This is a genomic window from Flavobacterium sp. GSB-24, from assembly GCF_027924665.1.
Taxonomy (GTDB): Bacteria; Bacteroidota; Bacteroidia; order Flavobacteriales; family Flavobacteriaceae; genus Flavobacterium.
This window is the reverse complement of the sequence record NZ_AP027043.1, coordinates 2,306,239-2,363,909: the sequence shown is the minus strand read 5'-3', so window position 1 is coordinate 2,363,909 and position 57,671 is coordinate 2,306,239. Positions and strand designations below refer to the sequence as shown.

Genomic DNA, 57,671 nt, shown 5'->3' with positions numbered 1-57,671 from the left:
AATTACTTACGGAAATGGGAAAAGAACAGATTATTTCGGTCTGGGAAATACAATTTTAGACCAAGGTTTTGACGAAATTGATTGGGCTGGAATATTTGAAAAAGCACCGAAAGGTGAAATTTATTGGAATAACGTAAATGACGACGGCGAAATTATAACCGACGAAGAAGTAAAAGAAGAAGATAAAATAAAACTGCCAAATGACGGAATCTTTATTCACGCCGAAGAAAGCTGCGGAGGCGGGATTATTTATCTAGATAACGGAAAATACAACTGGATTCAGCAGGAATAAAATTGTAACAAATTAACTTCTAAACTATTTTGATTATGAAAAACAATACAGAAATAGCGAATCGTTTTAGAGAAGTCATTTTAAACGGAACTTGGATTGCTAACACAAATTACAAAGACCAACTGCAGAACTTGAATTGGGAAATGGCAGTTACTCCAATTCAAAGCCTAAATACGATCGCACTTTTAGCGCAGCACATTCATTATTACATTAACGGAATAAACAATGTTTTTAAAGGCGGAACGCTGGATATAAAAGATAAATTCAGCTTCGACTTTCCTCCTATTCATTCACAGCAAGAATGGGAAAACTTTTTAATTAAATTTTGGAATGAAGCTGAAGAATTCGCTTCGCTGGTTGAGCAAATCCCTGACGAAAAATTAGATCATGCTTTTGTTGATGAAAAATACGGAACTTACAAAAGAAACATCGAAGCTATGCTGGAACATAGTTATTATCATTTAGGACAAATTGTATTGATCAAAAAACTATTAACAAATTAAAATATTTAAAAGCCAAAAACTATCCATGAAAAAAATTGTCATTTTGTTAGTGGGTTTTATTTTCTTTTCAAGTTGTAAAGATGAGAAGAAAGCAGAAACAAAAGAATCGACAAACCAAGAATTAAATAAAACTGAAAACGAAAACTTTATTTTAAACGTACAAAAAATCGATTCAACACAATTTCCATCTTCTATTAAATATGAAGGTTTTGTGAAAAATGCCGTTCGATGGAAAGACAAATTGGGCGATAATATTGTTATTACTACCGAAACAGGATATCATATAAACAAAAAATTCGAGCATGAATTTGAAGACAGCTCTGATGCTGAATTGTTTGCTTATCATTTTATAATTTCTGGAAATGAAGTAAAACAAACTTGGAAAGTTTACGATTTTATTGCAGACTGCCCAGTTGATATTGTGGCTTCGTTTGTAAAAAATACTTTTCAAGTAACTGATTTAAACAATAACGGAATCGCTGAAACTTGGCTGATGTACAAAACAACCTGCCACGGTGATGTGAGTCCGTGTGACATGAAAATTATTATGTACGAAGAGAATCAGAAATATGCGGTGCGCGGCGAAAGCAGAGTTCAAGTTGGAGTTCTCGACAATGGCGAAAAACAATTTATTGGTGGTGAATATAAATTGGATGAGAATTTCAAAAAAGGTCCAAAAGTTTTTAAAGAATTTGCCCAAAAATTATGGAAAGATAATTTGATTGAAAATTGGGATAATTAAAGGATTTTATATAATTCAGAAATTCACTAAATTTATTCTTAAATTCTAATCTATTTAAAATGAGAAAATTAATTTTAGCTTTTGTTCTTTTAATTGGTTTATCAGCAAATGCACAGACTTCTAAAGAGCTTATTGGAAAATGGCAATTGGTAAAATGGACCAAAAACGGTAAGGACAAAAATATTCAGGAATATTATAAAACCGATCAGGTTTTTCAGGTTTTTAAAGAAAATGGTGATTTTGAAAGTTTGGTTGGCGACGAATCGCACAAAGCGAAATGGAAGTTGTCTAAAGACAATAAAGAGCTTAATATTATTGCAATCTTAATGCCTGTAAAATTTAGTATTGACTACTTTGATACTCAGAAAAGAATTATTACAACTCCACAAATTGGTACTTTTGAGTATAAAAAAGTAATCGAATAATCGAATTTAAAAAGGATTTTATGAAAACAAAATGTTCTATCCTAGCCCCGATAGAGCCGATATCCTCGTAATGAAATGGAGAGATAAAGGTGAAAGCGGGACTAAAAGTTCTTGTGAAAACCTGTATTTCTGCTTCTAAAAATAAATCAAAAAAAGGCATAGTTGTTGAAAGTTAAAAAAGATATATTTACACCTTCAAAAGAAATACTATGCAAAAAACTACTTTACTATTTTTTATATTCTTTTTGGCTCTTTCTTCCTGCGGCGTAAAAACGACTCAGGCATTGATAAGCGACGGAAATTATGATGGTGCTATTGACCGCGCTGTTGAAGCATTGAGAACTAATAAGGATTCGAAAGGAAAACAAGATTATGTGTATTTACTCGAAGAGGCTTTTGCAAAAGCGAAAGACCGAGATCTGCGTGATCTGGAAATGCTGTCGAAAGATGCAAATCCTGCCAATGCAGAGCGTATTTATAATACTTATTTACAGCTGAATAACCGTCAGGAAAAAATTAGTCCGATTTTGCCTTTGAAATTAATAAAGCAAGGCAGAAATGCGAATTTTGGATTTGACAATTATTCAAATGAGATTGTGAACAGTAAAAATGCACTTTCGAAATATTTGTATGAGAATGCTTCTGCACTTCTGAAATCGAACAACAAAATGGATTTCAGAAAAGCGTATGATGATTTTTCGTATTTGGAAAGTATTAATCCTGGGTATAAAAATACCAAAAAATTAATGGATGATGCACTTTTTAAAGGAACCGATTTTGTGGATGTTTATGCAAAAAACGAAACCAATATGGTAATTCCTAAGATGCTTCAGGATGATTTGCTGGATTTTAAAACTTACGGATTAAATGATAAATGGACAGTTTATCATAGTGCAAGACAAAAAAATGTAAACTATGATTATAGTTTGATTATTAATTTTAGGGATATATATATTTCTCCAGAACAAATTAAAGAAAAAGAATTCAGCAAAGAGAGACAGATAAAAGATGGTGTAAAAACGCTTTTGGACAACCGCGGAAGACCTGTAAAAGATAGTTTGGGTAGAGAAATAAAAGTAGATAATTATAAAATTCTTCGTGCTACAGTTTATGAATTTAGACAATTTAAATCGTGTCAGGTAACGGCAAAAATCGATTATGTGGATTTAAAATCGAATCAGCTGGTGCAAACGTTTCCAATAAGCAGCGAATTTGTTTTTGAGAATATTTATTCGAAATATAAAGGGGATCGAAATGCTTGTGAAGACAATTATCAAACTTATTTTGCAAAACGACCAGTTCCGTTTCCCAATAACGAACAAATGGTTTTTGATACAGGTGAAGACCTGAAAGCTAAGCTAAAAGATATTATTGTTCGCAATAAATTTAGAAGATAATTATCTCATATTAAAATACATAAAAGGCGCTTTTTTAATGCGCCTTTTTTTTGTTTTCAAAATTAATCAATAAAAAAACAATATTTTTTATTGCGCAACCAAAAAGTTGCGTATATTTGCAACTAATTAGTTGCGTAAATATAAAAAAAATGAAACGAGATATTTTTCAGGCTATTGCCGATCCGACACGTAGAGCAATTTTAGTTTTGATTTCTTCGACTGCATTAACCCCAAATGCTATCGCAGAACAGTTTCAAACTACAAGACAAGCCGTTTCTAAACACATCAAAATATTGAATGAATGTGATTTATTGGAAGAAAAAAAATTAGGAAGAGAAATTTACTATCAACTTAAAATAGATAAAATGAAAGAAATAGATCACTGGCTGGAGCAATTCAAAAAGATTTGGGAACAGCGTTTTGATCAATTGGATCAGGTATTAATGAATTTAAAATCTAAAGAAAATGAAATCTAATCTCTTAATGAATTTTTCTGTAGACAAGGAAAATAAAACTGTCAATGTAAAACGCGAATTTAATGCGTCATTATCAAACGTTTGGTCTGCTTGGACAGATGCCGCAATTTTAGATTTGTGGTGGGCGCCGGCTCCATTTAAATCTAAAACAAAGTTTATGGAGTTTAGAGAAGGCGGCAAAAGATTATACGCCATGGTAAGTCCAGAAGGAGAAGAACGCTGGGCTGTTTTTGAATATACTTCCATTTCTCCTAAAACAAATTTTAAACATTCATCTACTTTCTGCGATGCAGAAGGGGTTCCTAATTCTGATTTAGGCAGTTCTTACTGGGACATTAATTTCTCTGAAAATGGTGATTCTACAATTGTGGATATTGCTATTAAGCGCGGCAGTTTAGAAGAATTAGAAAAAATAATTGAAATGGGATTCAAAGAAGGCTTTACAAGCGCACTGCAAGGATTAGAAAAAATTCTGGAAGCAAAAAAATAAAATCTTTCTACAAAATAACTATTAATGAATTTAAAATCTAAAGAAAATGAAATCGAATCTATTAATGAATTTTACTGTAAATAAGGAAAATAATACCGTAAATGTAAAACGTGAGTTTAATGCCCCGTTGTCAAATGTATGGTCTGCTTGGACAGAAGCTGCTATTTTAGATCAATGGTGGGCACCTGCTCCTTGGAAATCACGCACAAAAAGAATGGATTTTAAAGAAGGCGGAAGAAGATTATATGCAATGGTTGGTCCCGAAGGTGAAGAACATTGGGCAATTGCAGATTTTACTTCTATTAGTCCAAAAACTAATTTTAAATATAAGGATGCTTTTAGCGATAGTGAAGGAAATTTGAACACAGATTTTCCACGCTCAAATTGGGATGTGACTTTTTCGGAAGAAGGAGATCATACTTTTGTTGATATAGTAATCAAACACGACAAACTTTCTGATTTGGAAGCAATCATTCAAATGGGCTTTAAAGAAGGCTTTACTATTGCAATGGAAGGTTTGGATGAGATTTTTGCTAAACAAGCATGAGCAATTTTGGTTGTGCAATTATATTTAATCCTGCGTATGCAGGATTTTTTTGTATTTTCGATTTGAAAACATAAACTATCTTGTGACCACTTAAACAGACAAATAATGAAATTCTTGAGTTTACTTTTTTTATTCGTTTCAGTTACCGCTTTTTCTCAAAACAGATATGAGCTTTCGGATGAAGGCAAAGATAAATTCTATCTTTCAGATTCTATTTCGGATCTTGCTAATGCCGGCAAAATTACGCCTCATCCAATAGTAGTTGTTGATGGAATTCCTCATCGTTATCAGGATTTAGAAAAAGAAAAACTAGTACTTTCTAAAATTGAAATCAAAAAATTATTGCCCTCGAAAAGCAAGCTGGCTTAAAAATTTATGGAAATTACGGCGAAGCAGGAGTTATAGTTATAGTTATAACTACAAATAGAAACAGTTACCATAAGCAGGAACAAGAAATAAGACCAGATCAAATACAGCAACATATTGAAAAATAATGAACAAATTCAAAGAAGTAAGCAAACTTAAACTAGCATAAATAAAAAACCTCGAAAAGTAATTTCGAGGTTTGAAATTTTAAACAGACAATCTAATCATAAATTTCAACAATTGGATTCACTTTAATAAACTCTGTTTTATCATTTTTTCTTTTAACTAGATAAACCGTAGAGTTACTAAAAAAGTTTACCAATTCAGAGTTATTCAATTTGTTCTTTTTGTTTTTATTGTAGTATTTTGAAGTTCTTACAAAATCTTTAAGACACAGCACTTCTTTAGGTTTTAAGTCATTTACAATTTCGACTCCTTTAAAATAAAATACTTCATCTTCATTTTTGTCTTTTAATAAAAACTTATTTGGGCTAGTTTTGGATTCGACAATGTATGAATCATCTAATTTAAAAAAAAATGTGCCATTCGATTTTTCTTGAGCATATAAACTGAATCCAAATAAGAATGCCGCATATAAATATATATATTTTTTCATAACTCGATTTTAAAAATAGGTAATTGAATTTTGGTACATAATATAAAAGTACAATTATTTTGCACTTTTTATGGACAAGAAACTGTTTTACCTAAAATAGGCACTCTACTTGCTAACGAATTAATCGAAGTTTTTTTGTCTTCAGGCAAATCCGTCCAAGCTTTTACATTACTATCCTTTAAACCTCCCCAAGCCATAGCCTCATAGAAAGCGTCGCTTGGCTCTTCTCCATAATAATTAGTATAATTGTTATAATCAGCACTTAAAACTGTTTTATGAAATGCTTTTAAAGCATCTTTCATACTACTAAGATAGACCTGAGCCATTGCATTATGCTGATTTTCGTAAGTTTCAAAAACTTGTTTAAAATTACTCGCATCAATATCATTAGAATTTGTCGTATTTAACTTTCGATAAATATCTGCGTGTATGTATTCGTGCAAGATAATCCTAGCAGATTCTAAAGCTGCCAATCCATCCAATCTATTTGTACTTATTTCTATCGTTATAAGTCTATTCACCTTATCAAAACTTGTAGTCCCATTTACTTCTTGAGTGGTTGATGAATAAACATTCGGAAGTGAAACAATTTGAATATTAAATTCTGAATTCCCTGCAAATTGATTAAATATATTTTGGACAAAATTGTTTCCATTACTACTCAATAAACTATTTAGACATTTTGCCTTACCAGTAAGATTATCAATAATTTGTGGTTTAACTGGAGTACTTGCTCCAGGATTTGAACCAGCGCCGCCCCCGCCGCCATAGCTTGGAGGAATGTCTTCTTCTCCTGTTGGTCCTCCACCTTCACAATACAACAATTGAATCGGATGAAAACCATCTTCCTTCCACCATCCAATCCAAACACAAGTTATTGCTTCTTCACGCATTTTTGCAGTTTGCGAAGGTAAAACTTTATTTCCATCTTTAAATTGCAATTGAGTATTCACACCATTAGACAAGTCTTGTAAAAAAACTTTTCCATCAAAATTTTCGTTAATATTATAATAATTGAAGTTATTATTATCAACATTTGATTGCTTAGAATCTGTAAAAATCTGAACATAAAAAACACGAAACTTATTTTGGTCATTTTTTAAGAACATCAATCGGTGATGGTCGTTAAATAAACTAGCTTTTTCATTTGAAGATTGCAATTGGCTTTGTAAAGTAAATGGAACTTCAATTACAACACCATCTGCACCATCTGAAATTATAGCATTTTCCCATTCTAGTGCGTCTATATATTCAAAGATTGGTGAATTAAGTTCATTTTTGTGTAAACCATACCAATTTTTCACTTCATTTACTGCGCTAGCAGTCGAATTATCTTCAATTTCATTTATACCACAATTTGAAAGGAGTAAAAGAAAGCACAAAAGCGTAAAGCTTTTGAGAAGGAGTGTAATTTTTCTCATTTTAATATCGTTTAATTAGTTTGCTAATTTAAAAATTTTAATAAATAAAAAATTACAGAAAACCGTAAATACATAAAATAAAACTTTCAACTTTATTTTTTTAGTCACCTTTAAACAAATTTACAATCATTTTTTTTCACTAAAAACTAGGTGATAATGCATATATTTTTAAGTAAAGACCAGTAAAATGAACAACATATTTACTAACATCTTAAGCTATTCGATTATTTCAACATTGATTACTTTAATCATTACACGAATTATTCAGGGAAGGATTCAAAGCTTATTTGATAAGAAGCTTGAAAGCGTCAAAAAAGAACATACTTTAGAAATCGCACAATTTCAAGTTCTTTAAAAATTGCTAAATAATTGGTTTGTCTTCAAATGATTATTCATGAAAAAATTCAACTAAAAATCGACAATGAAATCATCAAACTGACGGATGATTATAAGCACGAATTATTGGATTTGGTCAATTTAGTGCAGCCTGGGTATTTTAAACCAAAAACAACTTCACTGGGAAATTATTACGGAATCTTTGTTGATCAAAAATTAGTTGCTGTCGCAGGTGAACGAATGAAAATGAATGATTTTACAGAAGTCAGCGCTATTATCACACATCCCGATTATACTGGAAAAGGATATGCCAAACAATTGACTGCATATGTTGTAAACCAAATTTTTACAGAAAACAAAACTCCTTTTTTACATGTTGTTGAGAGTAATATTGGTGCAATCAACTTATATGAAAAACTTGGTTTTGTTACCAGAAGAAAAATGAGTTTCTGGAATATTACAAAATACGAAGATTGATACTTTAAAAAATATAGTCCTGATATTATTTATCAGGACTATACTAACTTATCCCAGCCACCCTTCTCGATCTAAACTTCTATATTGAATTGCTTCTGCAATATGCGATGAAACTATATTGGGTGCATTATCTAAATCGGCAATTGTTCTGGAGACTTTTAGAATCCTGTCGTAAGCTCGCGCCGAAAGATTTAGTCTTTCCATTGCCGTTTTCAGTAATTCTTTTGAGGGTTCGTCTAAAACACAATATTCTCTAATCAATTTACTGCTCATTTGTGCGTTGTAGTGAACATTTTCAACAGATTCAAATCGCTTGGTTTGTATTTCCCTTGCTGCGGTTACCCGTTTACGAATCTCTACACTGCTTTCTGCTTTTCGTTCATCGGCCAATTTCTCAAAGGGAACTGGTGTAACTTCAATATGAATGTCTATTCGGTCTAATAATGGACCTGAAATTTTACTCATATAACGCTGCATTTCGTGTGGCGAAGAAGTATTAGGTACACTCGGATCATTAAAAAATCCGCTCGGACTTGGGTTCATACTGGCCACAAGCATAAACGATGAAGGATACGTAATAGTAAACTTGGCACGCGAAATCGTAACTTCTCGGTCTTCCAAAGGCTGACGCATTACCTCTAAAACATCTCGTTTAAATTCTGGCAATTCATCTAAAAACAAGACCCCATTATGTGCCATCGAAATTTCTCCCGGCTGTGGGTAACTGCCGCCGCCAACAAGCGCAACATTAGAAATCGTATGGTGCGGACTTCGAAACGGACGCTGATTCATCAACCCAACCTCTTTTAATTTACCTGCAACACTATGAATTTTAGTGGTTTCAAGCGCTTCTCGCAAAGTCATTGGTGGCAAAATACTTGGAACACGTTTTGCCAGCATTGTTTTTCCGGCTCCAGGAGGGCCAATCAAAATAATATTATGTCCGCCGGCTGCCGCAATTTCCATACAGCGTTTTATACTTTCCTGTCCGCGAACATCTGAAAAATCAAATTCGGGAAAATCTAAAGTTTTGTAGAATTCAGCACGGGTATCAATAACTGTCGGCTTTAAAGTTCCTTTACCTGCAAAAAAGTCAATGATTTCTTTTAAGTTCTCTACTCCATAAACATCTAAATCAGATACGATGGCAGCTTCTTTTACATTTTGAATAGGAAGAAAAAAGCCTTTGTAACCTTCTTCTTTTGCTTTAATGGCAATTGGTAAAGCACCGCGAATAGGCTGCAGACTTCCGTCTAAAGAAAGTTCACCCATTATAATATAACGTTCAATTTCGGGAGCTTTTATCTGATCTGAACCCACCAAAATTCCCATAGCGAGTGTTAAATCATACGAAGAACCTTCTTTTCGAAGATCTGCCGGCGCCATATTGATGGTAATTTTTTTTCCTGGCAAACTGAAGCCATTATTTTTAAGCGCGGCTGCGATTCTATAACTGCTTTCTTTTATTGCATTGTCGGGAAGTCCAACTAAATGATAACCAATTCCTTTATCCATATGAACTTCAACAGTAATAGTTGTAGCTTCAACTCCAAAAACAGCACTTCCGTAAACTTTTACTAACATAAATTTCTCTTCATTAATTGGTTTTAAAACTAATGAAAAAAATAATTATTTGTAAATATTTTAGTACAATATTTTATTCTAAAAAGGCAATTTTATTTCCTTTTTAATTTCCTCTACAATCTTACTCAAATCCAAACTATTTTGATGCGACCAAAGTTTACTTTCAATTTGATTGTTTCGAATGCAATTGTGACATTCCATTATTTCGTGTGAATATCCTTTTCCTAAAGTTGGCAAAGTAAAAGAAGCTTCTTTTTCGTCATTTATAAATAAAGAATATCCGTCGGCAACAAACCAAGGCGAGTTCAATTCAATTCTTCCTTTTGATCCTCTTATAGATGCTTTCATATCAGATTCTGAAACTATCGAAGCATGTAAAACCGATTGAGCCGATTCATATTGCAATAGCATAGAAGTCTGTAGATCAATATCATTTTTGTGTTTGATGGCTTTTGCAATTATCTCTTTTGGATTTCCTAATAGTATATAAGAGAGGAATAATGGATAAACTCCAATATCAAATAAAGCTCCGCCACCTAATTCTTTGTCAAAAAGTCTTTTGTTTTCAGTTTCACTTCCGTGAAAAGCAAAATCGGCTTTTATGTAATTTACATCACCAATTATTCCATTATTTAGTTTTTGTAATATATCTTGAATAGACGGAATAAAACGTGTCCAAAACGCTTCCATAAAAAATCTGTTATTTTTTTTAGAAGCTTCAATCATTCTCTCTGCATCATTATAAGATAGCGACATTGGTTTTTCGCATATCACATGTTTGCCTTTTTCAAGTGCTTTTATGGATAATTCTGCATGCGAGTTATGTGGTGTTGCGATGTAGATAATTTCAACTTCACTGTCTTCAAAAAGTAGATCATAAGAATTATACATTCTTAAAGCACCAAATTTTTCTGCAAATAACTCTGCTTTAGAAATATCTCTTGAAGCAACTGCCGTTAGCTCAGCATCATCTATGAATAATAAATCTGACGCAAACTGGCTTGCAATATTACCCAGCCCAACTATTCCCCATTTAATTTTTCTATCAGCCATTGTATTTTAATCATCAAAATTGTTAAAAAACATTAAAAAACTATTTCGTTTGAAAAACATCAGACGTTTTTAAACAACAAATATCCAATATATCGTAAAAAGTAACAATCAATTAACCCAAAAATTATTAAAAGTCTTAATAAGACGAAAATAAATGTTGATGAATTACAAATTTTAAGTCTGTTTTAACAAATTCATGCAAAATTTACGGGGTCAAATTTTAAATTTAACAAAAATTAAACATTGAACCCTATTTTTTTAGGGGGTATGAAATCATTTTATACTTTTATAAAAAATTTTAAAACTAAATAACTATGCGAAAAATTATTTTAACTGTGATTCTTATCACTATTTTGGTACTAACCTTTATATCAAACTTTATCATTGCAGATAACCCAATTCCTGCTGAAGCGGTTAAGTTTGACACAGGAGATACAGCTTGGATGATCGTGGCAACTGCATTTGTATTGTTAATGACTCCTGGTTTAGGATTTTTCTACGGAGGAATGGTAGGTAAGAAAAACGTAATTAGTACTATGCTTCAGAGTTTTATGGCAATGGTAATTGTTACTATTTTATGGACTGTCGTTGCTTTCGGATTAGCTTTTGGACCAACTATTGGAGGAATTATTGGAGATCCGTCTCATAATTTATTCTTTGAAGGTGTTGGAACCAATACTGCATGGAGCCTTGCACCAACAATTCCTTTTATGTTATTCGCATTATTTCAAGCAAAATTTGCCATCATTACTCCTGCTTTAATTACAGGTGCTTTTGCAGAACGTGTACGTTTCTGGGCTTATTTGTTATTCATGGTTTTATTTATATTATTGATATATGCTCCTTTGGCTCACATGACTTGGCATCCTGATGGAGTTTTCTTCAAAATGGGAGTTCTTGATTTCGCTGGTGGAACTGTAGTACACATGAGCGCTGGATGGGCTGCATTGGCTGGAGCAATCTTCTTAGGAAAAAGAAAAGTACAAAAAGTTAATCCTGCTAGAATTACTTACGTATTATTAGGTACGGGTTTACTTTGGTTTGGATGGTTTGGTTTCAATGCTGGATCTGCATTAGGAGCAAATGGTTTAGCCGTACAAGCTTTAGGAACAACTACTGTTGCTGCAGCAGCAGCTGCTATGGCATGGGTTTTCCTTGATAAAATCTTAGGACACAAATTATCTGCTCTTGGAGCTTGTATTGGAGCTGTTGTGGGTCTTGTGGCTATTACGCCTGCTGCTGGTTTCGTTAGTATTCCTCACGCAATTTTCATTGGTTTATTCTCTGCAATTGTAAGTAACCTTGTAGTTAGTAAATTCCCTAAAGGAAAAATTGATGATGCTCTAGATGTATTTGCTTGTCACGGTGTTGGTGGTATGGTAGGTATGTTATTAACGGGAGTTTTTGCTTCAAAAGCAATTAACCCAGCTGTTGGAGATAATCAAGGTTTAATCTTTGGAACTCCAACTTTATTCATCAACCAATTAACTGCTCTTGTTGTGGTATCAATCTTTGCTTTTGTTGGTTCTTACATTTTATTCTTTATTGTAAATAAAATTACACCTCTAAGAGTTACTGAAGAAAAAGAAGAATTAGGTTTAGATATTTCTCAACACGGAGAATTCCTATAAGAAATTAATTTTCAACTTTCAATCTTGATAAAAAAAACGCTCTAAGTAATTAGAGCGTTTTTTGTTTGAATTAATTTCTAAGCAATCTAAGAAGTCCTTTAAAGATTTAATTTTATGTACATCTTGAGTAAACACACACATATGTATGGAACTTTATTTATCTGAATTAATTTCACTACAGGCTAGCAAATTAACAACCTTAATTATTCAACAAAAAACTCCTTTAAGAAACTTTAATCCGCTTAAATCTTGATCATAAAAAAACGCTCTAATCACTTAGAGCGCTTTTTGTTTTGAATTAATTTCAACCCCAATATATTTTAAATTTTAGTCCCGAAGCCTCGGGATAGATTTGAAATTTTAAAAGTCTAAAATCTATTTAAAATTAGAAATACCTTCTTTTAACCATTTTAAATATTCTTCTGTACTAACGTAGCTGATAGTTGGTTTAGTATTATTTAAATTATTTCCTTCTAAATCTGTAATCACATATAGAGGTTGTGTATTGGTTTTATATTTAGAAATCATAAAATCTGTCCATTTATCTCCCGCTGTAATAATTTTATCTCCAGAGGCAGTTGTAAATTGTTCTTCTTTTGGAAGTTCACGTTTGTCATCAACATAAAGTGAAATCAAAACAACATCATTTTTTAGAATTGGTAAAACCGTAGGATCAGACCACACATTGTTTTCCATTTTTCGGCAGTTTACACAAGCGTAACCCGTAAAATCCAGCATTATAGGTTTATTGATTTCTTTCGCGTAAGCTACACCATCCTCATAATCGTGAAAAACCATAATTCCGTGAGGGCCTAATTCTGCTCCTTCTGGCAGCCCTTTTATTGGTTCTCCTGAAACGGCTCCATTTCCTGATCCTCCTACTCCAAACGGACTTTCGCTGTATTGCGGCGGCGGTGGGAATGCACTAATTAATTTTAATGGAGCTCCCCAAAGTCCAGGAATTAAATACATTGTAAATACTAAAGTAAGTAGTCCTAAATATAATCTCCCAACAGAAATATGATTCATTGGGCTATCGTGAGGCAATGTAATTTTTCCGAATAAATATAAAGTCAAAGCTCCAAAAATTGCAATCCAGATTGCGATGAAAACTTCTCTTTCTAAGAAATGTAATTGTAAAACTAAATCTGCATTTGATAAAAATTTGAATGCCAAAGCCAATTCTAAAAATCCAAGAACCACTTTTACAGTATTTAACCATCCACCAGATTTTGGTAATGAGTTTAACCATCCTGGGAACATTGCAAATAACATAAACGGTAAAGCTAATGCAGATGAAAATCCTAACATTCCAACAACTGGAGCGATTCCTCCATTTGAAGCTGCTTCAACTAATAAAGTTCCAACAATTGGTCCTGTACAAGAAAAAGATACAATTGCCAAAGCCAAAGCCATGAATAATATTCCGATTATTCCGCCTTTATCCGCTTGCTGATCAGCCTTGTTTGCCCATGAATTTGGAAGCATAATTTCAAAAGCTCCCAAAAATGAAGTTGCAAAAATAACTAAGATCACAAAGAAAATTAGGTTAAACCAGACATCGGTAGACAAAGCATTTAAAGCATCTGCACCAAATATTTTAGTAACGATAAGACCTAAAATTACATAAATAGCAATAATTGAGAGTCCGTAAATCACAGCGTTTCTAATTCCTTTAGCTCTGCTTTTACTTTGCTTAGTAAAGAAACTTACTGTCATTGGGATCATTGGGAAAACGCAAGGCGTTAACAAGGCTGCAAACCCAGATAAAAAAGCAATAAAAAAGATTGACCACAAACTTCTTGCAGGTGCAGGAGCAGGAATTTCTGCTGCTTTAACTTCTTTTTCTGCTTTTACAGTTTGATCTTTAGCAGCATTAGTTTCTTTTTGAATAGTATCAACTGCTAAACCAACTACTTTAGTTTCGTCTTTTTGAGCTTCTGCTACAACTGGAACTTGATCCATTTTAAAAGTTGATGGAACTGCAATTGAGAACTTTTTGCTCGAATTGATACAAACTTCTTTACAAACCTGAAAATCGAAATCCACATCAACCGTTTTTAAGTTCGGGTTAATGATTTTTATTTCTTGTTCAATATGTGCTTTTCCTTCAAAATAGGTTTCATCTACACCAAATACATCATTAAAAGAAGTTTTCGTTTTTCCTTCTTTTGCTTTTCCTACTAATTCGTAATTACCTTTTTGATTTTTAAAAGCAATTTCCAAAGCAAGAGGTCCGCCTTCTGGTGTAAACTGCGAATACATATGCCAGTCTTTTTCGATAACAGCATCAAAAATTAAGACGGCGTTATTCCCTTTTTTTTCAATTTTTGAAGTCCATTTTACAGGCTCTAGAATTTGAGCGTTACCTTTTGCAAAAGCAAAGAAAAACAACAGCAGTAAAATAGTTTTAGTCCAAATATTTTTTGACAAGCTTGTCTGAAGATTTTGAGTAAAGTTCATTATTGTAGTTCTATTTTTAGTATTTTGTTTGTGGCTTTTTCAATTTTAAAACGTTCATCTTGCCTTATTCCGATAACCCAGACTATTTGTTCATTAGAACATAAAATCCATGTTTTTTCTTTTTCGATCAATGATAACTTTTCATCTTTAAAAAGTTTACTGACTTTTTTTGACTTACCATGCATGCCAAAAGGCTGAAAAACATCGCCTTCTTTCCATTTACGTAATATCAAAGGAAACTGGATTTTATCGACGTCCACAAATATAACTCTATTTGAATCGAATGTTGTGTGACCTACGTTACAAAGACTTAATTTTATGGGAAAATTAACTTCTGTATCGTTTGAATTGATTTCATATTCTTCTTTTTCTGACAACTCAGAAAGCGGACTCAAAATCAACGTTTCTCTGTTTTTTAATAATCTGAATTCTTCTGCAAAAACTTGTTTTCCCGATTGCCCTTCGACCAAATCGTAAATATCATTCCACGCAGAAAAACCAAATTCATTCAGCCATTGATACAAATATGATTTATAATTGGGAAGTTTTTTTAACTGATTTAAATCGAAGTGAATATCATCTCCCGCCTCTTTTGCAATTTGCTGATAAATCATAATCGATGCATCTTCAACCATTTCTTTTGATTCCTGAAGATAGGATTGTGTCTTTTGAAATGCATCCAAAAAATTAGGATTGATTTCTTTTAAAACAGGAATTAAATCGTGACGAATTTTATTTCGCAAATATTTAGTTGAAGCATTACTGCTGTCTTCTCGCCATTCTATATTATTTTCTTCCGCATATTTCAGAATTTCTTGTCTGGAAAATGGCAAAAGCGGGCGAATGATTTTGTCGTTCTGTTCTGGAATTCCCGTTAAACCTTCTAAACCTGTTCCGCGCGTTAAATTGATTATAAAAGTTTCTAAATTGTCATCTGCGTGATGCGCCGTTAAAATAAAATCAAAGTTTTCTTCTTCCAAAAGTTCATAAAACCAACTGTAGCGCAATTCTCTTGCAGCGACTTGTGTGGACAATTTATAATCTTTAGCGAAAGCTTCAGTATCAAAGTGAGTGGTAAAAAACGGAATATTATTTTGATCGCAATAGTTTTGAATAAATTCCTGATCTCCAAAACTTTCTAATCCGCGAAGTTGAAAATTACAATGTAAAACTGCGATTTCATAAGGTAATTGATTGAACAAATGCAGTAAAACCATACTGTCTAAGCCACCGCTTACTGCCAGAAAAAGCTTTTTTTCTGCTAAAAAAGGAAACCTGGAAGTTATATGATTTTGAAATTTTGAAAACATTTGATAAATGTAAAAAATTAAATTCGTTCTATTTTTAAATGAAATGTTAAGCGGGCATTTTTTCTGCAACGAATTACACAAATTTCCACTAATTAATTTGCAAAACTTTAAAAAATACAGCCACAGATTAAAGGATTAAAATGATTCTAAAATCTGTGTAAATCTTAATAATCTGTAGCAAAAAAATAATTCGTGCAAATTCGGCTAATTCGCGACAAGTCCACTTTATTGTAAAACTTCGTGCATTGCCTTAGCTTTTAATAAACATTCTTCATATTCTTTTTCAGGATCGGATAATGATGTAATGGCACTTCCAACCGAAAATGAAATGTATTTATTTTCCTGATTATACAATATACTTCTAATGACCACATTAAAATCAAAATCTCCTGCAGGCGTAAAATATCCAATTGCACCACTGTACAATCCTCTTTTTGTTTCTTCCAGATTTTCAATAATTTCCATGACAGAAATTTTTGGCGCTCCGGTCATGCTTCCCATTGGAAAAGTTGTTTTTAAAACGTCTACGGCAGAATATTGAGCATCTAATTTTGAAGTAATCGTAGAAATCATTTGATGTACCTGCAAAAACGAATAAATACCGCAAAGCTCTTCAACCTCAACCGAACCTTTCTGTGCAGTATGTGACAAGTCGTTTCGAACCAAATCAGTTATCATGATGTTTTCTGCACGTTCTTTTGCATCTGATTCCAAAATAGCTTTTGATTTTTCATCTTCGATCGAATCCAAAAAACGTTTAGAAGTTCCTTTAATAGGCTGAGAAATAATTTTATCTCCCTCTTTTTTAATATAACGCTCTGGCGAAGCAGAAAGCAGATAGTGTTTGTAATTTTTAAAGAAAACTGAAAAAGGCGCTTTAGAAATTTCATTCAACTTTTGAAATTTTTCTAACGGATTTATAACGGCATTTTCAGCGTAAAATTCCATACAGAAATTTGCCTCATACATATCTCCAATATGAATATGTTCGAGCATTTTATTTATTTTCTGAATATATAATTCTTTAGAAATACGTTGTTGAATATTCAATTTTTCGTCACTTTCGACTTTCGACTTTCGACTTTGTACTATTCCATCAAAATCTTCTTCAACTTCGTGATCACAAAGCATTAAATATTGAATTTCAAGCTGATTACCTTTTAGGATAAAAAGTTTTTTAGGCTGAAAGAAAAACAAATCAGGAAAATTCAATCCGTCAAAATTCTTGGAATGAAGATTTTCTATATCATTTTTTAGATCATAAGAAAGATAACCAAAAAGCCAGTCTTTAGTATTCTGCTGATATTGTTTTAAATCTTCAAAAGCGTTGTAATAGTCAGTTTTTAAAGAGGTAAAAGCATCTACCGCCAATAAACAATCAAAATTAGAATATTGCTGCGGATAGGAATTGCTGTCTAAAAAAATAACTTCGCGAAACTGCTGCGCCCAACTTAATAGTTGTTGTTTAAACAGTTCTGGATTTGCAATATTTTTATGAATGGAAACTCTCAAAAATGGGTAAATTTTAAACTTCAAAATTACGACAAAATTCCTTTACTACTAGAACGCAAAAGAAATAATGAAACGATAATAACAGCAAAGCAAAAGTGTTAAAAAGACTTACTTTTTATAAGAAAAAATTCGTTATATTTGATATACTCTTAGATTAATCCCAAAATTGAATTAGTTTGACTGTAAAATTCTTAAAAAAGAACCACAAAAAATGATTTGTGCTTTTAATTTTTGAGACCTTAGATTGTATCTTTTCCAATAACTTAATTATATTTTTTAACCTTAAAAAATCCTAAGTATTATGAAAATTGCCACAATTATTGTCCGCGTTTTAATTGGTCTTTTGTTACTTTTTGCCTCTATCAGTTACTTTTTTCATTTAATGCCTGAACCAGAAACTACAGGAAATTTTAAAGCTTTTAATGTAGGTTTAATGGCTTCAACTTATTTAATGCCACTTGCTAAATCAATTGAATTGCTGTGTGGAATTGCATTTATAACTGGGCGATATGTAACACTTGCTAATATTTTGATCCTGCCTATTACGGTAAATATTTTGTTTATCAATTATTTTCTTGCTCCAGAAGGTCTGCCAATTGCAGTGTTATTATTCTTAGCCAATTTATTTTTGATTTACAGATATTGGGGTAATTATAAAAGTATTTTCACACCATAAATTATTTTTCAAACTAAAAATAAAACCCGACAGCTATTTAAACTGTCGGGTTCTTTTTTAATTCGTTCTATCATGCTTAACCCAAACGAGATCGGTTACTTTGTATCCAATTTCTTGAGCTTTAATTAAATAGTCTGCCTTTATACTTTCTGGAATAGTTTTCTCACGCGAAAGGATCCACATGTATTTTAAACTTTCACCAGCAACAAGCGCATACTTATAGTCGGGGTCAATAGCTACAACATTGTACCCTGAATAAAAAGGACCAAAAAATGAGACTTTCAGCATACCAATATTATCTTTTTTGACAAATTTAGCTTTCCCGACACTTTGTTCCCATTTGTCTTTTTTGACATTATAGCCCTTATTATCGACTTTTATAGTTTTATCTTCGTTTAAAGAATACTCAGCAGTTACATTGTCCAGATCTCTTTCCCATTTGTAATCTAATCTAGCGATTTCATACCATTTTCCGAGATATTTTTTGCTGTCAAAATTGGTTACAGCTTGTGCTTTTTTCGGAATACCTCCTCCACAAGATGTAAGGGCAATTCCTATTCCTGCTCCAATCAAAATCGGAACTATATATTTACTTTTCATAATGTTATCTTTTAATAATCATAAAGATAGCACTTGAAACACACATCTAATTTACAAAATTATTTTGAATTATTATATTATTAAGAAGCTAAAATAACGCATAAAAAAACCGCCAGATTGCTCTGACGGTTTAGTTAATATGATTTACGCAAATTATACGTGTAAAGCTCTATTTTCAGTAGCTGCCAATGCTGCTTCTTTTACCGCTTCCGCGAAAGTTGGGTGCGCATGACTCATTCTTGAAATATCTTCAGCAGAAGCTTTGAATTCCATTGCAGTAACCGCTTCAGCAATTAAATCTGCTGTACGGGCACCAATCATGTGAACTCCTAAAACCTCATCTGTTTTTTCATCAGCAAGGATTTTTACAAATCCGTCTAAGTCAGCACTTGCTCTTGCACGTCCTAACGCTTTGAAAGGGAAACTTCCAGATTTATATTTCACTCCCGCAGCTTTCAATTGCTCTTCAGTTTGTCCCACTGCTGCAACTTCCGGCCAAGTGTAAACCACACCAGGAATTAAATTGTAATCGATATGCGGTTTCTGACCTGCTAAAATTTCAGCAACTACTACTCCTTCTTCTTCCGCTTTATGCGCTAACATTGCTCCACGAACAACATCACCAATTGCATAGATATTTGGAACATTTGTTTGTAAATGATCGTTTACTTCAACTTGTCCTCTGTCTGAAATTTTAACTCCAGCTTTGTCAGCGTTTAATCCGTCTGTGTAAGGACGACGACCAACAGAAACTAATGAATAATCTCCTTCAAGAGTGATTGTTTCTCCTTTTGCATTTTCAGCTTGAACTACAACAGCATCGCCGTTTCTTTCAACTGATTTTACTTTGTGAGAAACGTAGAATTTCATTCCTTGTTTTTTCAATACCTTAGTCAATTCTTTAGAAAGAGCTCCGTCCATTCCAGGAATGATTCTGTCCATGAATTCTACTACAGAAACCTGAGCTCCTAAACGCAAGTAAACTTGTCCAAGCTCGATTCCAATAACTCCTCCACCAATAATTACTAAGTGTTTTGGAACTTCTTTTAAAGCTAAAGCCTCAGTAGAAGTGATGATTCTTTCTTTATCAATTTTGATAAATGGTAAAGAAGATGGTTTTGAACCTGTAGCGATTACAGTATATTTTGCTTCGATAGTTTCTGATGTCCCGTCAGCTTTTGCAATTGCGATATGCGTTGCGTCTACGAAAGAACCTAAACCAGTGAAAACAGTAATTTTATTTTTATCCATTAAGTAGTTGATTCCACCTACGGTTTGATCTACAACTGCTTGTTTGCGCGCGATCATTTTCTCTAAATTGATTTTTACATCTCCAGAAACTTCTATTCCGTGATCTGCAAAATGAGCAATTTCAGCATAATGATGAGAAGACGACAATAATGCTTTTGAAGGAATACAACCTACGTTAAGGCAAGTTCCGCCTAATGAATTATATTTTTCTATAATGGCAGTTTTGAAACCTAATTGTGCGCAACGAATTGCTGATACATATCCGCCAGGACCTGAACCTATAATGACTACGTCAAATGAACTCATAGTTTGTCTATTTTTAATTTTTTAGCGTCACAAATTTAAGGAATAAAGTTTTGTTTAAAGTTTAAATCTCAATGTTTTTTGTGTGAAATTTTGGAGGAAGGTTTTACCGCAAAGGACGCTAAGAATTACGCAAAGTTTTGTTTTTTAATCTCGCAAAGACGCAGAGTCGCAAAGTTTAAAGAATAAAGATTAGTTGCGTCAGCTAAAGTTGGACGCTATTAAAAAAACTTAGAACCTTAGTAACTTAGAATCTTAGTCTCTTTTTTAAAACCTTTGAACCTCTTAAAAAGAAATTACCGTCGAGTTCTTCACCTCACTAATCATAAACATACTTTGCGTACTGCCAATATGTTGAAGCGAAGTCAATTTGGTAACCAAAAATTCACGATACGCTTCCATATCTTTTACTAAAACTTTCAAGATATAATCGTAATCACCGCTTACATGATGGCATTCTAAAACTTCGTTTAGTTTGATGACTTCGCTTTCGAATTTGGTTAGGAATTCTTTAGTATGCTGAATAAGTTTTAGATGACAGAAAACCACAAATCCTTTTTCGATTTTGGATTTATCTACTAATGCTGCATAGTTTTTAATGATACCTTCTCGTTCTAGTTTTTTGATTCGTTCGTAAACTGCGGTTACAGAAAGATCAAGTTTTAAAGATAATTCTTTGGTTGTTTTTTTACTGTCGGTTTGAAGTAAAACGAGGAGTTTTTTATCTGTAGCGTCTAGAGTCATTTTTAGTTGATGGTTTTGGGTTGATAGTTGATAGTTTATTAAGTGAAATAAAATCTATTGAATTATATTTTCCAGATCAAATTTAGATTAAAAATCATTAAAAATAAGTTTTTATAGTTTTAAAATCTAATTATTCAATTTATGATTGATTAATATTCTAAATAGATATTATTTTGGATAGAATTTCTTAGAAACGAGCTTCCTCGCTCTCAACTTGAAACTTGAAACAAAACAAACAAAAAACCAACTATAATGAAAAACTTTAACCCAGCAGATAAAATTCAAGATTTGCAGTACTTTGGTGAATTTGGAGGTGTAAATCCTTCGATTTCTGATTCCTCTACTTATACTTTTCTTTCGGCCAAAACGATGTTTGATACTTTTGAAGGCAATATGGAAGGCTGTTATTTATACTCGCGTCATTCATCGCCAAGCAATTTGTATTTGGATCAGGCTTTGGCGGCAATGGAAGGAACGGAAACAGCAAATGTATCGGCTTCAGGAATGGGTGCGATTACGCCTACTCTATTACAGCTGTGCGGTGCGGGCGATCACATTGTTTCGAGCCGAACTATTTATGGCGGAACATACGCTTTTCTAAAAAACTTTACTCCAAGATTCGGAATTGAAACAAGCTTTGTTGACATTACTAAGTTGGACGTTGTACAAGCAGCAATTACATCAAAAACGAAAGTTTTATATTGCGAAACGGTTAGTAATCCACTTCTGGAAGTTGCCGATATTGCTGGTTTAGCTAAAATAGCCAAAAAGTACAATTTGAAATTGGTTGTCGATAATACTTTTTCACCCTTATCTGTTTCTCCTGCAAAATTAGGTGCCGATATTGTCATTCATAGTTTGACAAAATACATTAACGGAAGCAGTGATACTGTCGGAGGTGTGACTTGTGCATCAAAAGAATTTATTAATTCGCTAAAAAATGTAAATTCTGGTGCAAGTATGCTGTTAGGGCCAACGATGGATAGTTTGCGTTCGGCTTCTGTAATGAAAAATCTTCGCACGCTTCACATCCGAATCAAACAGCACAGTCATAATGCGCATTTTCTTGCCGATCAATTTGAGAAAGAAGGTTTAAAAACGGTTTATCCCGGATTAAAAAGTCATCCAAGTCACGAATTGTACAAAACGATGATTAATCCAGAATATGGTTTTGGAGGAATGCTGACGATTGACGTTGGCACTTTAGCGAAAGCCAATGAATTGATGGAATTGATGCAGGAAAGAAACTTAGGTTATTTAGCTGTTAGTTTAGGTTTTTATAAAACATTATTCAGCGCACCAGGAACTTCGACTTCTAGTGAAATTCCCTTAGAAGAGCAGAAAGAAATGGGATTAACAGACGGTTTGATTCGCTTTTCTATTGGATTGGATAATGATATTGAACGCACTTACCAAATGATGAAAGCTTGTATGGTTGAGCTTGGTATTTTGAATTCCCCAGAGATTAGTAAAGAAGTTTACACAGAGGTTCACTAAGATTTCTCTCTCGCAGATTTGGCTGATCATGCTTATTGTTGTAGAAATCTATAAAAAAATCTGCTAGACTTGCACAATCTGCGCGAGAAAATTTGAGTGAATTTTATATGAAAAAAGCCGTTCTGAAATTATTCTCAGAACGGCTTTTCACATATAACCTTTTAATTCTAACTCACAACTTGAGTATTTAGTTTACTATTTTTTCTACTATAAGTAAAGTAAATCAATAATCCGATTAGTAACCAGATAGTGAAGTAAATCCAGTTCCAAACGCTTAATTCGGCCATCATGTAAAGGCAGCAAATTAATCCTAAAAGCGGAATTAAAGATAGATTTTTTCTGAATGCCCAAACGGCTAATCCAACTAAAACAAATAAGAAAATCCACATTGGAATTTTGTGCTTGAACAAACTGAATCCTGATTCGTATTTTAAAGAATCGTTAATTGGTAATCCTTTTACAACCTCAGCATATTTTGCGTCATCGTCTTGGTATTGACTTAGCAAATGCTCTAAATCTGATGTTTCTGCAGTTTTATTATGAACGTCAATGCTTTCCAAATAATTAAAAACTTTTGCCGATTCTTCTTTATCTAAAGAAGTAATAATTGTTGTCGCATCATTCGTTTGCGCCTCATTATTTATAAAAGCCATTGTAGCTTTATTGTTGAAAGTAAAAGCATAGTACAATCCAGCAATCATTAAAACTGGTAAAATATATTTTGAATTTACATAAGGCGTTTTAAATTTTCCTCTTGGAATTTCAGGTTTGTTTTGCAACACTAAAACTCCAGCGCAAACCAAAACAAAAGCAAACAAAGTTCCGATACTGCATAAATCTGTAACCATTGTAAGGTTTAGAAATAAAGCTGGAACTGCTACCACAAAACCAGTTACGATTGTAGCAAATGATGGTGTTTTATATTTTGGGTGAACGGTAGAAAATTTCTTTGGCAATAAACCATCACGGCTCATGCTCATCCAGATACGAGGCTGTCCCATTTGGAAAACCAATAAAACGCTTGCCATAGCTACTACAGCACTTACCGCAATAATTCCCGACATCCATTTTAGGTCTAATTTATCGAAAACAAATGCAAGAGGATCTCCAACATTTAGTTCGTGGTATTTTACCATTCCGGTCAAAACTAAGGCAATAGCGATATATAAAATCGTACAAATGATAATTGCCCACATCATACCTCGTGGTAAATCACGCTGCGGATTTTTACATTCTTCGGCAGTTGTCGAAATCGCATCAAAACCAATATAAGCAAAGAAAACAGCAGAAACACCTTTTAAAACCCCGCCAACTCCATTTGGAGCAAACGGATCCCAGTTTGCTGTATCTACGTAAAATACACCCACAGCAATTACTAGAAGAACTACACAAAGTTTTACAACAACCATTAAATTACTGGCGTTACGAGATTCTTTCATTCCTCTGTAAACCAAAGCTGTAATCAAAATAATGATAAATAGAGCTGGTAAATCGGTAACAAAATGGAAAGATCCTATTGTTGGCGCTGTTGTCCAAGCTGTATGGGCCTGCTGTAAAGCTGTACTTAAATTTTCGAATGATTTTCCGCCTCGCATTAAAGCTTCGGCATCTTTAAATCCGTTTGATGCCGTTAAATAATCCATCTGAATCCATTGCGGAAGATGTATACCGCCGCTCTGGAGCAGTCCCGTAAAATAATCACTCCACGATATGGCGACGGTTATATTTCCGACTGCGTATTCCATAATCAAAGCCCAGCCGATTATCCAGGCAATTAATTCTCCAAAAGCAACATACGAATAGGTATAAGCACTTCCTGAAACCGGCACCATCGAAGCAAATTCCGCGTAAGCAAAAGCAGCAAAACTACAAGCTAAAGCTGTAAATAGAAACAAGAAAATAACAGCTGGTCCGCCGTCTGCACTGGCTTTTCCGATAGTACTAAAAATCCCTGCCCCAACAATAGCCGCAATTCCGAATGCAGTCAAATCTTTGGTCGTCAAATGTTTTCCTAATGCATTATGACCATCTGATTCGTTCTGAGCAACCTGCTTCAGAATATCCTGTACTGTTTTCTTTCGGAATAAACTTGAAAATGCCATATATGTTTTGCTATTATAAAATTAATTTACTTCGGACTTTATGGTTTTATTTTGCAAATAATGCAAAAATTATCCTGATTTCAAATATATAAAACGATTTTGTTTTTTGAGGGTGTTTTTTTGCCACGAATTTCTCGAATTTTCTCGAATTATTTTTTTGCCACAGATTAAATGATTTACGCAGATTTTATTTTTTATAAACTTAAAAGTAAATCTGCTAAAATCTGCCAAATCTGCCAAATCTGCCAAATCTGCGTGAAACAAAAAGAATCGTTTTATCTAAATTTATTCATTAAAATTAATCTGCTAGATCTGTGGAATCTGCGGGAAACAAAAACATCCTAAGTCAATAACATCAAACACAAATGTAACATTTATAAAAAAGAGCTTACTAATAAATTGCTATTTAACTTAAAAGATAAATTATATGGAAAAAATTTCAAGAAGATCGTTTGTGAATAAATTTGGAATTGGCGTTGGAGCGTCTGTTGTGATGACATCTCTTCCATCTTTTTTATCTGCGCCGGAAATTAATAAAAAGCCTTACACTGGAAAGAAATTAAATATCGCGCTTTGCGGCTTGGGAAATTACGCTTCACTTCTGGCGGAAGGTCTTCAAGTTTCTGAATACTGCCAGCTTGCGGGAATCGTGACAGGAACTCCTTCTAAAGCCGAAAAATGGAAAAAGAAATATAATATACCAGAGAAGAACATTTACAATTATGAGAATTTCGATTCCATCGTAAAAAACAAAGATATTGGTTTAGTTTATGTCGTAACTGCCAATTCACTGCACAAAGAACTTACCATTCGGGCAGCAAAAGCTGGAAAACATGTTATTGTTGAAAAACCGATGGCGATTACTATTGAAGACTGCGAAGAAATGATTAAAGCCTGTAAGGAAAACAATGTACAACTCGCAATGGGTTATCGTCTGCATTACGAACCTAATCATCTGGAAGTAAAGCGACTTGGGCAGGAAAAAGTTTTGGGTCAGGTTCGTTTTATTGAAGCCTCTCTTGGTTACAGCACGTATGATTTTCGTGATATTAATTCACCTGTAGATTTAAATGCCCGTAACCAATGGAGATTGAATAAAAAACTAGCTGGAGGCGGTACTTTAATCAATTTAGGCGTTTATTGTATTCAGGTTTCGCGTTATGTTTTAGGCGAAGAACCAATTGCTGTAACGGCACAATTTGGAACTGTAAACAATAAAAATATGTTTGCTCAGGTGGAAGAAAATATTACTTGGCAAATGGAATTTCCAAGTGGTGCTGTGGCTAATTGCAGCAGTTCCTATGGTTTTGGCATTGATAGATTTTTTGCTTCCGCAGATGAAGGCACATTTGAAATGAGTCCTGCTGTGAGCTATGGACCTTTTGTGGGTAAAAGATCTGATGGAAAAGCATTTAATTTTCCTGTGATAAACCAACAGCAAACCCAAATGGATGAAATTTGTAAAGTGATTTTAGCAAACAAAAAACTACCCAATCATATTACTGGAGAAGAAGGAATGAAAGACATGAAAATTATTAATGCGATTTATAAAGCAGCAGAAACCGGCAAGAAAATTTCATTAAAATAGTTTATTTCAATTCGTGAATTCGTGGCGGAAAAAATAGCCACGAATTCACGAATTATCTTTTATAAAAACTTTGCGAACTTTTCGGTCAAACTTATTTTAAGCAACTTCTCAAAATCGAAACAGGATGCTGCGCTTCACGTTTTGTTCCATCATAAATTTGATGACGACAGCTCGTTCCCGCAGCGGCGATTTTTACGTTTGAAGCAGTATTTCTAACTTTTGGGAAAAGAGTATCCTCTCCCATTTGCATACTTACTTTGTAATGTTCTTTTTCATATCCAAAAGAACCTGCCATTCCGCAGCAACCTGAATTATAAATCGTAACGGTATTATTTTTAGGGAGATTCAGCATGGCGAAAGTCGCTTCAACAGAACTCAACGATTTTTGATGGCAATGTCCGTGAATTTTGATTTCTTTAGTTTCTTCAGAAAATGAATCTGGAGTTATTTTTCCATCGATAATTTCTTTTTTGAAGAATTCTTCAATAGTGAATGCGTTTTGGGAAATTCTCTCTGCATTTTCTTTGTCCGATGCCAATCGCAGATATTCATCTCTAAAAGTTAAAATTGCTGATGGTTCTATTCCGATTAAAGGCGCATTACTTGAAATTAAATCTTTGAAAATATTGATATTGATATCGGTGATTTTTTTGGCTTCTTCCAAAAATCCTTTCGATAAATACGTTCTGCCGCTTTCTTCGTGATCTACGATTAAAACCTGATAGCCTAACTTCGTTAATAATTCAAAAGCGTCGATCCCGATATTTACATCATAATAATTGGTAAATTCATCCACAAACAAATACAATTGCCCGTTTGGAAAATCGCTGATTGCAGGCTTGTTATTTTCATACCATTTTCTGAAAGTCTTTTTCGCCAATAACGGAACTTGTCTTTCGGGCGCAATTCCCATTGATCTTTTAACAAGCGACTGATTCGAAATAAAATTAGTAATCGACGGAAACAAACTTCCCATTTTGTTCAATTTTGCATTGTTGGCAAAAATTTTACTTCGGGTCGAAAATCCGTTTGCTTTTTGATATTGGTATAAAAATTCAGCTTTCAAAGTTGCAACATCCACATTACTCGGACATTCGCTGGCACAGGCTTTACAGCTCACGCACAACTCAAAAACTTCGTATAATTCTTTCTGGTCAAATTTGTTTTCTTTTTCAGAATATGTCAAATATTCTCTTAAAGCATTTGCTCTGGCTCTAGTGGTTTCTTTTTCATTTCTGGTCGCACGATAACTCGGACACATCGCTCCTCCCGCCGATGGCATTTTCCTGCAATCGCCCGAACCGTTGCATTTTTCGGCTGCACGAAGAATTCCTAAACTGTCTGAGAAATCTTGAAACGTCTTAATATCTGGCTCTACTCTTCCTGAAATTACACGATGATTTTCGTCCATTTTCAAGGCGTTGACAATCTTTCCGATATTAAAAACCGAATTCGGGTCAAATGCCAATTTGATTCTTTTCAGCAATTCGTAGTTTTTCTCGCCAATCATAAACGGAATAAACTCCCCTCGCACAATTCCGTCGCCGTGTTCACCACTTAATGAACCTCTATATTTTTTCACCAAATGCGCCACATCGGTCGCAATGGTTCTGAATAATTTTAAATCTTCCGTTTTCTTCAAATTCAAAACCGGACGCAAATGCAGTTCTCCCGCACCCGCATGCGCGTAATAAATCGCTTCCTGTCCGTGGCTCAGCATCATTGCCGAAAACTCCGCAATATACGCTGGTAAATCGCTTAATTCAACTGCCGTATCTTCAATAGAATCGGCTGCTTTATTGTCACCAACAATACTTCCCAAAAGTCCAAGACCGGCTTTTCTCAGTTCGTTAGCTTTATCAATATCTGGACCGTAAACCTTTACGCGGGCGTAACCAAAATTATGTTTTTCTAAATCGGCTATTAAATCATTAGCTTGTCTTTCGGCATCTTCTAGAGAATGAGAAGCCACTTCAAACAACATGATAGCTTTTGGTTCACCTACCAAAAAGAAACGATTTTTTATATGTTCGCGATTGGTTTTTGTACAATCCAAAATGGTATCGTCGATCATTTCACAAGTGTACAAATAATGTTTCATTGCCACCACCACAGATTCTAAAGATTCCTGAATCGTATGGTAATGTCCAACCACCATAATATTATGTACAGGTGGTAAATCGTCAACTTTCAAAGTGATTTCTGTTGTAAAGGCCAGAGTCCCCTCGCTTCCGCAAAGTAATTTTCCAACATTAATTGTAGGTTCTGTTCCTCCAAATAAATCGGATCTTAATAGGATATCAACGGCATAACCTGTATTTCTTCTGTGAATTTCTGGTTTCGGAAACTCTTTTATAATCTCTTCCTGATTTTCCTTTTCCGAAAGTTCATCGTAAAGTCGTTTGTAGATTTTATTTTCTAAAGAATCTCCTTTGGTTTTCTCCATAAATTCCGCCGAAGTCAGTTCGCCAAAAGCTACTTCAGAACCGTCGCTCAAAATTGCTTTAACCTCAACAATCTTATCGCGCGTAACACCATACCGAATCGAAGTTGTTCCAGATGAATTATTTCCAACCATTCCGCCAATCATAGCGCGGTTTGAGGTTGATGTAATTGGGGCGAAAAATACCCCGTGAGGTTTCAAGAATAAATTCAGTTCATCTCGAATAACACCAGGCTGTACCGTAACGGTTTTCTTTTCGGCATTGTACGAAATAATTTTGGTGAAATTTTTCGAAACATCCACCACAAGTCCGTCCCCTACCGCCTGTCCAGCAAGTGAAGTTCCAGCAGTTCTTGGTGTAATCGAAATATTATGTTGTGCTGCGAAGCGAATTAATTTGCTGATATCTTCTACCGTCTTAGGCACAGCCACTGCATTTGGCCGAATCCGATACACCGATGCATCTGTAGAATAAAGTGTTTTATGAAGATCATCGTATAAAAGTTTGCCTTCGAGAGTATCGGCTAATTGCTTTAAATGAGATTGGGTCAACATGTAAGTGGTGCTTTTTGATAAAATAGTTCTGAAAAAACTCAGACAGCAAATATAAAAATATAGCAGATTAAATTGATATAATTTGTGATTTTATCTGATTCCTCCATTAGATTTTATAAAATTCTAAGAGAATCCTGTAAAGTGTTCCACTTTCTAAATCTCTACTTTTAGAATTTAACTTTTTTATGCCAATTACTTATTTATTATGGAAGACTTTCTGCAAGACGTTGTCAAACATTTAGAAGGATATTATTATAGCATTGTCGATCTTACACCAAAATTTATTCTAGCAGTTCTGGTCATTTTGGTTTCATGGTTTATTGCAAGCCGTGTCGGAATTTTTGCAGGCAACCGACTAAAAGTCAGAATGCACGATCGTCTTCTGGCGACTTTTATTGCTCGTTTAATTAAGTCTGTTCTTATTATTATCGGGATTCTTATTATGTTCCGAATTATAGGTCTTGACGGAATCGCTCAAAGCATGCTGGCCGGTGCCGGAATCTCTGCTTTTGTAATTGGTTTTGCGCTTAAAGATATTGGCGAAAATTTCCTTGCGGGAATTCTGCTGGCTTTTAAAAGACCTTTTAATATTGGAGATATTATTGAAAGTAATGGCGTTAAAGGCGAAGTAATTAACCTCAACCTGCGCGATACCGAAGTAAAAAGCGACTCGAAAATCATTTATATTCCAAACGCACTTTTAATAAAAAACACACTTATCAATTATAACAGCGAAGGTTTCTTACTTCAGACGTTCACCGTTGGACTCGAATATGGTTCTGATTACACCCGTGCTATCGAACTTGTAAAAGAGGTTCTCGGAAACAGTGAAGACGTTACCGAAAAAGACCACGAAAACGCAGCCGTAATTACTGATGTCGCTGCTGCAGGTGTTATTCAGCTTAATATACGGTATTGGGTGAAAACTGCATCAACAACAGAAAATTCAGAATGCCGTTCTAAAATTATTGCTGCTGTTTTGAAGAAGTTAAAAGAAAATGAGTTTATTTTGAAGTAATGGGACAAAGGTCCAAAGTGGCAAAGGTTCAGAGGTTTTTTCCAAACACAACTGTCACCCTGAGCGAAGTCGAAGGCTTATGAAAACTTAAACTTCTCTTTTGAAATTTGGAATTTAAAAATTGGAATTTATTCGAGATATATCACACCCTCAAAAAAAACGCATAAAAATGCATTTTTAAATAATTCTACAATACTTTAATTCCGGAATCTACAAAATTCTTTATTTTCGGACTTGCAACATTTAGGTCTGTTACAACGGCGTAAAGTTTATCAAGATCACAAACTTTATGTGGCATTTTGCTGTTCATTTTTTCAGAGGTAAAAAGCGCAATTACCTTGTCTGATGCCCTAATCATCTCTTTTTTAATAACCGAAACTTCATAACCAATTTCGGTAAGTCCTTGATTTACATCGATACTGCTGACACCCATAAAACAAATGTCGGCCTTAATTTTGGAGAGCACCTGAACCACATCAATACCAACGGTTACCATTGCCTGCTTTTGTAATTTTCCTCCAATAAAAATTAATTCGATATTTGGGTGCTGCGACAACTGCATTGCAATCGGAAGGCTGTAGGTGTAAATTGTAGCGGTAAAATTTAGCGGAATGAGTTTGCAGAAAGTCAAATTTGTTGTTCCTCCGCTCATAATAATCACTTGTCCTTCACTTAAAAAAGAAAGTGCTTTTTTAGCCACGCTTATTTTCTTATCTTCATTAATAATAGTAATGTCGAAAACATTTTTATGATTGTTTTTGGCTAAAAATGCGCCTCCATACACCTTATTTATTAAGCCTTTATCATTTAACTCAATAAAATCCCTGCGAATAGTATCCTCAGAAATATTCAATTCTAAAGCTAAGTCGATCGTATTTATTTTTTCGACTTGCTGAAATTTATTCATTATGAATTGATGTCTTTCCTTTTTGAGCATAAGATCTTCTTTTTTACAAATTTAGAAAAACATCGCAGTTTTGAAAATCCTCAAAATAAAACTTTTTACGATTTCCATAATTCCAATTAATTCAAAGTTATTTGTGCGTTTTTATGCATTATTGAATAGAATTAATAAAAAAACGACATAAAGTTGCAATTTTTTAAAAATATTTTATACATTTCGCATCTCTAACCATAAATTAACCCTTATGAAAAAAAAGCATTTAATTCTTTTACTTTTCATTTTTGGAATACTAACCAGTTATTCGCAAAACAATCTAGTAAAAGGTGTCGTTACAGATGGCAGCGGTAACACATTGCCAGGCGCAAACATTCTAGTACAGGGAACCAAAGATCAAACTTCGACTGGAGTTGATGGAACCTTTTCGATCAAAGCAAACCAAGGAGCAGTACTTCTTGTTTCTTACATTGGTTTTAATACCAAAGAAGTTATTGTAAATGGCAGCAATCTTAAAATTGTTATTTCAGAAAGTGCTCAAACGCTGAACAATGTAACTATTGTGGGTTCTATGGGTATTGTTAGAAACAAATCGTCTTTAGGATATGCGGTTCAGGAAGTAAAAGGAAAAGAAATCGCAGACACTCAGCGCCCAAACTTTGCTACGGCTTTGCAAGGTCGTGTTGCGGGTCTTACCGTAACGAGTACTTCTGGAGCACCGGGAGCCTCTGCTGCGATTCAGTTAAGAGGTGTAAATTCGCTTAGCGGGAGCAACTCTCCTTTGTATGTAGTTGACGGATTACCAGTGAGTAACGAAACAATGGACCAAGGTGTAACAATTTCTAATGCTCCAAACAGAACGCAGGATTACACCAACAGAGGTGCGGATATTAACCCAGACGATATTGAATCTGTGGTTATCTTAAAAGGACCTGAGGCGGCAGCGCTTTACGGAATGCAGGCTGGAAATGGTGCGATCGTTATTACAACTAAAAAAGGTAAAAAAGGAGTTGGAAGACTTACTTATTCTACTAATACAAGATTTGATAATTTATATCGTTTCCCAGAAATTCAAAAAGTATATCAAAGAGGTTCTGACGGCGTAAACAATCCAGATTACAGAAGACAATTTGGAACGGCTTACGAACCAGGAACTAAATTTTATAATAATGTTGAAAATTTCTTTAAAACTGGAGTTTCAACCAATCATAATTTGTCATTTGAGGCGGGTACAGAAACTACTTCTTACCGTTTGTCTATAGCCAACTTAGATCAGGAAGGTGTTGTGCCAAATACAGGATACAGCCGTTTAACTGCTAATTTGAATGCTTCTGCAAAATTATCTTCAAAATTAAGATCAGAAGCTAGTTTTAATTTTACAAAATCAGACAATCAAAAAGCAGCAAAGGGAGCTGGATCTGCCATACAGATTCCAGGAGTAACAAATGCAGGTTATCTGCTTTCATTATTAACTTGGCCGGCAAATGATGATGCAAGTGTTTATCTAAATCCTGACGGAACGAGAAGAAAAATCACCAGCGGTGCTTTGGATAACGAAACCGATAATCCGTATTGGGAGGTAAACAAAAATTTATCGGAGGATTTCAATAATCGTTTTATTACGAATGTTGGATTAATCTACGATCCAACTTCTTGGTTAAACTTAACGGGCCGTGTGGGCTGGGATGTTAATTCTGCTCAAGGTTACAGAGCCATTCATCCAGAATCTGCTGCAGGTATTGCTTCTGGTGGTTATATAGAATCTTACTATTCGAATACGAGTAATTTAAACACGACTTTATTAGTTACAGCTAAAAAATCTTTCGGAAAATTCAATACCAAACTGATGGTGGGTAATTCGGTTAACGATAATGATTATAAAATTTTATCTACAACAGGAAGCAAATTTTTCGATCCTAACTTCTACTCTATCAACAATACAGATGCTACAACGCAAAGATCTCAAGAGAGAATTATCCAAAGCAGAATCATTGGTTTCTTTTCTGAGCTGAGTTTAGATTACGATAAAATTGTTTATCTGACTTTGACTGGACGTGAAGACTGGACTTCTGTATTACCTGATCCATTTTTCTATCCTTCTGTTTCAACGAGTTTTGTTTTCACAAACTTAAACGGATTGAAAGACAAAGAAATTCTTTCTTACGGAAAATTAAGAGCTTCGTATGCGGAAGCTGCTAATATTCCTTCTCCTTATTCTGCAGAACCGGTTTTCACGCCGCAATTGACTACAGATGGAGGTTATGCTTATGGCGTTACAGGTGCGAATCCGAATTTGAAACCTGAATTCCGTAAATCTTTTGAATTCGGTACAGAATTAAAATTCTTTAAAAACCGCGTTGGATTAGACGTTGCTGTTTACAGTACTAAAACGATCGATCCAATTTTGAAAAATATGCGTTTAAGCTACGGAACTGGATTCGTAGTAACTTCTGCAAACTTTGGAGATTTACAAAACCAAGGTTTAGAGATTACTTTAAGCGGAAGTCCAATTCAAAAAGATAATTTTTCTTGGAATGTAAGTGCAAACTTCAGCAAAACGCGTTCAGAATTATTAAATCTTCCTTCTGTAGTTTCTGAATATTATGTTTCAGATACTTGGCTTTACGGAAATGTTCGCGGCGGGGTAACCGTTGGAAATCCGTTAACGACTTTAACTGGAAATGATTATTTAAGAAATAATGCCGGAGAACCTTTAATTGATCCAAATACTGGTTTTCCTTTAAAAGATCCAAACTTTAAAATTGTTGGAGACAGAAATCCAGATTTTATGCTTGGTTTACAAAATACATTTACTTACAAAAACCTTAGTTTATCATTCTTGTTAGACATTAGAAAAGGCGGCGATATTTACAATGCAACGGAGTTTTATTTATATCAAAACGGATTGTCTACGAAAACTTTAGATCGCGATCAAACCCGAATTGTAAAAGGTGTGCTGAGAGATGGCTTAGAAAATTCGGCTACTCCAACACAAAATAATATTCCGGTAAGACCAAGTGTTCAAAACGAATATTATAGAACTGGAGCTATCGATGCTGATTTTATTGAAAAAGACATTAATTGGCTGCGAATGAGAGATATCACTTTAAGCTATCAAATGCCTTCAGAAATCTTGAAAAAAACATTCATCAACAATCTTTCGCTTTATTTAACAATGACCGATGTTTTCATCATCACTAATTACACTGGAGCAGATCCTTCTGTTAACGGAACTAATGCTTCGACTGGAGGTGCTGGAGGAACAGGTTTTGACTTTGGAGTAGTTTCTACGCCAAGAGGTGTAAACTTAGGATTGAAAATCGGACTTTAATTAATTGACCATGAAAAATATAAAAACATATATAGCCGCATTAGGTCTTGTAACCACAATGATTTCGTGCAACGATTTAGAGGATATAAACGTGAATCCTAGTTTTCCTGTTGATGTTTCTGCTCCAGCTTTACTGCCGCCAATCGAACAACAAATGGCTGTTGGACTACAATTTGACAACCGTTGTTTAGGACGATACATTCAAAATTTCAGTATTGCTACGGTTGGTGCAGTAGGAAGCGAATGGGATCGTTTTGGATATCAGGCAAACAGCGATACAGGCGGTGAAATCTGGAAAATGGCGTATTTTGCTATTGGTTTAAACTTAACCAAATTACAAGAAAAGGCCGTTGCAGAGCAGCGTCATGATATTACTGGAATTTCAAAAGTTATCAGAGCTTGGTCTTGGCAGGTTGCAACAGATTATCATTCAGAATTAATTGATTTTGATCAGGTTTTCACTTCACGTCTTTCTTTTGACTATGTTTCTCAGGATAAAGTTTATGCTGAAGTTGTTCGTTTATTAAACGAAGGTTTAGTCGATTTAGATCGTACAGATGGAAATGTTTCGCAGACTTACACGGCTTCAGGCGACAAAATGTATGGCGGCGACCGCTCTAAATGGGTGAAATTTGCCTACGGAGTTTTGGCTAGAAACCTAAATAATCAAATTAATAAAGCTTCTTACAATCCAGATAAAGTTATCGAATACTGCGATAAATCATTGGCTTCAAACGCAGACAATGCTTTAATTCGATACAACGGAACAGTAGCTGCAGATATCAATTTTTACGGTCCTGGAAGAAACAATTTCAATACGTACCGTCAAACTGATTTTGCAGTACGAACAATGGACGGAACTCTTTTTGGAAATGTAAAAGATCCTAGAATTTCTAGAGTTTTAGCGCCATCTGTAGGTCTTTCTGAAACTGCCCCGGCTTCTGCTGCAAATCCAGATCCGAGTAAGTATACTTTTAATGGAAATCCGTTAAATACTACAGCTTCAACAGTTGCAACAAACGTAAGCAGAATCCCAAATATTTACGGAACATATGTTGCAGGAACTATCACAACTCCAGGTAGATATCTTTTTAGAGATAAAGCGAATTTTCCTTTGATGACGTATTCTGAAATTCAATTTATTAAAGCAGAAGCTGCATTTATTAAAGGAGACAAAGCGATGGCTTTAGACGCTTACAGAAAAGCAATTGACGCTAATATCGATTTTGTAAATGCAAATACTGTTGTAAGCACAACTTTCCCTATTACCTCAACAATTACAGCTGCTGAAAAAACAGCATTTTTAACGAACGTAAATATTGTTCCAGCGGCTGCAGACTTGACTATCAGCCAGATTATGCTTCAAAAATATGTAGCTTTATTTGGTTATGGAATGTTAGAAACTTGGACAGATTTACGTAAATATCACTATAATACTGACATTTACAAATCAATGAATTTAACACCAAACGGAGGAATATTTGTTGACAACAATGGAAAATTACCATATAGAGTTCGTCCGAGATTTAACTCAGAATATGTTTGGAATTTTGATGCTTTAAAAGCGATCGGAGCCGATAAAGTAGATTATCACACACAAGAAATGTGGTTTTCTCAACCGTAATTTTAAACTAAAAATCGAATCAGATGAAAAATATATTTAACCATTTTAAAAAGTTAATCATTCCCGTTTTTGTATTACTTGCGTTTACATCCTGCGGTGACGAGAACGATCAAACTCCTTATCAAACTAAGGATGGAATAGCAAATGCTTCTAACGTAAAATTTGTTCACGCGGCTGTAGGTCCAAACGGAACTAATTTTCAAATCAATTACTTTACAGGAGCAGAAAAAATCTCTGCTGTCGGCGTTTCAACTGGAGTTCCAATTGGCATGAGTTATGGTGCGCAGTATCCAGTTCCCATCAATTATGTTTTGATGAAACCTGGAACACAGCCTTTGAGTATTATAACTCCTGCAACTCCAGCAGTTACTATTTATGACGGAAATATTGTTACCGAAACAGGAAAATATTATACTAGTTTCTTGCTGTCAACTCCGCCTTCTGTTACGCCTCCAGTGTATTCTCTTTATCAGTTAAATGACGATTTATCGGTAGCAGATTTAGACCCAACTAAGGCTTACATTCGTTTTATAAATGTCATCAGCAATTCTGCTCCAGCAGGTTATGATTTAGGATTACTAAAAGAAACTTCAATCTCTGGCGCAACACCTGTGACTACAAAAGAAGTTTACACTTATAGAAATGTGACTTTTAAAGGCGGTGACGAAAAATACATCCCTATTGAACCACAGGATCCAAAAGATACAAGAGGATATCAATTGCAGGTTCGTGTGGCTGGTTCACCAACAAATGTTCCAGGAACAACAACTGGAACAACAATTGCCAATCTTGCGAATTCACCGGCAAGTACCGCTTTTATTCCTAGAGCAGGTAGAGTTTACACGATTTATTGCAGAGGAATTATCGGTGGACTGCCAACGGCGACATCAAATGCTCCGTCTGTTACTTTTATAACAAATAAATAAGCTAAAAAATCGAACCACTTTCTGATTAAAGTGGTTCGATTTAATTACCCAATTTAGTTTTTTGTCCTTTATTAAACGTAATTTTAATTGTAATTTAAACTTTTGTCTTATGTTTCAATCCTTTAAAAAAATCACTTTTATTTTATTTTTAATCATTTCAAATGCATCGAATGCCAATTCATCAACCGAAATAATTGAAAATAAAATCAATGATAGCAGTAATGAAATTAAAACAGGAGCTGATAATTTCGAGAAATATATTCCTTTACTAAAAGACAAAAAAGTTGGGATTGTCACCAATCAAACTGGAATTTTATCCAATAAAAAACATTTGGTTGATTTTTTATTAGAGAAAAAAATCAACATTAAAACCATTTTTGCACCAGAACACGGCTTTAGAGGAACTGCCGATGCAGGCGAGCATGTTGTTGATGGAAAAGATGCCAAAACTGGACTTTCGATTGTTTCACTTTATGGCGAAAACAGAAAACCAAAAAAAGAACAATTAGCAGCAATTGATGTTTTAGTTTTTGACTTACAAGATGTTGGAGCTAGATTTTACACCTACATTTCTTCACTTCATTATGTAATGGAAGCCTGCGCAGAAAACAATATTCCGTTAATTATTTTAGATCGTCCAAACCCAAACGGAAGCATTGTTGACGGACCTATTTTGGAAAAAGAATTTACCAGTTTTGTGGGTATGCACGCAATTCCAATTTTACACGGAATGACAATTGGCGAATACGGCCAAATGATTAATGGTGAAAAATGGCTCAAAAACGGCGTACAATGTAAATTGACTGTAATTTCTTGCACCAATTACAAAAGAGACATGCCGTACAGTCTACCTGTAAAACCTTCACCAAATCTTCCAAACGATCAGGCAATAAATTTATATGCCAGTTTATGTTTGTTTGAAGGAACAAATGTGAGCCTCGGGCGAGGAACAGAAAAGCAATTCCAGATTTATGGTTCTCCTTATTTAACCAAAACCAATTTTAAATTTACGCCAAAACCAAATTTTGGAGCCAAAGATCCTGTTTATAACGGAAAAGAATGTTATGGCGAAGATCTTTCTAAAGCACCAAAAGTGAATCAATTAGAATTAAAATGGCTTTTAAAAGCATATCAAAACACCACTGATAAATCGAAATTTTTTATTCCGTTTTTTACCAAATTGGCCGGCACAAAAAAACTGCAGCAGCAAATCGAAGCTGGAGTTTCTGAAAAAGATATTCGAGACAGCTGGAAAAAAGGTTTAGAAGATTTTAAAACGATGAGAAAAGCATATTTGCTTTATTAGAAACCATTTTTATACCCCTTAAATTTCCCCAAATCAAACTATTTTTTAATAAAATAGAGACTACTAATGCAAAATATTGAAGTCAGAAATTAGAAAAAATTATGACTTCAAAAATCAAAAAAAAAGAAAAATGAAAAATAAAAATCCTGAAACTGAACAAGAATCTTTATACAAAGATTTGGATCAAATGAGCGTGAAAGAACTTTTGACGAACATTAATACAGAAGACAAAAAAGTACCGCATATCATTGAAGGACAAATTCCTAAAATTGAAAAACTGGTTAAAGCAATCGTAAAAAAAATGCAGCTTGGCGGACGATTATTTTATATCGGTGCTGGAACTTCTGGTCGTATCGGAATTTTAGATGCATCGGAATGTCCGCCAACATTTGGCGTTCCGCACGATATGATTATCGGAATTATCGCAGGCGGCGACACTGCGATTAGAAAAGCGGTAGAAAATGCCGAAGATGATACGGAACAAGCATGGAAAGATTTAGCTAAATTTGAGATTTCAAGTCTGGATTTTATTATAGGAATTGCGGCTTCTGGAAATACGCCTTATGTTTTGGGCGCTTTGAAAAAAGCCAAAGAACATAATATTAAAACTGGAAGTATTTCCTGCATCAGCAATGGACTTATAGCGCAGGAAGCAGATCATCCAATTGAATTAATTGTAGGACCTGAATTTTTAACTGGAAGTACCAGAATGAAAGCTGGAACGGCACAAAAACTGACGCTGAATATGATCTCAACTTCGGTTATGATTAAGCTTGGAAAAGTAAAAGGCAACAAAATGGTTGACATGCAATTATCGAATGAAAAACTGGTTAAACGAGGCATCAAAATGATTATGGAAGAACTGGAAATTGAATACGATTTAGCCGAAGAATTACTGCATAAACATAAAAGTGTACGCGCTGTGCTGCTGGATCATAACAGCAAAAAATAATATAATTTCTAAATCCAAAACCAAATGTCTTCTACCACCATTCTCATTTTCATCTTTGTTTACTTTGGTCTTTTGCTTTTTATTTCAAACATAATCAGTAAGAAAGGACAAGACAACGATTCTTTTTTCAAAGCAAATAAAAATTCTAAATGGTATTTAGTTGCTTTTGGTATGATTGGAACAGCGCTTTCAGGCGTAACATTTATTTCTGTACCCGGAGAAGTTGGTTCACCAAACGGAGAACAATTCAAATATTTTCAGTTCGTTTTAGGAAATGCGATCGGATTTGTCATTATTGCAAAAGTCCTCCTACCGCTCTATTACAGAATGAATCTGACTTCGATTTACAGTTATATAGAGCAAAGAATGGGAGTCCGAAGTTATAAAACTGCAGCTTCTATATTTTTAGTCAGCAGAACAATCAGTTCCGCTTTTAGATTGTATTTGGTTGTTATTGTTTTACAGCGTTATGTTTTTAATGATTTTAATATTCCGTTTCCGGTTACTGTGCTTTTAGCGCTGGCACTTATATTTTTATATACGTTTAGAAGCGGACTGAAAACCATTATTATTACCGATACTTTACAGACGTTTTTTTTAGTTAGTTCCGTGTTTATAACCATTTATTTTGTTTGTGACAGTCTTAACCTGACTGTTCTTGAGTCTGTTTCAACCATTCAAAAAAGCAATTATTCAAAGATTTTTTTCTTTGATGATTTCTTTACGAGCAAATATCACTTTGTAAAACAAATTTTAGGAGGAATGTTTGTTACGATCGCAATGGTTGGACTGGATCAGGATTTAATGCAAAAAAACCTGAGCTGTAAAAACATCGGCGAAGCGCAAAAAAACATGTTCACTTTTACAGGAATTTTCGTTTTAATCAATATTATATTTTTGAGTTTAGGCGCATTACTTTATATCTATGCCGATAAAAATGGCGTTGCGATTCCGCTAGATTTAGCAACAGGAAAACCAAGAACCGATTTACTTTTTCCGGAAATTGCTTTAAATCATTTGTCAATTATTCCAGCGTTTGTTTTCCTGTTAGGAATTATCGCCGCGACTTTTGCTACAACCGATTCTGCGTTAACGGCACTTACAACTTCTTTTTGTGTGGACTTTCTCGGAATGGATAAATCTGAAAATTTAGGAAATAACAAAAATGTAAAAACAAGACATTGGGTACATTTCGGATTTTCCATATTACTTTTTCTTGTAATTATTGTGCTGAATTCCTTTAACGATGCCTCTGTTGTGGCTTTGATTTTCCGAGCTGCATCTTACACTTACGGCCCGTTATTAGGATTATATGCTTTTGGATTATTACAAAAATCAAGATTAGTAAACGACAAATTGATCCCGATAATCTGTATTATTTCGCCGATACTGACTTATTTTTTAAGCGAAAATTCGGCTCGATTATTCGGTTATACATTTGATAATGAATTAATCATAATCAACGGCTTATTCACTTATATCGGAATTTATTTTACCAGTAAACGCACCTCAGAAAGAATCTCTTTTTAATTGCCCAAAAACTATTTCATGAAAAATGCTATTATCAAAATAGGCTTGTTTACAATAATGCTTTTTTTTATCATCAATTGCGGTGTTTCTAAAAAAAGTAAAACTGCGGATGAAACAAATAAGCCAGTTTCTACCGAAAATAAAGAGGTTTACATACCCAAAACTCAAGCCGAGAAAAAACATTTCCTTCAAGATTCTGATGCCGAAAATCGCTGGACAGACAGCATTTACAGCAAAATGACTTTGGACGAAAAATTAGGGCAGTTGTTTTTTGTTTCGGCTTATTCAAATAAAGATTCTGTTCACGTAAATAAAATAAAAGATTTAGTTGCCAATTATAAAGTCGGCGGTCTTATTTTCTTTCAAGGCGGACCAGTTCGTCAGGCGAAATTAACTAACGAATATCAGGCGAAAGCTAAAATTCCTTTGTTCATAGGACTTGATGCCGAATGGGGATTAAGCATGCGTTTAGATTCGACTTACGCTTATCCTTGGAACATGACTTTGGGCGCCATTCAGGATTTGGATTTAATCGAAAAAGTTGGCCGTAATATGGGAATAGAATGCAAAAGAATGGGAATTCATTTCAATTTTGCTCCCGTTTTAGATATCAATACCAATCCGCTGAATCCTATTATCGGAAATCGTTCTTTCGGCGAAAGCAAAACAAACGTTGCCAACCGCGCGACTGCATTAATGAAAGGTATTCAAAGTCAAGGTGTTTTATCCACAGGAAAACATTTTCCGGGTCACGGCGACACGGCTGTCGATTCTCATAAAGCACTTCCTACGGTTTCTTTTACCAAAGAACATATGGATGAAGTCGAATTGTATCCGTACAAACAGCTTTTTGATGAAGGTCTGGCTTCGGTTATGGTCGCGCATCTTAATATTCCAAGTTTAGAACCGAAAGAAAATATTCCTTCTTCTGCATCTTATAATGTGGTTACAGAACTGCTTCAAAAACAATTAGGCTTTGAAGGTCTGATTTTTACAGATGGTTTAGGCATGAAAGGCGCGAGTAATTTTAAAGGTGTCGGCGATCTGGAATTGGCTGTTTTAGAAGCTGGAAATGATATTTTCCTTTGTCCCGATGATGTTCCAGCGGCTTTAGAAAAATTAAAAACTTTTTTTTCTGAAGGAAAAATAACAGAGGAGCGTTTGGCACATTCGGTTAAAAAAATACTGCATTATAAATTCAAAGCTGGTTTAAATAAATACAAACCAATTGATTTGAATAATCTGCAAAAAGATTTGAACAGCCCTGATAAAGACGCACTTCAATATACTTTGTATGAAAATGCCGTTACGGTTTTAAAAAATGAAAAAGACATTCTTCCAATTAAAGATCTGGAACAAAAAATCGCTTACGTAAAATTGGGAGAAGATGTAAACAGCGATTTTATTACGACTTTAAAAAAGTATACCAATATCACAGAAGTTTCCAATACCAATATCGACGCTTTAAACGAAGAACTAAAAAAATACGATTTAGTAATTGTGAGTTATCACAAAGTGAATAAAGCTTGGGAAAAACAAGATTTTAGTTCAAACGAGTTGTTTTTTCTAAACAAAATCGCCGAAAACAATAAAGTTATTCTCGACATTTTTGCAAAACCTTACACATTACTTCCAATCCAGAATTTTGATGAAATGGAAGGATTGGTGGTTTCGTACCAAAATTCAAACATTTCTCAGATTGTTTCTGCCGAAATTTTGTTTGGAGCGAAAGAAGCAAAAGGAAAACTGCCAGTTTCTATCAACGAAAATTTCAAAGTTAATGCTGGAATTAATACGGAGAAAATAGATCGTTTAGGTTTTGATACGCCAGAAAATCTCGGAATGAGTTCTGTCATTCTTTCTAAAATTGATGCCATTGCCCAAAAAGCAATTGATGGCAAAATGGCACCGGGAATGCAGGTTTTGGTGGCAAGGAAAGGAAATGTTGTTTTCCAGAAATCGTACGGATATCACACATATGATAAAGATGTAAAAGTTTCAAATACCGATTTATATGATGTTGCTTCGATTTCTAAAATGATTTCGACACTGCCAAATGTAATGCAGTTGTATGATAAAAACAAAGTTACCTTAGAAACAAAATTGGGTGCAATGCTGCCGTTGTTTGCGAAATCTAACAAAAAAGATATTTCGTTTAAAGATCTTTTAAATCACTATGCGGGACTTATTGCGTGGAGTCCATTTTACAAATCGACAATTGATTCGAAAAGTTATCCTTTGGAGAAATATTACAGAAAAATTCCAGAGAAAAATTTCACGACCAAAGTAGCCGACAGTCTTTTTATTCGAAATGATTACCACGACACGATCATGAAATTTATCGCCGACTCTCCTATTTCGCTTAAAAAAGAATACAAATACAGTGATTTTACTTTTATCATTTTAAAAGAATATCTAGAAAGAGTAACGCATCAAAAATTGGAAGATTTAAGCCAAAAGAACTTTTTCAATTCTATCGGAATGAATTATACAACATACAATCCGTTGCTTCGATTTGATAAAAATGAAATTGCTCCAACCGAAATTGATACGTATTTCAGACATCAGCTTATTCAGGGTTATGTGCATGATATGGCGGCTGCAATGGAAGGCGGTGTTGCTGGTCACGCAGGAGTTTTTTCGAATGCAATGGACGTGGCTAAAATGATGCAGCTTTTTCTCCAAAAAGGAAGTTACGGCGGTGAGCGTTATTTTTCTGAAGCAACATTTGATACTTTTAATACCTGCTTTTACTGTGCTCAAGGCGTAGAAAGAGGTTTAGGTTTTGATAAAAGATTAGGAAAAGACGGCCCGACTTGTCAATGCGCTTCTGCTTCAAGTTTTGGACACACGGGTTTTACAGGAAATATGGCTTGGGTTGATCCAGAAAATGAAACGGTTTATGTGTTTTTATCAAACAGAACTTATCCCGAAATTGGCGAAGAAGGAAATAAATTAGCCAAAGAAAAAATTCGTGAAGATATTCAGAAAATAATTTATGAATCTATACTAAAATAACTTAGATTTTATTAAACACATAGAGCCGTGTGCTTTATTTTGAGCGAAAGGACTTTTTATAAAGTTAATAAAATCTATGTTTCTATGTGTTAGAATTAATGCTTCCAACTGTTTAACTTTAGCAGCATTTTAAATGAACTTTTATGAACAAAAATATTAAAGCACTTTATCAAATTGCCCAAAAAGAAACGAGACGAATTATTGGGCTGATGTCGGGAACTTCTCTCGATGGACTTGATATTGCCTTGTGTGAAATTTCGGGATCTGGTGTTGATACAGAAGTTAAACTTATTGAATTTGAAACGGTTGATTACTCAGATGAAATCAAAACAGAAATTCGTAAAGTTTTTGCTCAAAAAAATATTGATTTTCAGCATTTGGTTTTACTCAACGAATGGATCGGAATTCTTCATGCAGAGATGATTAATACCAGTTTAAAGAAATGGAATATTGCTGCTGCAGAAGTTGATTTAATTGCTTCGCACGGACAAACCGTTTTGCATGCGCCTAAATTTTTACATCAGCAGGAAAAGTTTCCAAATGCTACTTTACAAATTGGCGACGGCGATCATATTGCTGTAAAAACAGGAATTATTACGTTATCTGATTTTAGGCAGAAACACGTTGCCGCAGGAGGCGAAGGCGCGCCTTTGGCCGTTTATGGCGATTATTTTTTATTCGGAAAAGAAGGCGAAAACAGAATTATGCTCAATATCGGCGGTATTGCCAATTTCACTTATTTACCAGCTGCCATAATTACAGAAGACACTTTTGTAACAGATACAGGACCAGGAAATACTTTAATTGATCTTTTTGTAAAGCGTCATTTTCCAGAAAAAAGTTATGATAAAGATGCGGAGACAGCCAAAAAAGGAATTGTAAACCAATCGCTTTTGGAGCATTTAAAAGACAATGATTTCTTCCAAAAAGATTTTCCAAAAACAATTGGCCAGGAACTTTTTGGGTACGAATATGTCAATAAAAGTCTGGAAAAGAGCGGCAATGAAGCTATTTCTATTGAAGATTTATTAGCAACCTTAACGAGATTTAGCGCCGAAACTATTGCCGAAGCGATTCAATTTGCTGTCAAAAATAGCTCTTATAAAATTGAGGATTTTAAAATTTATATGTCAGGCGGAGGTGCAAATAATCCTTTATTAGTGCAGTGGTTAAAAGAATTATTGCCGTGTTCTTTCTTCAAAAGCAATGATTTAGGAATTAACAGCGATGCAAAAGAAGCAATTTTGTTTGCCATTTTAGCCAACGAAACGGTTGCTGGAGGAGATTTCAAATTTAATTCTGTAAAAATTCCATCAGTAACTATGGGAAAAATATCAATGCCCGATTAAAAATACTAACAACCAAATCTAACCGCAAAACCACCTACAAATGAAAGACCGCATAATTTCAGTTGATGTTTTAAGAGGACTGACTGTTTTATTAATGACTTTAGTGAACAATCCCGGAAGCTGGAGTTACGTTTACCCGATTTTAGACCACGCAAAATGGAATGGCTGTACCCTTGCAGATTTAGTGTTTCCGTTTTTCATTTTTATTGTGGGGATCGCAGTTCCTTTGGCTATGCCAGTTAAAAAAGACAATGCTGAAAATATCACTAAAGTAATCACGCGATCTTTACGCATTTTTTGTTTAGGACTATTTTTAAGCTATTTCTATTCGATTCATTTCATGGGATTACAGCCTGGAATTACACTTTTATGCATTCGTTTATTTTTCACTTTTTTAGTTGGTTATGCATTAATTGGCGATTTCAATCCTAAAACAAAAAATATTCTTGCAGTTATCATTTTTGTGATTTTGATAGGTCTGGCTTACAGCGGACAAGAAAATTTTGCCAAAATTAGATTACTCGGTGTTTTACAGCGAATTGGAATTGTATACTTTTTTGTTTCTCTTATCTATTTAAAAACAAATATCAAAACTCAAATTATTTTGAGTGCTTCAATTTTATTAGGATATTGGGCTTTAATGACACTGCTTCCAGTTCCGGGTGTTGGACATCCGAATTTAGAAGTTGGAACAAATTTAGCTTCTTGGTTAGACAGCGTTTTACTCGAAAACCATATGTATATCGAAACCAAGACTTGGGATCCAGAAGGTTTATTAAGCACTTTGCCAGTAATTGGAAACGGTTTAATTGGTTTATTAATCGGCCAGCTTTTAATGCAGCCTATGCCGAAAATAAAAATCAACAAAATTATGGCTGGAATTAGCTTGGCATTAATTCTTCTCGGCTTGCTTTGGTCATTGGCTTTTCCTATAAACAAATCTATCTGGACAAGTTCTTATGTTTTATTCACTGCAGGTTTGGCCTTATTATTGCTTTCACTAATTTATTACATAATAGATGTTCGCGGTTATAAAAAATGGACGACTTTTTTACTGACTTGGGGCGTTAATCCGATGATTGTGTTTTTTGTTTCTGGAATTTTACCGCGTGCCTTAACGATGATTAAAATTCAAGACCCAGAAAATATTTCCGAACAAATAAACGTTAGAGATTATGCTTATAATTTTTGGATTAGTCCGCTGTTTGAGAATCAAATGCTTTCGTCCTTAACGTATTCTATAATTTACATCTTATTATGGAGTTGCGTATTGTGGTATTTTTATAAAAAGAAGATTATTTTTAAAGTCTAATTTCTAAAGAAAAACCGTAATTATTATTGCAAAATTTAAATTTCTTATATCACCTAAAAAAACTATTTTTGGTTTCTGTTAAAAAACATTGAAATGCATAAAAATCAGTATTTAATATTCTCTATCCTATCTATATTTTTCTTTTCGACGATTTCTCAAGCGCAGGAAAACACAATGCACCCAAAAAATGAATTTAGAGGTGTATGGATCGCAACCGTTGTAAATATCGATTGGCCAAAGGCAAGTATAGATAACGTCGAAAAAGAAAAAGCTGATTATCTTGAAATTTTAGAGGCTTACAAAAAACTGAATTACAATGCTGTAATTGTTCAGGTTAGAAGTGTTGGTGATGCTATTTATCCTTCAGAACTGGCGCCGTGGTCTCGTTTTTTAACAGGAAAAGAAGGTCTTGCTCCAAACCCTTATTATGATGCATTAGCATGGATGATCGAGCAGGCGCACGCAAGAGGATTTGAATTTCACGCTTGGTTAAATCCATACCGCGCCACTTTCGATTTAAACAAAAATCTTTTAAGTCCAGGACATGATGTTTTTAAACACCCAGAATGGATGATCGAATATGGCGGGAAATATTACTATGATCCTGCTTTGCCTGAAGTTCAAGATCATTTGACTAAAGTGGTAAAAGAAGTTGTTGATAAATATGATATTGACGCGATTCATTTTGATGATTATTTTTATCCGTATGCCGTTCCTGGAAAAGTTTTTAACGACACCGCTTCTTATAAAAAATACGGCGCAGGTTTAAGCCTTGCCGATTGGCGCCGTGCAAATGTGAGCAACTTTGTACATACCATTTCAACTACTATAAAAGCCAGCAAACCTTGGGTTCAGTTCGGAATTAGTCCGTTTGGGGTTTGGCGAAATAAATCGCAGGATCCTAGAGGCTCTGAGACACAATCAACATCAAATTACGACGATTTATACGCTGATCCGCTTTTGTGGATGGATCAAAAATGGATCGACTACATCCTGCCTCAATTGTATTGGAGTATGAATAATCCGAGAGCATCTTATTCAAAATTAGTAAAATGGTGGGCAGAAAATTCTAATAACACTGCCGTATACATCGGACATGCGTCATACAAAATTAGAGCTGACGGAGACAAAAACTGGAATTTTATGAACGAAATTCCAACGCAGATTGACTTTGCGAGAAGTTTTAAAAATGTTTCGGGAAGTGCCTATTTTAGTTCAAAATGGTTCATCAATAAGAATTTTGATGTTGTTCGTCATTTAGAAGAAAATCAATATAAATATCCAGCGCTTCCTGCTGCTGTTCCTAATTTACGACATGTAATTATTGACACACCAAGAGCAATTGAATACAATAAAGACAGTATTCGTTATACTTTTACCTTCAAAAGTCCGCTGAATACCAAAGTCCGTTACATGGTAGTTTATGGAGGCGAACATGTTTCGAAAATCGATATTAATGACGCCACAAAAATTGTCGAAAAAGTAACTGTAAAAGAAGTTGATGGAACAATTACTTTCTCAATTGCTGCCGGAAAACTAAATCTTTTCAAAGCATGTGCAGTCACTTTTATTGATTATTACGCTAACGAAAGTACACCAACAGCAATAGATCTAAAAAAACCATTTAAAAACTATATACCAGCTCAGCCAAATGAAAATAGATAATAAACCGTGGTTTTGGATTCCGCTTCTTAATTTTGCTTCTGGATTACCGTACGCCATAATTATTTCGGTTTCGGTAATTATGTACAAAAATCTGGGAATTTCAAATGAAGACATTGGAGTTTACACCAGTTTATTATATCTTCCTTGGGTAATAAAACCACTTTGGAGTCCGCTAATTGAATTAGTTGGAACCAAAAGAAAATGGTTTTTAGCAATGCAGTTATTAATTTCAATCGCATTTTTATTAGTCGGATTTATAATTCCGCTCAACGGCTTTTTCATAATGTCATTGTCTATATTTTGGGTAGCTGCTTTTGCTTCTGCCTCAAACGATATTGCGAGCGACGGCTTTTATCTATTAGTTTTACCAGAAGACAAACAATCGTTTTTTATCGGAATCAGAAGTACTTTTTACAGACTTTCTATGCTCGCAGGAAATGGTTTGGTTGTATTATTTGCTGGATATTTGGAGCACAAATACGGTGACAATACAAAAGCTTGGTCCTATACTATGATTGCAGTTGGTTTACTAATGACTTTTATCACAGTTTATAATTTCATCTTTACTCCAAAAAACGAAATTAATACAACTCAAAATAAGGAAACTCATAACCATCAAAACTTTGCAACTGTATTTACCAGCTTCTTCAAGAAAAAACAAATCGGATTGATCTTGGCTTTTATTTTGGTTTTCAGATTGGGAGAATCACAATTGCTTAAAATGCTAAGCCCATTTTTATTGGATGGTAAAGAATTAGGCGGAATGGGATTGGATACTGAAGCTGTTGGAATAATTTACGGAACATTTGGCGTTGGCGCTTTAACCCTAGGAGGAATTCTGGGAGGAATCGCAATCTCAAAACAAGGTCTTACGAAATGGATGCTTCCCATGTTTTTAGCAATGCATTTACCAATAATTGGATTTATTTTATTAGCATTTTTTCACCCATCATCTATTTACTATATTTATGCCGTTGTTATTGTAGAGCAATTTGGTTACGGTTTCGGATTTACAGCTTTCATGATGTTTTTGATTAATGTTGCCGAAGGAGAATCAAAAACCGCACACTATGCAATTGCAACTGGTTTTATGGCATTAGGAATGATGCTTCCAGGAATGTTAAGCGGTTTTATACAACAATATTTAGGCTATCAAAACTTCTTTATTTGGGTTTTCATTGCCACAATTCCAGGTCTTATTTTATCACGTTTTTTAATTTTCCCGAAAGATTTTGGGAAGAAAACAGAAGAAGTTTAATCCCAAATCAAACTTTTATATATGGAAATCAATGAAAATTTGCAGGCCGAACGCAATCTGAAAGGAGCTGAGTTCGAAAAAACCGGAGATCTTGACAAAGCAATTGAGTTGTATGAACAAAATGCTGCAGAAGGTTTTAAAGGAAATCACCCGTACGATCGATTAGCAACAATCTACAAAAACCAAAATGATCTGGAAAATGAAATTCGAGTTTTAGAAAAAGCCATTATCGTTTACGAAGAAATTACCATTGAAGACCGACTTGAAGGACTGCCAAAGCTTTTCCGTTTTAAAAATAGATTGGAAAAAGCTCTTGAAACCCAAAAACAATTGGCTAAACAAAAGAAAGCGAAATTGAAATAAAATTACTTTTTTACACAAAATCATGATTACCTTAAAACGAACAAACTCAGACGATATTGATTTTATAAATCTGGTTGTTTTATTAGATCAGGATTTAGCGATTAGAGACGGAGAAGATCATGCGTTTTACAATCAGTTTAATAAAACCGATAAAATAAAACATACGATTGTTTATTACGAAAACGGAATTCCTGTTGGCTGTGGCGCTTTTCGAGAAAAAGAACCAGGAACAACAGAAATCAAAAGAATGTACGTTCGTCCTGATCACAGAAAAAAAGGAATTGCATCTGCTGTTTTAGCAGCATTAGAAATCTGGGCAAAAGAAGTTGGTTACACTTACACCATTCTCGAAACTGGCAAAAATCAGCCGGAAGCTATTAACTTATATCAAAAATTAAATTACAGCATAATTCCAAATTATCCTCCTTATGAAAAGATGGATAACAGCGTCTGTATGAAAAAGACTTTATAATAATGAAAATGACAGCTCAAGCATTACGACAAAAAGTGGGACAATTCTTTTTTCCTGCTGTTTTTATCAACGACACAGAAGAAAACATTCAGGAAACCGAACGCCTTATTAAAGAACACAATATTGGCGGATTAACCTTTTTTCACAGTCGTGCGAGCGCTGCAACCAATTATGAAAGCAAAAAGAAAGTTGTATTTAACGATGACAGCTACAAAAAAATTAAAGCCTTAATTGTTCGTTATCAAAAAGCTGCTTCTACCCCACTTTTAATCAGTATAGATGCGGAATGGGGATTGGCAATGCGAATTGAAAAAACACCTCAATATCCGTATGCCATTACGCTTGGTGCATTGCCTGAAAGTAAATCAAATTTAGTTTACGAAGTTGGAAAACAAATTGGTTTAGATTTAAAAGCTGCTGGAATTCAGTATAATTTATCGCCTTTGGCAGACATCAATGATAATCCAAATAATCCTGTTATTGGTTATCGTTCTTTTGGTGAAAACAAAGAAAAAGTAGCCAATTTTGCAGTTGAATATTTAAAGGGGATGTCTGAAGTTGGTGTTCTGGGCTGTTTGAAGCATTTTCCTGGACACGGAAACACCAATGTGGATTCGCATTTAGGACTTCCAGTTTTAAAAGAAACTTTAGAAGAATTATTAGAAAACGAATTGTATCCATTCATTAAGGGAATTGAAAATAATGTTGATTCGATTATGATTGGTCATTTGGCGGTTCCGAGTTTAAATGATGGAAAAGACACATCTGCAACATTATCAAAAGCTGTTATTCAAGATCTTTTGCGTGATAAATTAGGCTATGACGGTTTGGTAATTTCTGATGCTTTAAATATGCACAGCGTTTCAAAATTATATGAAACAAAAGGACATTTAGAATGGGAAGCTTTTAACGCTGGAAATGATGTTTTATGCTTCGCCGAAAATGTTCCAGAAGGAATTGAAGAAATCTTAAAAAATGCTTCGCCAGAAAGAATCGAAGAAAGCTTCAACCGAATCATGAAAGCAAAAGAAAAAGCTGGAATTCTTTCTGAAAATACTTTTACTGCTGATGAGTTAAATTTCGAAAGTGCATCAAAATTAAATCTTGAAATTGCAGCAAACTCAATTACAAAAATTATAGATAATTCAAATACAGAATTAGCATTTGACGCACAGAAAAATAATCAATTAGCAAAACTAAGTTTATATAAAAATACTGAAAATACTTTTTTCAAAACATTAAATTCAAAGCTGCCTTCACCAGAATTTGCTTTTGAAAATTTAGAAGCTTCTGATATTTCATCAATCAAAAAAGAACTTGAAAATTTCGAAACGATTATTATTTCATTATTTGTTCCAAAGGCAAAACCTATGAACAATTTTGAAATTGACGATGAAGTTTTAGCGCTGCTTTCAGATTTGCTTCAAACCAAAAAAAGTATCGTTTATGTTTTCGGAAATCCCTACGTTTTGCCCATAATTCCGAATCTAAAAAAGGCTTCAGGGCTGATTCAGGCGTATCAGGATTTTAACGAATTTCAAAAAACAGCAGGAAATCAATTTTTAGAAAATATTCCTTGCAATGGGACTCTTCCTGTAAATATTGATATCCAATAACTTACAATTCTTAATAATCAAATACTATCAACTTATAAATATTAATAATCACATCTTATTGTAAGTACCTGTACTTATGCCCTACTTTTGCACTAGAAATAAATTTTTAACGTAAAACGAAAAATATGTCTTTAGTAGGAAAAAAATTCCCAAGTATTGCAGTAGATGCTATCTCAGAAATGGGTGACAATTTAAAAATCAACATTTTTGAAGAAGCAGTAAACAACAACAAAAAAGTATTATTGTTTTGGTACCCAAAAGATTTTACTTTTGTATGTCCAACTGAATTACACGCCTTTCAAGCTGCATTACCAGAATTTGAGCAAAGAAATACTATCGTAATTGGTGCTTCTTGTGACACAAATGAAGTTCACTTTGCTTGGTTAAATACTCCAAAAAACAATGGTGGAATCGAAGGTGTTACTTACCCAATTTTAGCTGATACAAACCGTAACTTAGCTAACATTTTAGGTATTCTTGATATCGAATCTACAAGCTACAGCGAAGATACTGATTCAGTTATCATCGAAGGTTCAAACGTAACTTACAGAGCTACTTACCTTATTGACGAAACTGGAAAAATCTTCCACGAAAGTGTAAACGATATGCCATTAGGACGTAACGTAAACGAATACTTAAGAATGGTTGATGCTTACACTCACATCCAAACTAAAGGTGAAGTTTGTCCTGCAAACTGGGAAGCTGGTAAAGAAGCTATGTCTGCAGACAGAGTTAGTACTGCTGAATACTTAAGCGCTAATTAAGCTGCTAAGATACTAAGGTTCTAAGATACTAAGTTTTTTAACTTAACTTTTGAATCTTAAATACAATTCTACAATAAAAGTCAAGAGATTCTAAGATTAAACTTAGATCTTAGAATCTCAACGACTTAAAAAAAAATCAAATAAATCCACACAAAGTTATTCGGTTCGAGAGCAAACTTAGCATCTTAGAACCTTAGCAACTTAGTGTCTTAAAATAAAAAACTATGTTAATCGACTTAAACGAAGATACGTTAGCAGATTTAGTTGCTAAAAACGAAAAAGTAGTAGTACAATATTCAGCTTCATGGTGTGGAAATTGCCGTATTATGAAACCAAAATTCAAAAAATTAGCAACAGAAAATGAAGCTATCACTTTTGTTTTGGTTGATGCAGAAAACTCTCCAGAATCAAGAAAATTAGCTAATGTGAGCAACCTGCCTACATTTGCAACTTTCGTAAACGGACAATTAGTTGGCGAAACTCAAACCAACAAACAAGAAGTTTTAATCGATTTAGTTAACGCAATTGCTTAAATTTAGATTAGTTAGACTGGCTTAGATTTTTAGACTTCTTAGAAGTTGTCTACAAACTTTAAAAAAGTCTAAGGAGTCTAAGAATGTCTAAAAATCTAAGAAGTCTAAAATTATGAAATTACCCGTAATAAAGCATTTAACGCAATTTATCGAAGAAAACGATCAAGATTATATTATCGAAACGATCGAAGTTTTGGAAGCGATGACTGAAATTCCTTCTCTTAAAGACGAAGAATTGGATGTAATCGGCGAATTGATTTCGAATATGTACGGTGCCCTTGAAGTACAAAAATTGGTTGCTCAAGGAACAGATAAAAAAGAAGCTCTAAATACGTTCATGAAACGTGTTTTAGGTTCTATCGATAAATAAATCGGCCTCTATATCTCAAAAAACAAAAAAAAACATGACTGAGAAAGCGTTTCTATTTTAGAGACGCTTTTTTTTTGGTTGTGTCAAATGGCACGCGGATGACACGGATTCACTTCGTAAAGTCACGGATCTAAACGAATTTTGTTGTTTCCTACTTAATAGTAAAAAGAAAAAAATCCGTTTAGATCCGCGTTTTTGCGTAAGCAAATCCGTGTCATCGGCGTTCAATCTATGCGAAAAGCAAGATAAAAATTCACCTCCTTAATCTCTCCTTAAACCCCTAACAAATACTTTTAGATTCAAATATTAATCCTTACTTTTGAGCCTCATTAATTTTAAACAAAAATCATGGCATCTATCACATTAGGAGGAAATCCAGTTCATACATCAGGCGAGTTACCAGCAGTTGGATCGCAATTAGCTGACTTCAAATTAGTTCAAAATGACTTATCTGTTGCTTCATTAAGTAACTTCGCTGGTAAAAAATTAGTTTTAAACATTTTTCCAAGTGTTGACACAGGAACTTGTGCTGCATCTGTTAGAAAATTCAACGAAAGTGCAAGCGGATTAGAGAACACTACTGTTTTATGTATTTCTAGAGATTTACCTTTCGCTCAAAAACGTTTTTGTGGTGCTGAAGGTTTAGAAAATGTTGTAAACTTATCTGATTTTAAAACTGGTGATTTTGGAAAAGCAAATGGTTTAGAAATCGTTGACGGACCTTTAGCTGGTTTACATTCAAGAGCAATTATTGTTGTTGATGCTGATGGAAAAATCGTTCACACAGAACAAGTTGCTGAAATTGCAAACGAACCTAATTACGAAGCAGCTTTAGCAGCACTATAATATTTTCCCTTAAATGGAGTTTCAAAAAGATAATACTTTTGTTACAGGTCGATTAAAGAGCGTAACTTATGCTTTTAAAGGAGCTGTAAAATTGATTAAAACAGAACACAGCGTTATGGTTCAATTCTCATTGGGAATTATCATGACCATCGCTGGGTTCTATTTTCATATTTCACAAACCGAATGGCTTTGTCAAACAATGGCAATTGGTTTGGTTTTAAGTGTTGAAGGATTAAATACGGCAGTTGAAAAAATTGCCGATTTTATTCATCCCGATTACAGTAAAAGGATCGGTTTTATCAAAGATATTGCTGCAGGGGCGGTATTTTTTGCTGCAATGACTGCAATAGCAATAGGCTTGATTATTTATATTCCAAAATTTATTTAAGCAAAGGGAAACGCAAGAATGGCAAAAACTAGCAAAAAAGAAACTGTAGATAAAAAAAACGACAAACAAGAAGGAAATAAAAGATCTTTTAAGATATCCAAACAACAAAAATTTGTTTTAGGATGCCTTTTGGTTCTTTTTTCTATTGCACTATTAGTGGCATTTATTTCTTTTTATGTTAATGGACAATGGCAGAATGATCAAAGTGTCGTAGACCAGCTTGGCGACCGTACAGAAGTTGCTGAGAACTGGCTCGGAAAATTTGGAGCTTTTTTAGCAGATTTGATTATTTACAAAGGTTTCGGAATCGCCTCTTTCATTCTTGTACGTTTATTTTTCCTTACTGGAATGTTTTTAGCATTAGAACTTTCTACCCAAAAACTAAAAAATACTTGGTTTTGGGATATTTTTGCTATCATAGTTGTTTCTATTTTATTTGGTTTCTTTGCTACTTCTGCACCAGAATTAGGCGGTACAATTGGTTACGAACTAAATTTATTCCTGCAAGATTATATCGGAAAAACTGGCACTTTACTTACACTGCTTTTTGGGTTAATTGTATATTTGATTTTCAAAATCAAATTATCTCCAGAAAAAATTCAATCGTATTTTGATTCTACTAAAAAAGAATTCAAATCAGAATTAGATGCTTTAAAACCTGCTGTTCAACAGCCAGAAAGCGCTTATAATTTAGAAGAATTTGCCGTTGAAGAACCAGAAAAAGATCCTGATTTAGATGATATTCATATCAAAACTGTCGATTCTCAATTTGAAATCAACAAAGAAGCATTAAAACCAACTATTTCTCATTCTTCAGAAATTGAATTGAATCCGATTTTAAAACCAATTACTCCAAAACCGGAATTACCGCTGGTTTCTCCCGATGAAGCATTTGTAATTGAAAAAGCGAAAGAAGAAGATATTATTGAAGAAAACTTAGCTTCTCGCCTAGTTGCCGATTTTGGATTATTTGACCCAACTTTGGATTTATCCAATTACAAATTCCCAACCATCGATTTATTAAAAGAATATTCGACTGGCGGAATTACAATTAATCAAGAGGAATTAGAAGAAAATAAAAACAAAATTGTAGATACACTTCGTAACTACAAAATTGAAATTGCGCAGATTAAAGCAACCGTTGGACCATCGGTAACTTTATACGAAATTGTACCCGAAGCAGGAATTAGAATTTCTAAAATTAAGAGTTTAGAAGATGATATTGCCTTGTCCTTATCTGCATTAGGAATTCGGATTATTGCGCCAATTCCAGGAAAAGGAACGATTGGTATTGAGGTTCCAAACAAGAATCCAACTATGGTTTCTATGAAAAGTGTTATTGGAGCTGCTAAGTTCCAAGAAGCTGAAATGGAACTGCCAATTGCTTTAGGAAAAACCATTTCGAATGAAACTTTTGTTGTCGATTTAGCCAAAATGCCCCACTTATTGATGGCCGGAGCAACTGGACAAGGGAAATCTGTTGGATTAAATGCGGTTTTAACTTCATTATTATACAAAAAACATCCAGCAGAAGTAAAATTTGTTTTGGTCGATCCGAAAAAAGTAGAGCTTACTCTTTTCAATAAAATAGAAAGACATTATCTAGCCAAACTTCCAGACACAGAAGATGCTATCATTACAGATAATGCAAAAGTTGTAAATACTTTAAATTCACTTTGTGTGGAAATGGACAATCGTTACTCTTTACTAAAAGATGCGATGGTTCGTAATATTAAAGAATACAACGAAAAATTCAAATCCAGAAAATTGAATCCAGAGGCTGGCCACCGATTTTTACCTTACATCGTTCTGGTTGTCGATGAGTTCGCCGATTTGATTATGACAGCAGGAAAAGAAGTCGAAATTCCTATTGCCCGTTTAGCACAATTAGCCCGTGCGATCGGAATTCACTTAATTATTGCAACACAAAGACCATCTGTAAACGTTATTACAGGTTTAATTAAAGCCAATTTCCCAGCGAGAATTGCTTTTAGGGTAACTTCTAAAATTGACTCGCGAACAATTCTTGATACCCAAGGAGCCGATCAGTTAATTGGACGTGGAGATTTATTATATACCAATGGAAATGATGTAGTACGTGTACAATGTGCCTTTATAGATACTCCAGAAGTTGAAAAAATTACAGATTTTATTGGAGGCCAGAAAGCATATGCTACAGCTTATTTGCTTCCTGAGTTTGTTGGAGAAGAAAGTGGCATTAATCTTGATATAGATATTTCTGAAAGAGATACTTTATTTAGAGAAGCGGCAGAGATTATTGTCAATGCACAGCAGGGTTCTGCTTCTTTATTGCAGCGAAAATTAAAATTAGGATACAACAGAGCCGGTCGTTTGATCGATCAACTGGAAGCAGCAGGAATCGTTGGTCCGTTCGAAGGCAGTAAAGCACGCAGTGTAAACATCTTAGATTTAAATGCTCTTGATCAATTTTTTAACAATGAACAAAATTAATCCAATCATGAAAGCAAAAATTCAAGAAATCAACAACAATTCTATCACAAACATGACCAAAAGATGTTTTCAAATGGCAGTTATATTGCTTTTGAGCTTCACTTCTGTTCAGGCTCAAGATAAAAAAGCTAAAGATTTATTGAACGAAGTAACTTCTAAAATTAAAAGCTACAATAATATTGTTATTGATTTTAAATACTCTTTGAACAATGCCAAAGAAAATATCAATCAAGATAGTAAAGGAAATGTTACCATGAAAG

50 protein-coding genes (2 of these 50 only partly in view) are annotated in these 57,671 nt (G+C 34.1%); 37 read left to right on the top strand and 13 right to left on the bottom strand.

Going from position 1 to position 57,671, the window contains the following annotated elements:
* From QMG60_RS10350 to QMG60_RS10310, 9 genes are all read left to right on the top strand, one after another.
* Positions 1–292 carry the 3' portion of a hypothetical protein gene (locus tag QMG60_RS10350; protein WP_281867766.1) on the top strand. It extends 254 nt beyond the left edge of the window, so the window shows 292 of its 546 coding nt (coding positions 255–546); the start codon falls outside the window, past its left edge; the stop codon is at positions 290–292.
* A gap of 35 nt (positions 293–327) precedes the next feature.
* Complete coding sequence (locus QMG60_RS10345) at positions 328–795, top strand: DUF1572 domain-containing protein (RefSeq protein ID WP_281867765.1); 468 nt, start codon at positions 328–330, stop codon at positions 793–795.
* 25 nt (positions 796–820) lie between these two features.
* Complete coding sequence (locus QMG60_RS10340; protein WP_281867764.1) at positions 821–1,537, top strand: hypothetical protein; 717 nt, start codon at positions 821–823, stop codon at positions 1,535–1,537.
* Between the two features lie 59 nt (positions 1,538–1,596).
* A complete protein-coding gene (locus QMG60_RS10335; protein WP_281867763.1) occupies positions 1,597–1,962 on the top strand; it encodes a hypothetical protein in 366 nt (121 codons plus the stop codon).
* A 209-nt stretch (positions 1,963–2,171) separates the two neighbouring features.
* Positions 2,172–3,359, top strand: coding sequence for a hypothetical protein (locus tag QMG60_RS10330; protein WP_281867762.1), 1,188 nt, complete (start codon positions 2,172–2,174; stop codon positions 3,357–3,359).
* Between the two features lie 149 nt (positions 3,360–3,508).
* On the top strand, positions 3,509–3,835 hold the full coding sequence (locus tag QMG60_RS10325; RefSeq protein ID WP_095955027.1) for a metalloregulator ArsR/SmtB family transcription factor: 327 nt from the start codon (positions 3,509–3,511) through the stop codon (positions 3,833–3,835).
* Complete coding sequence (locus QMG60_RS10320; protein WP_281867761.1) at positions 3,825–4,325, top strand: SRPBCC domain-containing protein; 501 nt, start codon at positions 3,825–3,827, stop codon at positions 4,323–4,325. Before QMG60_RS10325 ends, QMG60_RS10320 begins: the two co-directional genes overlap by 11 nt.
* A gap of 46 nt (positions 4,326–4,371) precedes the next feature.
* Positions 4,372–4,872 carry an SRPBCC domain-containing protein gene (locus QMG60_RS10315; protein WP_281867760.1) on the top strand — a complete coding sequence of 167 codons (501 nt, stop codon included), beginning with the start codon at positions 4,372–4,374 and terminating at the stop codon, positions 4,870–4,872.
* 105 nt (positions 4,873–4,977) lie between these two features.
* Entirely contained in the window at positions 4,978–5,241 is a 264-nt protein-coding gene (locus tag QMG60_RS10310; RefSeq protein ID WP_281867759.1) for a hypothetical protein, read from the top strand.
* Between the two features lie 217 nt (positions 5,242–5,458).
* Here the strand turns inward: QMG60_RS10310 and QMG60_RS10305 are convergent, their stop codons facing one another.
* Positions 5,459–5,854: a hypothetical protein gene (locus QMG60_RS10305; protein WP_057119264.1), complete on the bottom strand. Its 396-nt coding sequence runs from the start codon at positions 5,852–5,854 to the stop codon at positions 5,459–5,461.
* 68 nt (positions 5,855–5,922) lie between these two features.
* A complete protein-coding gene (locus QMG60_RS10300; protein WP_134140612.1) occupies positions 5,923–7,275 on the bottom strand; it encodes a hypothetical protein in 1,353 nt (450 codons plus the stop codon).
* Between the two features lie 187 nt (positions 7,276–7,462).
* On the opposite strand from QMG60_RS10300, the gene QMG60_RS10295 reads away from it, so the two are divergent.
* A complete protein-coding gene (locus QMG60_RS10295; protein WP_166669292.1) occupies positions 7,463–7,630 on the top strand; it encodes a hypothetical protein in 168 nt (55 codons plus the stop codon).
* A 29-nt stretch (positions 7,631–7,659) separates the two neighbouring features.
* On the top strand, positions 7,660–8,088 hold the full coding sequence (locus QMG60_RS10290) for a GNAT family N-acetyltransferase (protein ID WP_281867758.1): 429 nt from the start codon (positions 7,660–7,662) through the stop codon (positions 8,086–8,088).
* A gap of 48 nt (positions 8,089–8,136) precedes the next feature.
* Here QMG60_RS10290 and QMG60_RS10285 read toward each other — a convergent pair whose 3' ends face one another.
* Positions 8,137–9,672, bottom strand: coding sequence for a YifB family Mg chelatase-like AAA ATPase (locus tag QMG60_RS10285; protein ID WP_281867757.1), 1,536 nt, complete (start codon positions 9,670–9,672; stop codon positions 8,137–8,139).
* Between the two features lie 78 nt (positions 9,673–9,750).
* Positions 9,751–10,725 (bottom strand): Gfo/Idh/MocA family oxidoreductase, encoded by a 975-nt coding sequence (locus QMG60_RS10280; protein WP_281867756.1) that lies wholly within the window; start codon positions 10,723–10,725, stop codon positions 9,751–9,753.
* Positions 10,726–11,039: 314 nt separating this feature from the next.
* Between QMG60_RS10280 and QMG60_RS10275 the strand changes: the two genes are divergently transcribed.
* On the top strand, positions 11,040–12,356 hold the full coding sequence (locus tag QMG60_RS10275) for an ammonium transporter (RefSeq protein WP_057119271.1): 1,317 nt from the start codon (positions 11,040–11,042) through the stop codon (positions 12,354–12,356).
* A 375-nt stretch (positions 12,357–12,731) separates the two neighbouring features.
* Here QMG60_RS10275 and QMG60_RS10270 read toward each other — a convergent pair whose 3' ends face one another.
* The 3 genes from QMG60_RS10270 to QMG60_RS10260 form a co-directional block, all read right to left on the bottom strand.
* Positions 12,732–14,819: a thioredoxin family protein gene (locus QMG60_RS10270; protein WP_281867755.1), complete on the bottom strand. Its 2,088-nt coding sequence runs from the start codon at positions 14,817–14,819 to the stop codon at positions 12,732–12,734.
* The gene (gene tilS / locus QMG60_RS10265; RefSeq protein WP_281867754.1) at positions 14,819–16,129 is read right to left on the bottom strand and encodes a tRNA lysidine(34) synthetase TilS; all 1,311 of its coding nucleotides are present in this window, start codon (positions 16,127–16,129) and stop codon (positions 14,819–14,821) included. Before tilS ends, QMG60_RS10270 begins: the two co-directional genes overlap by 1 nt.
* A 225-nt stretch (positions 16,130–16,354) precedes the next feature.
* Positions 16,355–17,641 carry an anthranilate synthase component I family protein gene (locus QMG60_RS10260; RefSeq protein ID WP_281867753.1) on the bottom strand — a complete coding sequence of 429 codons (1,287 nt, stop codon included), beginning with the start codon at positions 17,639–17,641 and terminating at the stop codon, positions 16,355–16,357.
* 301 nt (positions 17,642–17,942) lie between these two features.
* Between QMG60_RS10260 and QMG60_RS10255 the strand changes: the two genes are divergently transcribed.
* Entirely contained in the window at positions 17,943–18,317 is a 375-nt protein-coding gene (locus QMG60_RS10255) for a DoxX family membrane protein (protein ID WP_134140564.1), read from the top strand.
* Positions 18,318–18,374: 57 nt separating this feature from the next.
* Here the strand turns inward: QMG60_RS10255 and QMG60_RS10250 are convergent, their stop codons facing one another.
* The 3 genes from QMG60_RS10250 to QMG60_RS10240 form a co-directional block, all read right to left on the bottom strand.
* Positions 18,375–18,917 (bottom strand): lipocalin family protein, encoded by a 543-nt coding sequence (locus tag QMG60_RS10250; protein ID WP_057119278.1) that lies wholly within the window; start codon positions 18,915–18,917, stop codon positions 18,375–18,377.
* Positions 18,918–19,070: 153 nt separating this feature from the next.
* Complete coding sequence (gene lpdA, locus QMG60_RS10245) at positions 19,071–20,474, bottom strand: dihydrolipoyl dehydrogenase (protein WP_281867752.1); 1,404 nt, start codon at positions 20,472–20,474, stop codon at positions 19,071–19,073.
* Between the two features lie 282 nt (positions 20,475–20,756).
* On the bottom strand, positions 20,757–21,215 hold the full coding sequence (locus QMG60_RS10240; RefSeq protein WP_073416914.1) for an Lrp/AsnC family transcriptional regulator: 459 nt from the start codon (positions 21,213–21,215) through the stop codon (positions 20,757–20,759).
* A gap of 252 nt (positions 21,216–21,467) precedes the next feature.
* Here QMG60_RS10240 and QMG60_RS10235 point away from each other — a divergent pair, with 252 nt between their 5' ends.
* Positions 21,468–22,712, top strand: coding sequence for an aminotransferase class I/II-fold pyridoxal phosphate-dependent enzyme (locus QMG60_RS10235; protein WP_281867751.1), 1,245 nt, complete (start codon positions 21,468–21,470; stop codon positions 22,710–22,712).
* A 167-nt stretch (positions 22,713–22,879) separates the two neighbouring features.
* Here the strand turns inward: QMG60_RS10235 and QMG60_RS10230 are convergent, their stop codons facing one another.
* Positions 22,880–24,814: an amino acid permease gene (locus tag QMG60_RS10230; protein WP_057119284.1), complete on the bottom strand. Its 1,935-nt coding sequence runs from the start codon at positions 24,812–24,814 to the stop codon at positions 22,880–22,882.
* A 427-nt stretch (positions 24,815–25,241) separates the two neighbouring features.
* Between QMG60_RS10230 and QMG60_RS10225 the strand changes: the two genes are divergently transcribed.
* A complete protein-coding gene (locus tag QMG60_RS10225; protein WP_281867750.1) occupies positions 25,242–26,402 on the top strand; it encodes a Gfo/Idh/MocA family oxidoreductase in 1,161 nt (386 codons plus the stop codon).
* Positions 26,403–26,493: 91 nt separating this feature from the next.
* On the opposite strand, the gene QMG60_RS10220 is transcribed toward QMG60_RS10225, so the two are convergent.
* The gene (locus QMG60_RS10220; protein ID WP_281867749.1) at positions 26,494–29,400 is read right to left on the bottom strand and encodes an FAD-binding and (Fe-S)-binding domain-containing protein; all 2,907 of its coding nucleotides are present in this window, start codon (positions 29,398–29,400) and stop codon (positions 26,494–26,496) included.
* 205 nt (positions 29,401–29,605) lie between these two features.
* On the opposite strand from QMG60_RS10220, the gene QMG60_RS10215 reads away from it, so the two are divergent.
* Positions 29,606–30,418 (top strand): mechanosensitive ion channel domain-containing protein, encoded by an 813-nt coding sequence (locus QMG60_RS10215; RefSeq protein WP_281867748.1) that lies wholly within the window; start codon positions 29,606–29,608, stop codon positions 30,416–30,418.
* Between the two features lie 187 nt (positions 30,419–30,605).
* Here QMG60_RS10215 and QMG60_RS10210 read toward each other — a convergent pair whose 3' ends face one another.
* Positions 30,606–31,355 (bottom strand): DeoR/GlpR family DNA-binding transcription regulator, encoded by a 750-nt coding sequence (locus QMG60_RS10210; protein ID WP_281867747.1) that lies wholly within the window; start codon positions 31,353–31,355, stop codon positions 30,606–30,608.
* A gap of 211 nt (positions 31,356–31,566) precedes the next feature.
* On the opposite strand from QMG60_RS10210, the gene QMG60_RS10205 reads away from it, so the two are divergent.
* The 21 genes from QMG60_RS10205 to QMG60_RS10105 all read left to right on the top strand — a co-directional run.
* Entirely contained in the window at positions 31,567–34,647 is a 3,081-nt protein-coding gene (locus QMG60_RS10205) for a SusC/RagA family TonB-linked outer membrane protein (protein ID WP_057119303.1), read from the top strand.
* Positions 34,648–34,657: 10 nt separating this feature from the next.
* On the top strand, positions 34,658–36,271 hold the full coding sequence (locus tag QMG60_RS10200) for a SusD/RagB family nutrient-binding outer membrane lipoprotein (protein WP_281867746.1): 1,614 nt from the start codon (positions 34,658–34,660) through the stop codon (positions 36,269–36,271).
* Positions 36,272–36,294: 23 nt separating this feature from the next.
* On the top strand, positions 36,295–37,197 hold the full coding sequence (locus QMG60_RS10195) for a hypothetical protein (RefSeq protein ID WP_281867745.1): 903 nt from the start codon (positions 36,295–36,297) through the stop codon (positions 37,195–37,197).
* 109 nt (positions 37,198–37,306) lie between these two features.
* On the top strand, positions 37,307–38,503 hold the full coding sequence (locus tag QMG60_RS10190; protein ID WP_281867744.1) for a DUF1343 domain-containing protein: 1,197 nt from the start codon (positions 37,307–37,309) through the stop codon (positions 38,501–38,503).
* Positions 38,504–38,633: 130 nt separating this feature from the next.
* A complete protein-coding gene (gene murQ, locus QMG60_RS10185; protein ID WP_057119877.1) occupies positions 38,634–39,455 on the top strand; it encodes an N-acetylmuramic acid 6-phosphate etherase in 822 nt (273 codons plus the stop codon).
* Between the two features lie 24 nt (positions 39,456–39,479).
* A complete protein-coding gene (locus tag QMG60_RS10180; protein WP_281867743.1) occupies positions 39,480–40,985 on the top strand; it encodes a sodium:solute symporter in 1,506 nt (501 codons plus the stop codon).
* 18 nt (positions 40,986–41,003) lie between these two features.
* Positions 41,004–44,003, top strand: coding sequence for a glycoside hydrolase family 3 N-terminal domain-containing protein (locus QMG60_RS10175; protein ID WP_281867742.1), 3,000 nt, complete (start codon positions 41,004–41,006; stop codon positions 44,001–44,003).
* Between the two features lie 143 nt (positions 44,004–44,146).
* Positions 44,147–45,352, top strand: coding sequence for an anhydro-N-acetylmuramic acid kinase (locus QMG60_RS10170; protein ID WP_281867741.1), 1,206 nt, complete (start codon positions 44,147–44,149; stop codon positions 45,350–45,352).
* Between the two features lie 40 nt (positions 45,353–45,392).
* The gene (locus tag QMG60_RS10165; protein ID WP_281867740.1) at positions 45,393–46,664 is read left to right on the top strand and encodes a DUF5009 domain-containing protein; all 1,272 of its coding nucleotides are present in this window, start codon (positions 45,393–45,395) and stop codon (positions 46,662–46,664) included.
* A gap of 93 nt (positions 46,665–46,757) precedes the next feature.
* Positions 46,758–48,329 carry a family 10 glycosylhydrolase gene (locus QMG60_RS10160; protein WP_281867739.1) on the top strand — a complete coding sequence of 524 codons (1,572 nt, stop codon included), beginning with the start codon at positions 46,758–46,760 and terminating at the stop codon, positions 48,327–48,329.
* Positions 48,316–49,587: an MFS transporter gene (locus QMG60_RS10155; RefSeq protein WP_134140543.1), complete on the top strand. Its 1,272-nt coding sequence runs from the start codon at positions 48,316–48,318 to the stop codon at positions 49,585–49,587. Before QMG60_RS10160 ends, QMG60_RS10155 begins: the two co-directional genes overlap by 14 nt.
* 21 nt (positions 49,588–49,608) lie before the next feature.
* Positions 49,609–49,950 carry a hypothetical protein gene (locus QMG60_RS10150; RefSeq protein WP_134140541.1) on the top strand — a complete coding sequence of 114 codons (342 nt, stop codon included), beginning with the start codon at positions 49,609–49,611 and terminating at the stop codon, positions 49,948–49,950.
* 22 nt (positions 49,951–49,972) lie between these two features.
* Positions 49,973–50,422, top strand: a complete 450-nt coding sequence (locus QMG60_RS10145) for a GNAT family N-acetyltransferase (RefSeq protein ID WP_057119322.1) — start codon at positions 49,973–49,975, stop codon at positions 50,420–50,422.
* A gap of 2 nt (positions 50,423–50,424) precedes the next feature.
* Positions 50,425–52,038, top strand: a complete 1,614-nt coding sequence (locus QMG60_RS10140) for a glycoside hydrolase family 3 N-terminal domain-containing protein (protein WP_281867738.1) — start codon at positions 50,425–50,427, stop codon at positions 52,036–52,038.
* Positions 52,039–52,163: 125 nt separating this feature from the next.
* Complete coding sequence (locus tag QMG60_RS10135) at positions 52,164–52,802, top strand: peroxiredoxin (RefSeq protein ID WP_057119327.1); 639 nt, start codon at positions 52,164–52,166, stop codon at positions 52,800–52,802.
* A 224-nt stretch (positions 52,803–53,026) separates the two neighbouring features.
* Positions 53,027–53,335 carry a thioredoxin family protein gene (locus tag QMG60_RS10130; RefSeq protein ID WP_007805605.1) on the top strand — a complete coding sequence of 103 codons (309 nt, stop codon included), beginning with the start codon at positions 53,027–53,029 and terminating at the stop codon, positions 53,333–53,335.
* Positions 53,336–53,447: 112 nt separating this feature from the next.
* Positions 53,448–53,705, top strand: coding sequence for a hypothetical protein (locus QMG60_RS10125; protein WP_008462029.1), 258 nt, complete (start codon positions 53,448–53,450; stop codon positions 53,703–53,705).
* Between the two features lie 348 nt (positions 53,706–54,053).
* Complete coding sequence (tpx, locus tag QMG60_RS10120) at positions 54,054–54,551, top strand: thiol peroxidase (RefSeq protein WP_057119330.1); 498 nt, start codon at positions 54,054–54,056, stop codon at positions 54,549–54,551.
* Positions 54,552–54,564: 13 nt separating this feature from the next.
* Complete coding sequence (locus QMG60_RS10115) at positions 54,565–54,939, top strand: diacylglycerol kinase family protein (protein WP_095955157.1); 375 nt, start codon at positions 54,565–54,567, stop codon at positions 54,937–54,939.
* Positions 54,940–54,957: 18 nt separating this feature from the next.
* Complete coding sequence (locus QMG60_RS10110; RefSeq protein ID WP_281867737.1) at positions 54,958–57,411, top strand: DNA translocase FtsK; 2,454 nt, start codon at positions 54,958–54,960, stop codon at positions 57,409–57,411.
* 7 nt (positions 57,412–57,418) lie between these two features.
* A protein-coding gene (locus QMG60_RS10105; protein ID WP_082586858.1) for an outer membrane lipoprotein carrier protein LolA crosses the window boundary here: on the top strand, positions 57,419–57,671 show its start. Its footprint extends 440 nt past the window's final position; 253 of the gene's 693 nt are visible here — the first part of the coding sequence; it begins with the start codon at positions 57,419–57,421; its stop codon lies off the right edge, out of view.

Excerpts from the sequence above, each read along its gene's own strand:
- QMG60_RS10345 (WP_281867765.1), top strand. The coding sequence starts at position 328 with ATGAAAAACAATACAGAAATAGCGAATCGTTTTAGAGAAGTCATTTTA.
- QMG60_RS10340 (WP_281867764.1), top strand. The coding sequence starts at position 821 with ATGAAAAAAATTGTCATTTTGTTAGTGGGTTTTATTTTCTTTTCAAGT.
- QMG60_RS10335 (WP_281867763.1), top strand. The coding sequence starts at position 1,597 with ATGAGAAAATTAATTTTAGCTTTTGTTCTTTTAATTGGTTTATCAGCA.
- QMG60_RS10330 (WP_281867762.1), top strand. The coding sequence starts at position 2,172 with ATGCAAAAAACTACTTTACTATTTTTTATATTCTTTTTGGCTCTTTCT.
- QMG60_RS10325 (WP_095955027.1), top strand. The coding sequence starts at position 3,509 with ATGAAACGAGATATTTTTCAGGCTATTGCCGATCCGACACGTAGAGCA.
- QMG60_RS10320 (WP_281867761.1), top strand. The coding sequence starts at position 3,825 with ATGAAATCTAATCTCTTAATGAATTTTTCTGTAGACAAGGAAAATAAA.
- QMG60_RS10315 (WP_281867760.1), top strand. The coding sequence starts at position 4,372 with ATGAAATCGAATCTATTAATGAATTTTACTGTAAATAAGGAAAATAAT.
- QMG60_RS10310 (WP_281867759.1), top strand. The coding sequence starts at position 4,978 with ATGAAATTCTTGAGTTTACTTTTTTTATTCGTTTCAGTTACCGCTTTT.
- QMG60_RS10305 (WP_057119264.1), bottom strand. The coding sequence starts at position 5,854 with ATGAAAAAATATATATATTTATATGCGGCATTCTTATTTGGATTCAGT.
- QMG60_RS10300 (WP_134140612.1), bottom strand. The coding sequence starts at position 7,275 with ATGAGAAAAATTACACTCCTTCTCAAAAGCTTTACGCTTTTGTGCTTT.
- QMG60_RS10295 (WP_166669292.1), top strand. The coding sequence starts at position 7,463 with ATGAACAACATATTTACTAACATCTTAAGCTATTCGATTATTTCAACA.
- QMG60_RS10290 (WP_281867758.1), top strand. The coding sequence starts at position 7,660 with ATGATTATTCATGAAAAAATTCAACTAAAAATCGACAATGAAATCATC.
- QMG60_RS10285 (WP_281867757.1), bottom strand. The coding sequence starts at position 9,672 with ATGTTAGTAAAAGTTTACGGAAGTGCTGTTTTTGGAGTTGAAGCTACA.
- QMG60_RS10280 (WP_281867756.1), bottom strand. The coding sequence starts at position 10,725 with ATGGCTGATAGAAAAATTAAATGGGGAATAGTTGGGCTGGGTAATATT.
- QMG60_RS10275 (WP_057119271.1), top strand. The coding sequence starts at position 11,040 with ATGCGAAAAATTATTTTAACTGTGATTCTTATCACTATTTTGGTACTA.
- QMG60_RS10270 (WP_281867755.1), bottom strand. The coding sequence starts at position 14,819 with ATGAACTTTACTCAAAATCTTCAGACAAGCTTGTCAAAAAATATTTGG.
- tilS (WP_281867754.1), bottom strand. The coding sequence starts at position 16,129 with ATGTTTTCAAAATTTCAAAATCATATAACTTCCAGGTTTCCTTTTTTA.
- QMG60_RS10255 (WP_134140564.1), top strand. The coding sequence starts at position 17,943 with ATGAAAATTGCCACAATTATTGTCCGCGTTTTAATTGGTCTTTTGTTA.
- QMG60_RS10250 (WP_057119278.1), bottom strand. The coding sequence starts at position 18,917 with ATGAAAAGTAAATATATAGTTCCGATTTTGATTGGAGCAGGAATAGGA.
- lpdA (WP_281867752.1), bottom strand. The coding sequence starts at position 20,474 with ATGAGTTCATTTGACGTAGTCATTATAGGTTCAGGTCCTGGCGGATAT.
- QMG60_RS10240 (WP_073416914.1), bottom strand. The coding sequence starts at position 21,215 with ATGACTCTAGACGCTACAGATAAAAAACTCCTCGTTTTACTTCAAACC.
- QMG60_RS10235 (WP_281867751.1), top strand. The coding sequence starts at position 21,468 with ATGAAAAACTTTAACCCAGCAGATAAAATTCAAGATTTGCAGTACTTT.
- QMG60_RS10230 (WP_057119284.1), bottom strand. The coding sequence starts at position 24,814 with ATGGCATTTTCAAGTTTATTCCGAAAGAAAACAGTACAGGATATTCTG.
- QMG60_RS10225 (WP_281867750.1), top strand. The coding sequence starts at position 25,242 with ATGGAAAAAATTTCAAGAAGATCGTTTGTGAATAAATTTGGAATTGGC.
- QMG60_RS10220 (WP_281867749.1), bottom strand. The coding sequence starts at position 29,400 with ATGTTGACCCAATCTCATTTAAAGCAATTAGCCGATACTCTCGAAGGC.
- QMG60_RS10215 (WP_281867748.1), top strand. The coding sequence starts at position 29,606 with ATGGAAGACTTTCTGCAAGACGTTGTCAAACATTTAGAAGGATATTAT.
- QMG60_RS10210 (WP_281867747.1), bottom strand. The coding sequence starts at position 31,355 with ATGCTCAAAAAGGAAAGACATCAATTCATAATGAATAAATTTCAGCAA.
- QMG60_RS10205 (WP_057119303.1), top strand. The coding sequence starts at position 31,567 with ATGAAAAAAAAGCATTTAATTCTTTTACTTTTCATTTTTGGAATACTA.
- QMG60_RS10200 (WP_281867746.1), top strand. The coding sequence starts at position 34,658 with ATGAAAAATATAAAAACATATATAGCCGCATTAGGTCTTGTAACCACA.
- QMG60_RS10195 (WP_281867745.1), top strand. The coding sequence starts at position 36,295 with ATGAAAAATATATTTAACCATTTTAAAAAGTTAATCATTCCCGTTTTT.
- QMG60_RS10190 (WP_281867744.1), top strand. The coding sequence starts at position 37,307 with ATGTTTCAATCCTTTAAAAAAATCACTTTTATTTTATTTTTAATCATT.
- murQ (WP_057119877.1), top strand. The coding sequence starts at position 38,634 with ATGAAAAATAAAAATCCTGAAACTGAACAAGAATCTTTATACAAAGAT.
- QMG60_RS10180 (WP_281867743.1), top strand. The coding sequence starts at position 39,480 with ATGTCTTCTACCACCATTCTCATTTTCATCTTTGTTTACTTTGGTCTT.
- QMG60_RS10175 (WP_281867742.1), top strand. The coding sequence starts at position 41,004 with ATGAAAAATGCTATTATCAAAATAGGCTTGTTTACAATAATGCTTTTT.
- QMG60_RS10170 (WP_281867741.1), top strand. The coding sequence starts at position 44,147 with ATGAACAAAAATATTAAAGCACTTTATCAAATTGCCCAAAAAGAAACG.
- QMG60_RS10165 (WP_281867740.1), top strand. The coding sequence starts at position 45,393 with ATGAAAGACCGCATAATTTCAGTTGATGTTTTAAGAGGACTGACTGTT.
- QMG60_RS10160 (WP_281867739.1), top strand. The coding sequence starts at position 46,758 with ATGCATAAAAATCAGTATTTAATATTCTCTATCCTATCTATATTTTTC.
- QMG60_RS10155 (WP_134140543.1), top strand. The coding sequence starts at position 48,316 with ATGAAAATAGATAATAAACCGTGGTTTTGGATTCCGCTTCTTAATTTT.
- QMG60_RS10150 (WP_134140541.1), top strand. The coding sequence starts at position 49,609 with ATGGAAATCAATGAAAATTTGCAGGCCGAACGCAATCTGAAAGGAGCT.
- QMG60_RS10145 (WP_057119322.1), top strand. The coding sequence starts at position 49,973 with ATGATTACCTTAAAACGAACAAACTCAGACGATATTGATTTTATAAAT.
- QMG60_RS10140 (WP_281867738.1), top strand. The coding sequence starts at position 50,425 with ATGAAAATGACAGCTCAAGCATTACGACAAAAAGTGGGACAATTCTTT.
- QMG60_RS10135 (WP_057119327.1), top strand. The coding sequence starts at position 52,164 with ATGTCTTTAGTAGGAAAAAAATTCCCAAGTATTGCAGTAGATGCTATC.
- QMG60_RS10130 (WP_007805605.1), top strand. The coding sequence starts at position 53,027 with ATGTTAATCGACTTAAACGAAGATACGTTAGCAGATTTAGTTGCTAAA.
- QMG60_RS10125 (WP_008462029.1), top strand. The coding sequence starts at position 53,448 with ATGAAATTACCCGTAATAAAGCATTTAACGCAATTTATCGAAGAAAAC.
- tpx (WP_057119330.1), top strand. The coding sequence starts at position 54,054 with ATGGCATCTATCACATTAGGAGGAAATCCAGTTCATACATCAGGCGAG.
- QMG60_RS10115 (WP_095955157.1), top strand. The coding sequence starts at position 54,565 with ATGGAGTTTCAAAAAGATAATACTTTTGTTACAGGTCGATTAAAGAGC.
- QMG60_RS10110 (WP_281867737.1), top strand. The coding sequence starts at position 54,958 with ATGGCAAAAACTAGCAAAAAAGAAACTGTAGATAAAAAAAACGACAAA.